A 57,671-nucleotide genomic window follows, 5' to 3' on the forward strand; every position below is an offset into this window, starting at 1 on the left:
AATCAAAAGGATAAAAACGATAACTACAAACTTAATCACAATCTTTACCTACACAAATAACATCCTATCATTGGAAATGTGCGGCTGCAAAGCATCGTGTGCGTAAGGCAGCGGCGGCAATTCGAAAGCCATGATGATTCTCCTAATCAGGTCTGTTGCGGTGAGCGCAAGGCCGATCACGGGCGGCCAGAAATGCACCGACGAGTTTTTACTCTTTGCGGCGCAGGGTTCGGATCATAGCACCGGGGTTGCGGCTTAACCACGCAACAACTGTGTGGAATAGAGGTTCCAGAGCCTTTTGGAATAATTCAGGGCGCAAGTATCAATTGCCCCGCCACCGTGAACATCATCACCGCAACCAACAGATCGAGAATCCGCCACGTGCTCGGGCGTGCCAGCCACGGCGCCAACCACGCAGCACCCAGCGCCAACGTGAAAAACCACAGCAGCGATGCACTCGCCGCGCCGACTACATAAGCGCCCGGCACCGATTGCTGTGCACCGAGCGAGCCGATCAACAACACCGTATCCAGATAAACGTGCGGGTTGAGCAACGTCACCGCCAGGGCACTGAGCATCACCGCTCGTAGCGAACGCACGGTCTGGTTCCCGCCCTGATCCAGACTCTGTTTCGAGAACGCCCGGCGCAGCGCCTGGCTGCCATACCAGATCAGAAATGTCGCGCCGCCCCAACGGGCGATCGCCAGCAGCGTTGGACTCTGCGCCAGAATCGTCGCCAGGCCGAAAACCCCGGCAGCGACCAGCAGCGCATCGCACACCACGCACAGCGCCGCCACCGGCAAGTGATGCTCGCGGCGCAGGCTTTGCGCGAGGACAAAAGCGTTTTGCGTGCCGATCGCCATGATCAGTCCCAACGCCACCAGCAAGCCGTTCACATAGCTCTGCCACATATTATTTACTCCGCATTGGCTGCGAGATCGCGCAGGGTGCAGAACACGCATTCGCCCGCATTGAGTTGGGCGCTCATGCTGCGCAGCAAGGTCGTGAGTGAAGTTATGCCAGCCATGAGTGAAGTCCTTGAGTAAGAGTGCTTGCTGGCTATTCTCGGGCCGAAAGCTGTATAAGAAAAACCAATAGTCCTGATCGCTCATTAGGAAAACTGATGTTCGACTACAAATTGCTTTCCGCTCTGGCCGCCGTGGTCGAGCAGGCCGGATTCGAACGGGCGGCCCAGGTGCTGGGCCTCTCGCAATCGGCGATTTCGCAGCGGATCAAACTGCTCGAAGCGCGGGTCGGCCAACCGGTGCTGGTGCGCGGCACACCGCCGTCCCCGACCGAGATTGGCCGCCGTCTGCTCAACCATGTGCAGCAGGTGCGTTTGCTTGAGCGCGACTTGCAAACCCTCGTGCCTGCTTTGGATGAAGAAGGGCTGCCGGAACGCCTGCGTATTGCTCTTAACGCCGATAGCCTCGCCACGTGGTGGGCGCCAGCGGTGGGGGATTTCTGCGCCGAACAACACTTGTTGCTCGATCTGATCGTCGAAGACCAGACCGTCGGCCTCAAACGCATGCGTGCCGGTGAAGTGGCCGCGTGCCTGTGCGCCAGCGAACGTCCGGTTGCGGGCGCGCGTAGCGTCTTGCTCGGCGCCATGCGTTATCGCGCAATGGCCAGCCCGGCGTTTATCGAACGGCATTTCCCAGATGGCGTGCGCGCCGAACAACTGCCGCGCACCCCGGCGCTGGTGTTTGGCCCGGACGATTTCCTCCAGCATCGCTATCTGGCATCGCTGGGCGTTGATGGCGGCTTCGAGCATCACTTGTGCCCCTCATCCGAAGGTTTTATCCGTCTGGCCGAGGCCGGTTTGGGCTGGGGCCTGGTACCGGAACTGCAAGTGCGCGAGCAATTGCAACGCGGCGTGTTGCGCGAATTGTTGCCAGATAAACCGATCGATGTGCCGCTGTACTGGCATCATTGGCGCAATGGCGGACAACTGCTGGGTTTGTTGACCGAGCAATTGGTACGTTCTTCAGCGCAATGGCTGGTGCCCTTGGACTGACGGCCAGCGTCAAGAAACACGTATCAGGTAAATGAAAGACTTCGGAGCTCTACATGAAAATTCTGGTCACCGGCGCAAGCGGCTTCATTGGCGGACGCTTTGCGCGTTTTGCCCTGGAGCAGGGCCTGGACGTGCGAGTCAACGGTCGCCGGGCCGAAAGCGTCGAGCATCTGGTGCGTCGTGGCGCCGAGTTTGTCCCCGGTGATCTGACCGATCCGCAGCTGGCGCGCGACCTCTGCGCCGACGTCGAGGCGGTGGTGCATTGCGCTGGCGCGGTCGGATTGTGGGGGCGTTATCAGGACTTCCATCAGGGCAACGTGCAGATCACCGAAAACGTCGTCGAAGCATGCTTGAAACAGCGGGTGCGCCGTCTCGTGCATTTGTCCTCGCCGTCGATTTATTTCGATGGTCGCGATCACTTGGGCCTGACTGAAGAGCAGGTGCCCAAACGCTTCAAGCATCACTATGCCGCGACTAAGTACCTGGCCGAGCAAAAGGTCTTCGGTGCGCAGGAATTCGGCCTGGAAACCATCGCCCTGCGCCCGCGCTTCGTCACCGGCGCTGGCGATATGAGCATTTTCCCGCGTCTGCTGAACATGCAGCGTAAGGGCCGTCTGGCGATTATCGGCAACGGCTTGAACAAGGTCGACTTCACCAGCGTGCACAACCTCAACGAAGCGCTGCTCAGCAGTCTGCTGGCGGCCGGCTCCGCGCTGGGCAAGGCCTACAACATCAGCAACGGCGCGCCAGTGCCGTTGTGGGATGTGGTCAATTACGTGATGCGTAAAATGGATGTCCCACAGGTCACCAAGTATCGATCCTACGGTCTGGCCTACAGTGTCGCGGCGCTGAACGAAGGTGCCTGCAAACTCTGGCCGGGGCGTCCCGAGCCGACGCTGTCGCGTTTGGGCATGCAGGTCATGCAGAAAAATTTCACCCTCGACATCAGCCGCGCACGGCATTATCTGGAATACGATCCGAAAGTCAGCCTGTGGACGGCCCTCGACGAGTTTTGCGCTTGGTGGAAAGCCCAGGACATTCGCTGAAACGCGTTGATACCCATCGGCCGGCCGGCAATGAACCGCCTCGCCGCTTGAGGGTCAATGCCTGCGGCTGCGGCGGTTATACTTCGCAGCATTTAGCCATCACCGCGATTCACAAAGGTTGCCTCAATGTCCATGCGTAATGATGCCCACGACGATTTCGATGATGTACCGAGCCTGCGTGCCGACACCTTCGACGACGATGACGTGCCGACCACCGCCCGCACCTCCGTGCACTCGCGGACCCCGCCTGTGGTCAAGGTCAGGGCGGCCAGCACCGGGCCGTTATGGGCGCTGGTTGGCGCGTTGTTTTTCGCGTTCATCGGTCTGGCATGGTGGAGTTTCCAGCAGATCTCGCTGATGGAGCAGCAACTGGTGGCGACCCAGGAAAGTTTCGCTCGAATCAGCGAGGAAGCGGCGGGGCGCTTGCAGGATATTTCCGGCAAGGTCGTCGCCAGCCAGACCAACGTCAGCACCGACAGCGAAGCCTTGAAGCTGCAGATCAAACAGCTGGAAGGCAAGTTGCTCGATCAGAGCAAACAGCAGCAGGGCGTGGCGGGGCAAGCCAGTGATCTGGACAAGCGTCTGGCGCAGATGAGTGCGCAGACCACCGAGCAGCAGGCTGCCAACACACAGCTGCAAGCGCAGGTAAAAGCCCTGAGTGCAGAGCTGGCAACCGTTAAAAGCACACCAGCCGACACCAGCAAGGTCGACGCGCAGCTCAAGGCTTTCGATGCGCAGTTCAAGAACCTTGGCGCTGATATCGCAGCACTGAAGAAACAGGGTAACCCGAGCGCGGAGATCGATCGTCTGGCGCAGGAAATCGTCATCCTCAAAAGCGTGCAGGACAACCGCCCGGCCACGCCTCAGGGCGGCGTCAATACGGCTGAGTTCGATGCGTTCCGTGGCCAGATGACCCGCAACATCAACACGCTGTCGGCGCAGATCCAGAACTTGCAGCAGCAGATCAATGCGCGGCCCTGAGATCGGATGATGTGTCGATGAACCCTGCGGTTAGGGGAATTATCTGTGGTGAAGGGGATTCATCTGTGGTTGAAGGGGATTTATCTGTGGTTGAAGGGGATTTATCTGTGGCGAGGGGATTTATCCCCGTTGGGCTGCGCAGCAGCCCCAATCCAGACAATTCATTTTTGCTGACCCTCCGCGCGAATGGCCTGGGGGCTGCTTCGCAGCCCAACGGGGATAAATCCCCTCGCCACATGTAAATCTGTGCACAGAGAAATCTCCTTCCACAAATAAATCTGTGCACAGAGAAATCTCCTTCCACAAATAAATCTGTGCACAGAGAAATCTCCTTCCACAAATAAATCTGTGCACAGAGAAATCTCTTTCCACAAATAAATCTGCACAGAGAAGTCTCTTTTCACAGAGAAATCCCTTCCCCACAAAGAAACCCACCCATCAAAGTAAGCCGCGTCATTTTCAGAAACTGTCTGAATACTCGTACATAACCCCAACCCGTCTACGCTCTTGAAACACCAACAAGAACGAGGGATGCGTCATGGGGTTTTTGCATAAAGTCGCTTGGCTCGGCGTGATGCTGTTAGTGGGGTTGGGGCAGGCCAACGCCGCGACCACGGAAAAGGATGACAGCAAGGCTGCTATCGCCCTGCTGGAGAAAGCACTGGCCTATTACCACGACAACGGTGACAAGGCGTTCGCCGCGTTCAGTCGCCAGGGCGAGTTTGTCGACAAGGATCGCTACGTGTTCGTGGTCGACACCAAAGGCGTGATGCTCGCCAGTGGCGGCCCGTCATCGGCGTTGATTGGCCGCGATGTCAGTGAGGTGCTCGGCCCTGATCTGCAAAAAGCCTTCAAGGAAGCGTTGCGGGTGCCGGAAGGCAACGGCATTCAGCAGGCCGAATACCGCTGGCAGAACTGGTCCGACGGCAAGGTTGAGCGCAAGCATGTGTTTTATCAGCGCATCGGCCAGCGCATCCTCGCGGTCGGTTACTACTTGCCCCGGGCGTCGGCGGAACAAGCCAAGGCGTTGCTCGACAAAGCCTCCACCGATCTGGGCAAGGACGAAAAAGGCGCGCTGACGGCGATCAATTCGCTCAAGGGCGGCTATTTGCAGGATGACCTGTATGTGTTCGTGGTCGACCTGAATAACCAGCGCTATGTCGCCCACGGCACCAATCTGCGCCTGATCAATACCGACTTCAGCAAGATCAAGGACCCGGAAGGCAAACCGGTGGGCGAGCCGATTCTGGCGCTGATCGGCAAACAGGATGACGGCGAATACGAATACCGCTGGAAGAACCCGGTGACCGGCAAGGTCGAAGACAAGCATGCGTACCTGAAGAAGGTCGGGCATTTTCTGGTGGCGGTCGGTTACTACAGCCCCTGATCCCACCCCGTACCCCTGTGGGAGCGAGCTTGCTCGCGAAGGCGTACTGTCAACCGACATCAATGTTGAATGACATGCCGCATTCGCGAGCAAGCTCGCTCCCACAGTTTTTTGTGGTGTGTGTTCTATCTCGCGCCGTGCTCACGCCCGCGCAGCAGGTTATTCGGCATCGCAATCGCCGCTGCCAGCCCCAGCAGCGATACCGCCGCGCTGACCCACAGCAAATGCCGGAAGGTCACCGAAAGCTCCGCGCGCAGAGCGTTCTGTGCATCCCCCGGCGCGGCGTTCAAACCGTCCAGCAGCACGTTGCCGGAATGTCCCTCGGCCATCAGCGAACTGCTCGCCAAATGGGTGAAATTCGAATCCTGCAGCAGCGCCAGCAACAGCGCCGACATCAATGCGACGCCCACCGCGCCGCCCAGCGAGCGGAACAGGTTGGTGGTGCTGGTGGCGACGCCAATGTCGCGTTGTTCCACCGAGTTCTGCGTGCCGACCAGTGAAGTCGGGAATTGCATGCCGCCAGCAATACCGCTGAGCAACATGAACAACCCGCTCATCAGCGTCGCCTCGGGCGGGCTGAATGCCATGCCGACAATCGAGATCGGCATCAGGATCGCGCCGGTCAGAATCTGCGGTTTGTAGCGCCCGGTGATGGACGTGCGACGGCCGGCAAAAAACGCCCCGATCGGCAGACCCATGGCCAGCGGCAGCAGGTGCAGCGCGGCGCTGTCGGCACCAGCACCGGTAACGGTTTGAAAGCGCAGTGGCATCAACACGATCAGCGAAATCGCCTGGAAACTGGTGAAGAAAATCGTGCACCAGCACAGCAAGGCATTACGGTTGGCGAACAGATGCATCGGCAGCAACGGCTCCCGCGCGCGACGCTCGTGCCAGACAAAAACCGCCAGCACCACAACAGCGCAAACCAACAGTCCCAGCACTTCGCTGCTGCGCCACGAATGCCCCTGACCGACCTGCGTGATGCCGAGCAACAACGCCGTCAGGCCAATGATCATCAGGAGCGTGCCGAGGTAATCGATGATCGGTTTGCGCTGCGGAATCGGCAGCCCACGCAGGTTGCGATTGGCCACCCACCAGGCGCCGAGGCCGCCCAGTGGCAGGTTGATCAGAAACACCCAGCGCCACGACAGGTACTCGGTCATGTAGCCGCCCAGCACCGGGCCGGCCACGCTCGCGACGGCGTACATGCTGCTGAAGTAACCCTGATAGCGGCCGCGTTCGCGCGGCGGCACGATGTCGCCGATGATCGCCTGGCTGACCGAGATCATCCCGCCCGCACCAATGCCCTGAAGGATCCGCGCCAGCACCAGTTGCTCCATGCTTTGCGCCATGCCGCAGAACAGCGAGGCCAACGTAAACAGGCCCATGCCGAACAACATCAGTTTGCGGCGCCCGTACAAATCGCCGAGCTTGCCGTAGATCGGCACGGCCACGGTCATTGCCACCATGTACCCGGAAATCACCCAGGCCAGCAGGCTGACGTCCTTGAACTGTGCGGAAATGGCCGGCATCGAAACGGCAACGATGGTCTGATCCAGTGCGCCGAGAAAGATCGCCATCATCAGCGCGACCAGCACGCTGCGAATGGCCGGTTTGGGCGTTTCGGGATGATTGAGGTTGGTCACGGGTGAACCTGCGGGCAGTGGAAGTCCCGCAGATCGTCAGGCGAGCGGGGATGCTCGCCAGTGTAAGTCGGTAGCAGGCTATTCGATAGCCTCGTACGGAAGCCCGACGTAATTTTCTGCAATGGTTTTTCGGCCGGCTTCTGAACTGACAAAGTAGTCCAGTTCCGAGGCGCTGATGCGTTGGCTGAAAGCATCGTGATCGTCGAAGCGATGCAGCATCGAGGTCATCCACCAGGAAAAACGCTCGGCCTTCCACACCCGGCGCAGACAAATCTCGGAATATTTCTCCAACAGCTCCGTGCGGCCGTCGCGATAGACCTTCAGCAGAATATTGAACAACGTGCTGACATCGCTGGCCGCCAGATTCAAACCCTTGGCGCCGGTGGGCGGGACGATGTGCGCTGCGTCGCCGACCAGAAACATCCGACCGTACTGCATCGGCTCGACGACAAAGCTGCGCAATGGCGCGATGCTTTTTTCAATCGACGGGCCGGCGACCAGCTTCTCTGCAAGCTCTGCGGGCAAGCGCCTTTTCAGTTCATCCCAGAAGCGCTGATCGGACCAGTCGTCGACGTTTTCGTCTGCCGGCACTTGCAGGTAATACCGGGTGCGCGTCGCCGAACGCATGCTGCACAAGGCAAAGCCTCGCTCGTGGCGGGCGTAGACCAGCTCGTCATGCACCGGCGGGGTATCGGCAAGAATCCCCAGCCAGCCGAACGGATACACCCGCTCGAACACCTTCACGCACTCAGCCGGAATCGACTGCCGGGCGACACCGTGGAAGCCGTCGCAACCGGCGATGTAATCGCAATCGACGCGCCAGGTTTCGCCGTCCTTTTCGAAGGTGACAAAAGCTTCGTCGCTTTTCATGTCGTGAGGAACGACATGGCTCGCTGCGTAAATCGTCGTCGCACCCGCCTCCCGACGAGCGGCCATCAGGTCGCGGGTGACTTCGGTCTGGCCATAGATCATCACGGTCTGGCCACCGGCCAACGCGCGCAAATCGATGTGCGTCAGACGCCCGTTCAAAGCCAGATCAAACCCGCCGTGCACCAACCCTTCGGCATCCATCCGCTGACCCACGCCAGCCTCACGCAACAGCTCTACCATGCCTTGTTCAAGCACGCCGGCGCGGATCCGGCCGAGCACATAGTCAGGTGTCTGACGTTCGACGATGAGAGTATCGATGCCGGCGTTGTGCAGCAGTTGGCCGAGGAGCAATCCGGACGGACCGGCGCCGATGATGGCGACTTGGGTTTTTAGCGTTTTCATTGTTTTTATGACTCGCAAGCTTCACGCGACAATCGCCGGTGAATGATTTTTATGGATCGAGTGCTTGCATTTTTCCCTCGCGGGTCTGTCAATTGAAGGTGAAAACTGAGCCGATACCTGTACATTCTGCCAATCGGGGCGATTATCGCCCGCAACACAAGAGGCCTGGATTGAAGTGATGAACAAGCCCGAGCTGCCTTCGATTCCTGTGTTCAAGCTCTACGGTGAAAGCCTGGACTGGCCGACCCCTGACTTGCTGCACTGTGAAACCATTTCCTCACGCAGTCGCGAACATCAATGGGAAATCAAACCCCACCGCCACGCCGATTTGTGTCAGTTGCTCTTCGTATTCAAAGGTCAGGCAGAGCTTGAAATCGAAGGCCAGCGCACCCAGCTCGAAACACCCGCGATTCAAGTCCTGCCGCCACTGTCGGTGCATGGCTTTCGCTTTTCCGAGGACGTTGAAGGGTTCATCGTTACCCTCGCAACGCCGCTGATCCATCATTTGCAGGCTCAACTGGGTGACGCGGTGCACGCGCTGGCCCAGGCGCATAGCTATTCGGCGGGCAACGACGGCGATTATCTGAACAGTCTTTTTTCGGCGTTGCAGGCCGAATACAACGGCCATCAACCGGCGCGGGAAATGCTCATGCATGCGTTGGTCAGCGTGATCATGGTCTGGGTCAGTCGTCAGGCAATCGTTCGCCATAAGGCCAGCCAGCGGCCACAGCGCCAGCGCGAATACCTCAACGGGTTTATCCAGTTGGTGGAAGAGACTTATCGCCAGCATGTGAAGGTCGAGGATCTGGCGCATCGGCTGGGTATTTCGGTGTCGCACCTCAACGGCACATGCCGTGAGCTGGCGGGGCAACCGGCGTTGCAGATCATGCACGAGCGTCAGTTACTGGAAGCCAAGCGCTTGCTGACTTACACCAGCATGACGATTTATGAGATGTCGGAATTGTTGGGGTTTTCCGATCCGACAAACTTCACGCGTTTGTTCAGGCGTCGGGTGGGGATTTCGCCAAAGGCGTTTCGCGACCGGTTGAAGGCCGAGCAGTAACGCCACAAGCGTTGCAAAAACCTGTGGGAGCTGGCACGCCAGCGATGGCGGTGGTTCAGGCGCCATCAATGCTGAATGTGAGTCCGCAATCGCTGGCAAGCCAGCTCCCACAGGGTCTCATTCCAGTCAGCTGAATCAGCGCAATGCGTTCAGCGTGCCATTGTGCGGAATGCAGCGTTCGAAGTTGCAGCTCGCGTATTCACGGGGCAGTTGTCGCTGCTGCTCGACCCGCCAGGCTGCAGTGCCATACAGCGCGAGCGTGGCGGCGCAGGTGATGAAAATCGCGCAGTACCTTCTTGTTTTGATGTTCATGGTGTTCGACCTCTGAACGAATACTCTGCGGTATTACTTTCAGCATAGGTCAGCGCCAGCGACTTGCCAGCTTGCTCGATGGCATATGTAACACGACATTCAAGACATTGATGTTCCCTGTGGGAGCAAGCTTGCTCGCGAAGACGTCGTTTCAATCGACATCAATATTGAGTGACCCGCCGCATTCGCGAGCAAGCTCGCTCCCACAGGGTAAATGGGTTTAGAGACCAAGATCCCATTCAGGATTTTCGGGAAACCTCACTACCAGAAAATCCAGCATGCTGCGCAACGCCGCCGGCATGTGCTTGCGTGAGGCATAGACCGCGTAGATGTTCATCTGTCGCGGTTCGGCATCAGGCAGCAGCCGAATCAATTCACCCGCATGAATATGCACTCCGGCCTGATAAGTCGGCAGCATCGCCACCCCCGCACCGGCCAGTGTCGCTCGCAGCAATGTGCTGGCCTCGTTGGCGCTGATGTTGCCCTGCACCGGCACGGACACCTGCTCGCCGTCCTCTTCGAAATGCCACAGGCTCTTGCCAAAGTACGAATGCGTCAGGCAGTTGTGCCGGCTCAGATCCTCTACCCGTTGCGGCAGCGGATTTTCGCGCAGATACGCCGGTGCCGCGCAGACCACCGAGCGGCACACCGTCAGTCGGCGGGCAATCAGATTGGGGTCGAGATCGTTGCTGGTGCGAATCGCTAGGTCGATCCGCTCATCCACCAGATTCACCGTGCGATCGAGCATCTGCAGGTCAATGTTCACGCCCGGATAGCGCTTGACGTAGGCCGCCATCGCATCGGCCAGTTGCGCCTGGCCGAACGAAGTGCTGACGCTGATCCGCAGCAGCCCGCGCGGCGCATCGTCGGGCTCGCTGACGGCGGCTTGCATGTCGCTCGACAGTTCGATCATCTGTCGGCAACGCGGGAGGATTTCACTGCCGGCAGCGGTCAGGCTCAATTTGCGCGTGGTGCGATGCATCAGGCGTGCACCGACCCAGTCTTCCAGCTCCGCCAGATAACGCGAGACCACCGGGCGTGACAGGTCCAGATGATCGGCGGCGGCCGACTGGCTGCCCAGATCCACCACCGTGACGAATACTCGCATTGCTTGGAGACGATCCATGATTTGCCCGCTTTCAGAAACAAACTATGTTCAAGCATCGCATTTTTTGTACTGAGTCAGGCAACTAAGCTCTGTCCTATCGCCAGACACGGCATTTCGGACACCGGAGCAACAGATGATCGGTTTCACCACAATCAAACGCGTTTTACTCGCCACGGCTTCCCTCGGTTTCGCCGCCCATGCGGCCGCTGCCAACCTGACCCTCGATGTCTACAACCCGGGCGCCCAGGCAATTTTCCCGGTGACCTCGGTGCTGGTTAGTGGCGAGAAAGACGCGATTCTGGTCGACGCGCAGTTCGGCATATCCCAGGCCGAACAAGTGGTGGAAAAGATTCGCGCCAGCGGCAAGCACCTGACCACCATTTACATCAGCCACGGTGATCCGGATTACTACTTCGGCCTCGATACCCTGACCAAAGCCTTCCCTGAGGCCAAAGTGCTGGCCTCGCAGCCGACCGTGGATCACATCAACAAAACCGTCGAAGGAAAACTCGCGTTCTGGGGCCCGAAAATGGGTGCTGATGTCCCTGCAAAAACCATCGTGCCGGGCGTCCTCAAGGGCGATAGCCTGATGCTCGAAGGGAAAAAGTTGCAGGTGATCGGCCTGGATGGCAAGCAACCGGATCGCAGCTTCGTGTGGATTCCGTCGCTCAAGGCCGTGGTCGGTGGCGTGGTTGTCGCCGAGAACATCCACGTCTGGATGGCCGACACCCAGAGCGCGCAATCCCACGCCGATTGGCTGGCGACGCTGCACTCGATCGAGACCCTGAAACCGCAAACCGTGGTGCCGGGGCATTACCTGGGTGACAGCAGCCGTTCGCTGGCCAGCGTGAAATTCACCGCCGACTACATTAAGGCGTTCGACGCAGAGACCGCCAAAGCCAAGGACTCCGCCGCACTGATCGCCGCGATGAAAAAGCGCTACCCGAAGCTGGGCGAGGAAAGCTCGCTGGAACTGAGCGCGAAAGTCGCCAAGGGTGAGATGCAGTGGTAAAGGCGCTGACACTGACTGCTCAAAAACTGAGGACTGAGGACTGAGGACTGAGAGCTGAGGGCTGAGGGCTGAGGACTGAGGACTGAGAGCTGAGGACTGAGGACTGAGGGCTGAGGACTGAGAGCTGAGAGCTGAGAGCTGAGAGCTGAGGGTTGAGGACTGAGGACTGAGGACTGAGAGCTGAGAGCTGAGAGCTGAGAGCTGAGAGCTGAGGACTGAGGACTGAGAGCTGAGGGCTGAGGACTGAGGACTGAGAGCTGAGGACTGAGAGCTGAGAGCTGAGAGCTGAAGCACTGAGGATTGCCTTTGTGGCGAGGGGATTTATCCCCGTTCGGCTGCGCAGCAGTCGTAAACCCTGAGAATGCGATGAAACTGGATAAATGCTGGGGAGCGCTTCGCACTCCAACGGGGATAAATCCCCTCGCCACAGGGGATCTCCTCACACCCATTAGATTTTTGCCGTTATTGAAATACTCAAGCCAACTGGAGAATGTCATGAGCAAAATCGCAATCATTGGTGCCACCGGTCGTGCCGGTAGCCAACTGCTGGAAGAAGCCTTGCGTCGCGGCCACAGCGTCACCGCTATTGCCCGCGATACTTCGAAGATCGGCGCGCGTGCCGGTGTGGTCAGCAAGAATGTCGATGTGCTGGATTCGGTGGCACTGCAAGACGCCGTTGCGGGGCACGATGTGGTGATCACCGCCGCGCATTTCGCCACGGTGCCGGCCAGCGCCATTGTCGGGCCGGTGCAGCAGGCAGGCGTGAAGCGTCTGTTGGTGGTCGGTGGTGCCGGCTCGTTGTTGCTGCCGGACGACTCTCGGGTGATCGACAGTGCAGGTTTTCCGGCGGAGTACAAAACTGAAGCCAGTGCCGGTGCTGCGTTTCTTGATGCCTTGCGTCAGGAGCAGGACCTGGACTGGGCCTTCCTTTCACCGTCGGCGGAGTTTGTCGAAGGTGAGCGTAGCGGCAAGTTTCGTGTCGGCCAGGAGCACTTGCTGGTGAGTGCCGAAGGGCGGAGCTGGATTACCTTTGCCGATTACGCGATTGCGCTGATCGACGAGGTGGAGACGCCGAAGCATTCGCGTCAGCGGTTTACCGTCGGGTACTGAGGTTTTTCCCCACCCCTGACTTTCTCCCCCGGGAGAGGGTCAGGGGAAAGGCCTCACCGCATATGGGCCTGCTCAACCAGCCACAGCATCAGCTCTTCAAGTGGCGGCGAGGTTTCCCCGCCCTGCGGCACCACCAGGTAATACGCCAGCCCCGTTTTCACCTTCAGCTCAAACGGCATCACCAGTCGCCCGGCGTGCAGGTCATCGCCGATCAGTGACCAATCGCCGATTGCCACACCCGTCCCGTGGGACGCCATCGACATTGCCTGATCCAGGGTTTCGAAATGCTGGCCGCTGTTGATATTGCTCAACTGCAATTTGGCTGCGTTTAGCCACACCGACCAGTCCTGCACATCGTGCGTCGGATGCAGCAGCAGATGTTGCTGCAGATCGGCCGGTGTCTTCAGCGCCGGCGAGCCTTTGAGCAGCGGCGAGCACACGGGGGTCAATTGCTCATCGAACAGATGCAACGCCCCCGGTGAGTTGTCCGGCGGCGGGCCGTAGATCACCGCGGCGTCGAACTGCTCACGCTGAAAATCGACACTGTGTTTCAACGAGGCGGTGAGCTTGACCGGTACGTCCGGGCGCTCCTTTTGCCATTGCAACAAGCGCGGCAACAGCCAGCGCATCACGCAACTCGGCGCCTTGAGCTGCAAGGTCTGGCGCCTCACGCCGATCTGCTCCACAGCATCGCCAATCATCCCGAACACGCGCTGCACCTGCGGCAGCCATTCACGTCCTTCGGCCGTCAGCTCCAGCCCTCGGGCCAGACGAATGAACAGCGGATAACCCAGATGCTCTTCCAGCCCGGCGATCTGTCGGCTCACTGCACCCTGAGTGATGTGCAATTGCTCGGCGGCCCGGGTGAAGTTGCAGCACTGGGCGGTAATCCAGAACGTGTGCAGGGCGGGCAGGGGCGGCAGTCGTTTCATTTGGATCCAAGCTATGACGTGAGGACATGGCTAGTATGACTTTTAATCGATTGTTGCCGCTACCTGCCCACCGTTCCAATGAGGTCATTCCCGGATCCCTGTGGGAGCGAGCTTGCTCGCGAATGCGTACTGACATTCAGCATGGAGGTTGACTGGTAAGACGCCTTCGCGAGCAAGCTCGCTCCCACATGGGTTCAGCGTATCGATCAAACAAGAAGGGCAATCGACATGGCGACGTGTGGCGAAGTACTGGTCAAGTTACTCGAAGGTTATGGGGTCGAGCAGGTGTTCGGCATTCCCGGGGTGCACACCGTGGAGCTGTATCGCGGGCTGGCCCGTTCGAGCATCAACCACGTCACCCCACGGCATGAGCAAGGCGCCGGTTTCATGGCTGACGGCTATGCGCGCACCAGCGGCAAACCGGGTGTGTGCTTCATCATCACCGGCCCCGGCATGACCAACATCACCACCGCCATGGGCCAGGCCTATGCCGATTCGATCCCGATGCTGGTCATCTCCAGCGTGCAATCGCGCAGTCAGTTGGGCGGCGGCCGCGGCAAGCTCCACGAATTGCCGAACCAGAGCGCACTGGTCGGCGGCGTTGCCGCGTTCTCTCACACGTTGATGTCGGCTGCAGAATTGCCGGGCGTTTTGGCCCGCGCCTTTGCGCTGTTCCAGGCCGGGCGTCCGCGTCCGGTGCACATCGAGATTCCGCTGGACGTTTTGGTGGAAGACGCCGATGACCTGCTTGCCAGCGTCCCGGTCAACATCGACCGCGCCGGTGCTGCCCCGGCTGCCGTGAGCCGCATGACCGAGCTGTTGGCCAGCGCCAAACGTCCGCTGATTCTTGCAGGTGGCGGCGCCATCGATGCCGCCGCCGAACTCACCGAGCTGGCCGAATTGCTCGACGCTCCGGTAGCGCTGACCATTAATGCCAAAGGCATGCTGCCGTCTCGTCACCCGCTGCTGATCGGCTCGACGCAAAGTCTGGTCGCCACCCGCGCATTGGTCGCTGATGCCGATGTGGTTCTGGCGATCGGTACCGAACTGGCCGAGACCGATTACGACGTCACCTTCGCCGGTGGCTTCGAGATTCCCGGCAAACTGCTGCGCATCGACATCGACGCCGATCAGACCGTGCGCAACTATCCGCCGCATGTTGCGCTGGTCGCCGACTCACGCAACGCCGCGCAAGCGTTGCTCAGTGCGTTGTCGCACAAGCCCTTGGCGGAGCGCCGCAATGATTGGGGCCAGGTGCGTGCCGCGCGTCTGCGCGATGATCTGGCCGCGACCTGGGACGCACCGACGCTGGCGCAGACGCGTTTTCTCGAAACCGTGTTGCACGAATTGCCGGACGCGGTATTTGTCGGCGACTCCACGCAACCGGTGTACACCGGCAATCTCACGTTCAACCCGGAGCGTCCGCGTCGCTGGTTCAACTCGTCGACCGGTTACGGCACCCTCGGTTACGCGCTGCCTGCGGCCATCGGTGCGTGGCTCGGCGGCAGCGTCGAAGGCGGTAATCGCCCGCCAGTGGTCTGCCTGATTGGCGACGGTGGCCTGCAATTCACTTTGCCGGAACTGGCCAGTGCTGTTGAAGCGCGCACACCAGTGATCGTGCTGTTGTGGAATAACCAGGGCTACGAAGAGATCAAGAAGTACATGGTCAATCGTGCCATCGAGCCGGTCGGCGTGGACATCTACACCCCGGACTTCATCGGTGTGGCCAAGGCTCTGGGTTGCGCGGGCGAAGCGATCAGCTCGGTTGAGCAACTGCGTAGTGCGCTGCGGGCGGCAACCGATCGCCAAGGGCCGACGCTGATTGAAATCGACCAAAGTCTGTGGATGCAGGCGGTGGCGCAATGATGAATTTCCCCACCACCCTCGACGGCCTCTACATCAACGGCCAATGGTCTGCCGGTCCTGAGCATCTGCGCGTGATCAACCCCGCCACCGAAGCGCTGCTGACCACGGTCAATGGCGGTGATGAGCGCGCAGTCGATCAAGCGGTCAGCGCGGCGACTGACGCGTTCAAAACCTGGTCGCAAACCACTGGCGTCGAACGCGCGGCGATCCTGCGCAACATCGCCAACGGCGTGCGCAATGGTCGCGATCACTTGATGAAACTGCAGTCGAGCAACAACGGCAAGCCGCTGTTCGAAGCGGCCATCGACGTCGATGACGTGATCGCCACGTTCGAGTACTACGCCGAACTCGCCGAAGGCCTTGATGCGCAGCAGGGCAGCAACGTGCCGCTGCCCAGCGATGATTTCAGCGCACGTCTGCGCCGTGAGCCTTGTGGTGTGGTTGGGCTGATCGTGCCGTGGAATTTCCCGATGGTCACCACTGCGTGGAAACTTGCGCCAGCCCTGGCCGCCGGTTGCTGTGTGGTGCTCAAACCTTCGGAAGTCACGCCGCTGCCGGAGCTGGAACTGGCCGCGATCATTGCTGAATCCGGGTTACCGAACGGCGTGTTCAATCTGGTCTGCGGCACCGGTCTGGCGGTGGGCGCGCCGTTGTCGGGCGACCCGCGTATCGCCAAAATCTCCTTCACCGGCAGCAACGCTGTTGGCGTGCAAGTGATGCAGCGTGCCGCCGAAACGGTGAAGGGCGTCAGCCTCGAACTGGGTGGCAAATCCTCGTTGCTGGTGCTGGCAGATGCCGATCTGGACTTGGCGGTGGAACTGGCCTGCGGCGGCGCATTCTTCAATGCCGGGCAAATGTGCTCGGCCACCAGCCGGGTGCTGGTCGCCGAAGAACTGGAAGAAGAATTCCTCATTCGTCTGCAAAAACGTGCGCAAGCGATTCGCGTAGCCGACCCGTTCGACCCGGAAGTAGAAATGGGCGCACTGGTCAATCAGGCGCAATACCAGCGCGTGCTCGGCCACATCGACCGAGCCCTGAGCGCCGGGGCGAAGCTTGTGTGTGGTGGTAATCGTCCGGCGGATCTGCCGCGCGGATATTTTTTGCAGCCGACCGTGTTCACCGACGTGCCCCTCGACAGTGCGCTGTGGTGCGAAGAGATTTTTGGCCCGGTGCTTTGCGTGCGCAGTTTCTGCAGCGAAGCCGAGGCGATTGCACTTGCCAATGACAGCCAGTTCGGTCTGGTCGCCAGTGTGGTGACGCGTAACGCCGAGACCGCCGATCGTGTCGCCAACGCCTTGCAGGCGGGACTTGTGTGGCTTAACGCACCGCAAGTGATCTTTCCGCAAGCAGCGTGGGGCGGTTACAAGCAAAGCAGCATTGGCCGCGAATTGGGGCCGTGGGGCTTAGCTGCGTTTCAGGAAATCAAACACGTGATTCGAGCGCTCTGAACGCCCGAAAAAGGTGAGCGCATGCCTCGCAACGAGGCATGCGTCGGCGTCATGGCTTCAATGAGTTTTTATCGATAGTCAGGTGTTTTGCACGACCTCAGGATGAACCCGTCGGCAGCGCTGAAGCCCTCGTAGTACGGGGCTTTACGCGGATCCGGCCGCGCGGATGCAACGGTTGCGACCAACCTCATACTTAAAAAAACAAAGGGAGTCCGTCATGGGCGAGCACGATCTGAACAGGCGTCAATTCATTAAAACCGTCGGCGTGGCCTCGGTGGCTGCGGCCGCCATGAGCATGCCCTTCATCCGGGCGAGCGCCAGCGACACGCGTTTTGCCGGCAAGACCCTGCGCTTGCTGACCTGGTCCGATGACACCGGTCTCGCTGCACTGCGCAATATTGCCGCGACATTCGAAGCCAAGACCGGCGCCAAGGTCATCGCCGATCGCACCGGCAGCACCTCGGAAATGGTCGCCAAACTCAAGGCCGGCGGTGACCGTCCGCAGTACGACATCATCACCCTGGCCGGTGTTGGCGCCGAGGGTCTGGCCGCTGCCGGACTGCTGGAAAAACCCGACCTCAATCGTATTCCCAACCTGGTCGACGTCCCGGAAAAGTACCGCACGGGCGCCAATGGCCACGGCATCGGTTATCTGTTGTGGTGCAACAGTCTGGTCTACAGCACCCGCACTCTGAAAGAAGCACCGGACAGTTACGCCGCGTTGTGGGACGCCGATCTGGCACCGAACATTTTCCTGCCGCCGCCGAACTGGACCGAAGCGATGGACCTGATCATCATCGCCGCGAAACTGGCCGGTGGTGACGAACACAACATCGAACCGGGCTTCAAGAAACTCGCCGAACTCAAGGATCGCGTGATCACCTTGGGCGAGAACCCGAATCAGATTGCCGAACTGTTCCGCACCGGTTCGCTGGACATGGGCGGCCTGTATGCGCCGGCATTTTTCCCGAAACAGATTCGTGATCCAAACTACGGTCTGGGCGCTACCTTCGGCATGAAAGAGGGTTTCTACACCGACTTGATGCTCTCGGTGATGCCGAAGAATCGTCCGGGCGATACCGATCTGGCCTACGCCTTTATCAACCACTCACTCGATCCGCTGGTGCAGGGCAAGATGGCCGAAGACATCTTCAACGGTCCGGTCAACTCCAAGGCGATCATCTCCGCCGAAGCGCGCAAGAGCCCGTACATCCTGACGCCCGAGCAGATTGCCGAGAAGGCGATCATGCACGACAACGCCTTCCTGGCCAGCGTGCATGACCAGTGGATTCGTCGTTACACGGAAATCTTTTCTTCCTGACGTCGCACTTCCAGGCACCACAGAACCTCTGTGGGAGCGAGCTTGCTCGCGAATGCAATCTGTCAGTCGCCACAGCGGTTGACTGACCCACCGCTTTCGCGAGCAAGCTCGCTCCCACAGGAAATGTTGCTGTCTGGGAGATTCGTTTTCCATTGACGAGATCATTGCTATGGAACCTCAATCCCTGACCCAGCCGGTCGGCGCCGGCGGCGTTCGCCCGGCGCGCGGTGTTTCACCGACAGCGCGGGCGTGGTTTTTCCTCACGCCGTCGATGCTGTTTCTCGGCGTTTTGATTGCCGCCAGCCTGTTGGTGTTGCGCATGAGCGTCGGCACCAAAGGCGCGGAGTGGACAGGTTTCAGCCTGGCCAGTTACGCACAATTGCTCGAACCCTATTACCTCAAATCGTTGTTGCTGACCCTGCGTCTGGCCTTGATCAGTGCGGTGGTCGCGGTCGTGCTGGCGATCCCGGTGGCGTACACCATGTCGCGCCTGACTTCACCGTTTTTGCGACGGATTTTCCTCGCCGCGGTGCTGTTGCCGCTGCTGGTCAACCTGCTGCTGCAAAGCTATGGCTGGCTGGTGATTCTCGGCCCGGGCGGCATGCTCAATCAGGCACTGATGGGGCTGGGCCTGATCAAGCGCCCGATCATGTTGCTGTACAACCAGAACGGCGTGTTGATGGGCCTGGTGCAGACCGCGTTTCCCCTCGCCGTGCTGCCGATTGCCAGCGCCATGCGCGGCGTTGCCCGCACGTATGAAGAGGCCGCCGCGACCCTTGGCGCCAGCCGCTTTCAAGTGTTCCGCCAAGTGGTGCTGCCGATGAGCCTGCCGGGCATCATCACCGGTGCGACGCTGGTGTTCGCCTACAACGCCAGCAGTTTTGTCGTGCCGTTGTTGCTCGGTGGCCGGCGCGTGCCGATGCTCGCGGTGATGGTGCATGACCAGATCGCACCGCTGATGAACTGGCCGGCCGCGTCCGCTGCCGGTGTGGTGCTGATCGTTACCACCCTGGCGATCATGACTTTTTCCGAATACGTCACTGGCCGTCGTCGGCGTCTGCTGGAGGCTTCGCAATGAGTGCCCTGACCAAGAAGCGCATGGCGCTGTTGCCCGGCGACACCGGCAAGTTCGCCGGCATCCTTTCCGGTTTCATTCTGCTGCTGGCGGTGTTGCCGATCCTGACCATGATCGTGATGTCGTTCAGCGGCGCGTCGAACCTCGACTTCCCGCCGAGCAGTTACAGCCTGCAATGGTACAAAGCCGCCTGGAACACCTTCGCGTCGCCGGACTCCAGTGATGTGCTGAGCCTGGGCCAGGCCATGAGCACCAGCCTGTTGGTGGCGTGCCTGACCATGGTGTTCGCCACGCTGATTGCGGTGCCGGCCGCCTACGCACTGACCCGTTGCGAGTTCCGTGGCAAAGCCGTGGCGCTGCAACTGATGTCGTTGCCACTGGTGTTTCCGATGGTGGTGTTGGGCCTGGCCTTGCTGTTGGTGTTCGACAGCCTGCCGTTCCACCTGACCACCTCTCGGCTGGTGATTGCCCATGTGATTCTGGCGTTGCCATTCGTGGTGAAGAACTGCACCGCGGCGATGCTTTCCATCGGCAGTGAAGTCGAAGAAGCGGCACGGATGCTTGGCGCTTCGCCGCTGCGGGCGATTGTCGATGTGGTGGTGCCGTTGATGAAATCGGGGATTCTGGCGGGCATGCTGCTGGCGTTCATCGTTTCGTTCAACGAATTCACTGTGACCTACTTCCTCTACACCATCGACGTCATGACCGTGCCGATCTGGATGTACAGCCGCACCGTGTCATCGCTCGACCCTACCGTTTTCTCGTTTGCCGTGCTGATCGTGCTGATCGACTTCGTCCTGATCTGGGCGTTGGAGAAGCTGGTGGGCGAGGGCGGCGTTTCCTTTTGATTTGAGGTGCAACATGACTGGTCTGATTCTGGAAAACGTCGAGAAATTCTACGGCTCTGCTTGCGCGGTCAAGGACGTCAATCTGCATTTGCCCGAGGGCAAACTGGTGTGTTTTCTCGGCCCTTCGGGCTGTGGCAAAACCACTTTGCTGCGGATGATCGCCGGGCTCGAGACCCTCAGCGGCGGCGAGATTCGCCTGGACGGCGAGGACATCGGTCACACCCCGGCGCACCTGCGCAATTTCGGCATGGTGTTCCAGTCGCTGGCGCTGTTCCCGCACATGACCGTGGGCGAAAACATTGCCTATCCGCTGAAACTGCGTGGCGTCAGCAAGGCTGATCAGCACAAGCGTGTTGTGGAGTTGCTGGAGTTGATCCAGTTGCAGGAGATGATCGATCGTCCGGTGGCCAAACTTTCCGGTGGCCAACGACAACGCGTGGCGATTGCCCGGGCGATTGCCTCGCACCCGAAAATCCTTCTGCTCGACGAACCGTTGTCGGCGCTCGACGCCAAGCTGCGTGAGTCGATGCAGGTCGAAATTCGTCAACTGCAACAACGCCTGAACATCACCACCATTATGGTTACTCACGATCAACGCGAAGCGATGACCATGGCCGACATCGTCGTGGTATTGGGCGAGCATAAAGTCCAGCAAGTGGGCACGCCGATCGAAATTTATCGGCATCCGGCCAATGAGTTCGTGGCTGACTTTATCGGCTCCGGCAATATTTTCCCGGCGACGGTGCTGGGCGACGGCAGGGTCAGCCTGCCGGGCGGCGATGCGCTGCAAGTGCCGATCTGCAGCAGCATTGTCGCCGGGCAAAAGGTGAAAATGCTGATCCGTCCGGAAGATTTGCAATTGTCTGCACCTGAGGCAACGGCGGGGAATCGGTTGCTGGGCAAGGTGACGTTCGTTCGTGATATCGGCGCGACCATCGAGACGACGGTGGAATGTTCCGGGGTGACGTTTACGGCGTTGAGTACGCCGTGTCAGGGTATTGGGCTAGGGATTGGGCATCCGGTGTCGGTGACGTTGCCGGCGCAGGCGTGTCGGGTGTTGGGGGCTTAAATCTAGGCCTGGCTCCAAATCAGCCCTCACCCCAGCCCTCTCCCGGAGGGAGAGGGAGCCGACCGTGGTGTCTGGCGTGATCCATCGACCTGAAAGACCGAGTCGATTATGGATTCGGTAAAGCACTTTCAGGTCGGTGTACTTCTGGATTTGTGGATTCAGTAAAGCAATTTCAGGTCGGCGTAGTTCCCAAATACCCCCCAATCAGTCCCCTCTCCCTCCGGGAGAGGGCTAGGGTGAGGGGCTTCTAACGGTCACACCGAAAGTCGCAACCGCGCCAGATCTCTTAACGGTGGCGCGCCAAACAATCGGCTGTACTCACGGCTGAATTGCGACGGGCTTTCATACCCCACCCGATACCCCGCTGCCGAAGCTTCCAGCCCTTCGGCCAACATCAAGCGCCGCGCCTCTTGCAACCGCAACTGCTTCTGATATTGCAGCGGACTCATCGCCGTCATCGCCTTGAAACGGTGATGCAGGGTCGAGACGCTGAGGTTCACTTCTTTGGCCAGATCATCAATGCGCAGCGGCTGCTCGAAGTTGCCGTTGAGCCATTTGATCGCCTGGCTGATGCGATGGCTCTGGCTGTTGGCAATCGCGATTTCATACAAGCGATGACCCTGCGGGCTGCGCAACAGACGATAGAGAATCTCGCGGCGAATCAACGGCGCGAGCATGGCGATGTCTTTCGGTGCATCAAGCAAACGCGCCAGACGCAGCACCGCGTCGAGCATCGCGCTGTCGATTTTTTCGACATACAAACCGCGCCCGGTCGGCCGGGTCGGCACAGCCATGGGGCCGGCGTCGGCGATCAGTGCGGTGATTTCTGCCGGGTCGATATCCAGGCGCACGGCGAGGATCGGTTCCTGCGGAGAGACGTTAACCACACGCCCACTCAATGGCATCGAAACCGAGACCACCAGGTAATTCAACGGATCGTAATTGAAGAACTCATCGGCCAGCCGCACCTCTTTACGACCTTGCGCCATGATGCACAGCGCCGGTTGCGCGAGCACCGGGGCAAAGTCGTGGGATTTGGTGTGTCGCGACATGAACAGTGAACCGACGGCGGTCTGATAGCTGCCATCGTCGGTGGTGTTGCGGCGGATGATCGCCGCCAGTTCCGCGCGCTGCTTTTCCATGTCGGCGGTGGGTTCGGCTTGAAAACGATCGAATGACGTCATGCACGGCATCCTCGGCAAGGGGAGGTGGAATGGAGCAGAGCATATGTTTGTGCAAGCGCCAGCGGTAGACACATCCTGCGCAATGCTTGCCTGATTCTGCACGGGGTTAATGGCTTGCCCCGCCATAGCAGGACGCCTACCGGTAAACTTGCTTGATACGGTTGTGACAGCCATGTGACGGCGTTTTACAGATTGTTACAGGTGCTCAATACAGTCTCGCAGGATTGTGCAACGCGACGGCAGGAATCGACTAACGGCGTCTCGCGCCCGGCGCTTAACCTTGGATCCTGTCGCAGCCTCCCCCCGGCTGCCACGCGACTCCCTGGGAGGGTTGAACATGTCTAAGCAGATTCCCGTCAGTCATATGGCCTTCGTACGAGCGCGTGCCGGGCGCTCGGCAGAACTCGGTGTACGCCTGAGTGCGTTGATCGATCCTTCTCGTGCCGCCCCCGGTTGCCTGAGCTTTGCCTTGCAGCATTCGCAGTGTGATCCCGAATTGTGGCTGGTCTGCGGTTTCTGGAGCAATCAGCAGATGATGACCGCGTACTTCAACAGCCCGGCGATGGAAATCTTCGCCGAGCTGGTGCAGGAACTGGTGGTCAACAGTCTGGATTTCCACACCTTCAAGGATGTCTCGGCGGCACAGGCGCTCGGCCAGTGTTCGGCACCGGTACACAAACTCGTCGGTTGAGGGTTTAATGTCCGGCTTAATTGACTGAGCCAGGACTTGCGACATGGCACGTAAAGAGTTCGAACACTTCGAAGCAGTATCCGCAGTCGTACCCGTCGAGCTGGGTGGCAACAAGGGCTATTACGCGGCAATCGCGGTCAAGGCCCTGGTCGATGGCGGTGCGCCACGCTTTCACAAACTGCTGGATGATCAGGTATTCCCCGGCGCCATCGCTGCCGATGAGGCCGCCATCAATGAGCTGGACCGCCTCAAGGGCGTCACTGAAGACGCCGACTTGATCTGGTGAGGAGCTACTTCGCCGCGCCCGGACGCCACATCTTGAACAGGGCTTCAGGCCCCAACTGGAAATAATCCGCCGGCCCGCCGCCGCGCAGAATCGGTTCTGCCGCGGCGGTATCGTAGATCCCGTCTTTCAACAGCCACTTGGCGATATGCACGGCGACCACTTCGCCGAGGATCAGCCAGCTCGGCACTGTCTCGCCATCAGCGCGCTGCAACTGAATGATCTGCGTGACCTTGCATTCGAAGGACACCGGGCTTTCGGCGACGCGTGGCACTGAAATCACTTTCGACGCTACTGTCGTCAGGCCTGCCAACTCAAACTCGTTGACCTGTGGCGCGACCATCGCGCAGCTCTGATTCATCTGCTCGGCCAACGGGCGAGTGGCGAGGTTCCAGACGAATTCGCCGGTCTGCTCGATGTTGTTGAGGCTGTCTTTGCGCCCGACGCTGGAAAATCCAATGATCGGCGGAATGTAGTTGAACGCGTTGAAGAAACTGTACGGCGCCAGGTTCAACTGGCCGTTGGCATCCTGCGAGGAAATCCAGCCGATAGGGCGCGGGCCGACAATGGCGTTGAAGGGATCGTGCGGCAGACCGTGGCCGTTGGCGGGTTCGTAGAAGTGGATGTCATCGGGCATGGCGTGTGTTCCTGAGGCTGCGTTTCGAATGCAGCCATAGTGCAAGGCTGCACCGCGTATTTCCAGTCAGCCACAGATATTCCATTCAATGAAAAACCTGTGGGAGCTGGCTTGCCAGCGATGGCATTTTCTCATGCGGGCGTTAATGTCGACTGACAATCCGCCATCGCTGGCAAGCCAGCTCCCACAGGTTCTCCAGTGGATTTCGGAAAATTGTCATCCCCCAGAAATGACTAAGCCCGGCCGAGGCCGGGCTGTGCGCTTTACAGCAGCGCTTAACTGATGGAAGCGGATTGAGTGCGGTCGTAACCGTCGGCAGCAACAGTGGCGGAACCGGTGCGGTCATAGCCATCAGCGGCGACGGTGGCGGAACCGGTGCGGTCGTAGCCATCAGCGGCGACGGTGGCGGAACCAGTGCGGTCATAGCCATCAGCGGCGACGGTGGCGGAACCAGTGCGGTCATAGCCATCAGCGGCGACGGTGGCGGAACCGGTGCGGTCATAGCCATCAGCGGCGACGGTGGCGGAACCGGTGCGGTCGTAGCCATCAGCGGCAACGGCTGAGCCAGTGCGATCAAAACCGTCGGCAGCAAAGGTGTTGGCGGCCAGTACAGACAGGGTCAGTGCGAGGATCAGTTTGGTTTTCATGTTCGTTACTCCAGATTCGTTGGCGGGTGTGTCTTGCATGGGTTTCATGCTACGCCAACTAAATTGATTAAAAAGCGCAAAATAATGCTAAAAACCATCGATTAACTAGATGTTAAGGGCGGCGCATTTAATGACTTCCATCATCGGGAGCGAACGTCGCGCAGGTAATCGATCAGGTGGACAGAGGATGAGAGCGCAGCATTAACCAGTGATTAATCGCTGTTTTGGCGGGGTGAGAAATTTTTCATGCAGGAGCAGCAAAATGCTGCCGAGTTGATTTGATACCGAGTCGCCCCAATCGCTGGCAAGCCAGCTCCCACAGGGTTTGCGTCGTACACAAAATTCGTGAGCGACGCTGTCATTGTGGGAGCTGGCTTGCCAGCGATGAGGCCCTCACAGCCACCGTTGCAGTGGCTGTGAATACCCGATCAGTCAGTCACGATTCGCGAATGCTTCTGGGTGTCTTTCATGGTGATGTACACCAGCAACGACACCGCGATGCACGCGGTTACGTACCAGTAGTAACCGGTTTCCATGCCGATGCTCTTGAACCACAGCGCGATGTATTCGGCGGTGCCGCCGAAGATCGACACGGTCAGTGCATACGGCAGGCCGACGCCCAGGGCGCGGATTTCAGTCGGGAACAGTTCGGCTTTTACCACCGCGTTGATCGAGGTGTAACCGCTGACGATGATCAGCGCCGCCATGATCAGGAAGAACGCACCCCACCAGCTCTGGATGGTGTGCAGGGTCATCAGGATCGGCACGGTGAAAATCGTGCCCAGTACACCGAAGGCGATCAGGATCGGACGACGACCGATTTTGTCCGACAGGCCACCGATGATCGGTTGCAGGCACATGAACAGGAACAGGGTGGCGGCAGAAATGGTGGTCGAGTCGGAGATGCTCATGCCGACGGTGTTCACCAGGTATTTCTGCATGTAGGTGGTGTAGGTGTAGAAGGCGAGCGTACCGCCCATGGTCAGGCCGACCACGGTTGCCAGTTCTTTAGGGTGACGCATCAAGGTGCGCATAGCGCTTTCCTTGGACTTCTCTTTCTTGGTGAACGACTCGGTTTCTTCCATGCCGCGACGCAGGTACAGCGCAACCACTGCGCACAGCGCGCCGATGGCGAACGGAATACGCCAGCCCCACGCGTACAACTGCTCGGTGGTGAGTGTCTGTTGCAGCACGATCAACACGCCTAGCGCGATGAGCTGGCCGGAAATCAACGTTACGTACTGGAAGCTGGAGAAGAAGCCGCGACGTTCTTTGGTCGCCATTTCCGACAGGTACGTAGCGGAGGTGCCGTACTCGCCACCGACCGACAGGCCTTGCAGCAGACGGGCGAAGATCAGCAGGATCGGTGCGCCGATGCCGATGGTTGCGTAGTTGGGGCTCAACGCGATGATCAGCGAGCCGAAGCACATCAGATACACCGAGGCCATCAACGCTTTCTTGCGTCCGACTTTGTCAGCGTACAGACCCATCAGCCAGCCACCAATCGGGCGCATCAGGAAGCCCACGGCGAAGATCGCAGCGGTGTTCATCAATTGTGCGGTGGAGGAACCAGCAGGGAAAAAGCTCTTGGCGAAGTACAGCGAGAAGGCGGCATAGACGTACCAGTCGTACCACTCGACCATGTTGCCAACGGAACCGCTGAAGATCGATTTGATCCGGCTCGCGGTGGTTCTTTCTTTGGCCGGCGCGGCAGCCGACCCAAGTGGCAGGGCGTTGGAGTTATCCATTGAAGGATCCTTCATTTAATTGTTTTTGTGGAGCGCGTTAAAACGCAGCCTGCTGGGGCTGTAGCAGGAGCTGTGCCAACGGGGAGAGGGGCGGTTTAGAGGGATTGGCGGGATTGGTTGAGCGGATTGTTGCTTATGTTGTGAAGCGCTTGAGCGGATTTCCGCTTATGGCGGTGAAGATCAGAAGCCCCTCACCCTAACCCTCTCCCGGAGGGAGAGGGGACTGATCGGGTTGAATAATCGAGGTCCGTCGACCTGAAAAATCGAAGTGAACTCAGGTTTGAAAAGCTTGAAGATTGGCTCCCTTTCCCCCTCTCCCATTGGGAGAGGGCTGGGGTGAGGGGCTGGTTTTCAGCCACACCGAAAATCCTAAGCCGCATTCACTCCAGCAAAAACATCTCCCGACTCAACCCATGCCGCTGCATTTTTTCATTGAACGTACGCCGCGGCAGTTGCAGCTCTTCAAGCACTGCTTTCACATCGCCCTTGTGCCGCGTCAGTGCCGCGCGCAAGCACTGCGCTTCGAAAGCTTCCTGTTGCGCCGCCAGCGACTGCCCCGGATCAATCCCCGGTGTCGGTTCATCCAGGCCCAGCACCTGCCGTTCGGCGACGTTGGCCAGTTCGCGCACATTGCCCGGCCAGTCATGGCACAGCAGATGACTCAACTGTGCACCCGTCAACGGTGGGAAGCTACGGCCCAATCGCTGCGCCGCACTCTGGGCGAACGATTCGAACAACAGCGGAATGTCTTCGCGGCGATCACGCAGTGGCGGTAAGCGCAGCTCGGCGACGTTCAGGCGATACGCGAGGTCTTCGCGAAAGCGCCCGGCACGCGCCTCGTCGAGCAAGTCCGGTTTGGTCGCCGCGACAATCCGCAAGTCCACCTGAATGCTCTGGTTCGACCCCAGGCGCTCAAGCTTCTGCTCTTGCAATACCCGCAGCAATTTCACTTGCTGGGCCAGCGGCATGCTTTCGATTTCATCGAGAAACAGCGTGCCGCCATCGGCGTATTCCAGCTTGCCGATACGCTTGCCGGAGGCGCCGGTAAACGCGCCGCTCTCATGGCCGAACAGTTCGGCTTCGAACAACTGTTCAGGGATCGCCGCGCAGTTGAGCGCCACGAACGGTTTGTGCGCACGGGGGCCGAAGTCATGCAGGCAACGCGCAACCAGTTCCTTGCCGCTACCGGTTTCGCCACGGATCAACACATTGACCGGCAGCGCGGCCAGATCCAGCACTTGCCGGCGCAAAGTCTGCAAACCACGGGATACGCCGAGCAGCGTCGAGTCGAGTTTGGCGCGATTGTCGGCCTGCTCGTGCAGGGCACGGTTTTCCAGGACCAGTCGGCGCTTTTCCAGGGCCCGGCGCAGGCTGCCGAGCAGGGTTTCCGGGCTGAAGGGTTTTTCCAGAAAGTCGTACGCGCCGTCGCGCATCGCTTCGACCGCCATCGGCACATCGCCGTGACCGGTGAGCAGAATCACCGGCAGATCGGCATCGCGGCGCTGCACCTCGGCCAGCAGTTCCAGGCCACTGAGACCGGGCATGCGCACGTCGCTGAGGATCACCCCGGGAAAGTGCGCGGGCAGGGCGGCAAGGCATTCTTCGGCACGGCTGAACAGCTGCACCTCGAATCCCGACAGGCTCAGCCATTGCTCGACGGCACTGCGAATGCTGCTTTCGTCATCGACGACCATCACCGAGTTGAGCATCAGATGTGTGCCTCCAGATCAATCGGCAAAGTCAGGGTGAACGCGGCACCGCTGTCGCCATTCTCGACGCTCAGACGACCGCCGGATTCATGCACGATGGCAAAGGATACTGCCAGCCCAAGGCCGAGGCCGTCACCCACCGGTTTAGTGGTGAAGAACGGGTCGAACACCTGGCCCAGATGTTCTTCGGCAATGCCGCCGCCATTATCGATGACGCTCAGGCACCACAATTGCTCGTCAGTTTGCAGACGGATTTCCAGGCGCTTGCACGGTTTGCCCTGCATTGCATCAAGGGCGTTGCGCAGCAGGTTGATCAGCACTTGTTCCAGCCGAATGGCGTCACCGCGCACCCATGCCGGGCGGGTCAGGTGCAGCACCAGGCTGACCTGTTCGTCACGCAGTCGCGCGTCGAGCAATTGCAGGGACTGATCAACCACCGTCGCCAGATCCAGACGCTCACGCAAACCGCCAGGGCTCTTGCGCGCGAAGGTTTTCAGGTGGCCGGTGAGGGCCGCCATGCGTGTGAGCATGTCGTCCACCGGTTTCAGTGCCTTGTAGGCGTCATCGACGCGGCCATGGTCGAGCAGCAGGCGCAAAGTCGCCAGTTGCATGCGCTGAGCGGTCAGCGGTTGGTTGATTTCATGGGCCAGGGCGGCGGACATCTGACCGAGGGCGGCGAGTTTTGCTGACTGCACCAAGCCTTCTTGCGCGGTGCGCAGTTCGCGGGTGCGTTCTTCGACCAGTTGCTCGAGTTCTTCGCGATTGCGTTGACGGACCTTCGACAGACGCCAGCGCTGATTGAGGAACAACAACAGGAACACTAGCGCCAGCCATACGCCCGCGGCAGCGAGGCCGGCGTTGCGCAAGTCTTCGAAGGCCACTCGCGGGGTTCGCAACAGGTGCAGAGTCCAGCCTTCGGTGGTCAGTGGCAGCGACTCCCACAGATAATCCGCCGTACCTTGCGGGCCTTCGACGCGGCGCAGATCGCTGTTGTCATCGAAGCGGCGCAGCGACAGATGAGTCAGTGGTGTCAGCGACTGTTTGTCGTACTGACGCGTCGTTTTGATTTCGGCCAGATCGCCGGCATTCAACGGGCGCAACGAGCGATATCGCCAGCCGGGCTGGTTGGCGATAAAGATGATTCCGCGTGCATCGCTGACCAGCAAGGTGTCGCTGCCCTGGCTCCACTCGCGTTCCAGTTCGGGGAATTCCAGTTTGACCACCATCGCCCCAAGAAACTGATCGTCGTCGCCCAACACCGCACTGGAGAGGAAATAACCGGGAATCCCGCTGGTCACGCCCACCGCATAAAAACGCCCGGTGCCTTGGGTGCGGGTCTGGCTGAAGTACGGCCTGAAGCCGTAGTTGTGGCCGACGTAGCTGCTTGCCAGGCGCCAGTTGCTCGCGGCTACGGCGAGGCCGGTGTGATCGAGCAGTTCAAGGGTCGAGGACTGCGCTGCGCCGTTGATCTTTTCCAGTTTCAGATTCAGCGCCGCTTGCTCTTCGGCATCGACGGAACCTGCCAGTGCCGAACGCAATTGCGGGTCCAGCGCCAGCACGGCCGGGAGGGCGCGGTAGCGGTCGATCAGGGTGTGCAGCGAATTGGCATAGAGCGCCAATTGCTGGTTGGCGCGGGCCGCGTCTTCTTCCAGCGCCTGACGTTCGGCGTGGCGGATGGCAAGCGTTGCGGCAACCGCCGCACCGGCGATGATCAGCAGGGTATACAACGACAGACGCAGGGTACGGGAAGTCGGCAGCATGCGGGGGCGAGCAAGGTAGGAAGTGGGGCGGGCACCATAGCATGGTGCCCGCCGCAAGAAACAAGAACGCTGAAACTTCCGGGGCCCTCAGTCTTGAACTGGCGTGCGCCAATGCACACTGGCGCTCATCAGCGTAAAGGCCGTTTAGCTGGTGCGGATTCAGCGGTGTCATTGAAGTCTAGGCTGATGTGGTGCCAGGGATAGTAAGCCTCGCACGAGAAGTCGCCTTTGGCATTGACCAGTTTGATCGGACGTCCCCGCGCGTCGTAGCTCAACTCTTCGCGATAGCCAAGTTCTCGCACCGATTGATCGTTGACGTAAACGTGGGTATCGGCAAAGAACGGTCGGTACTGGCGAACCGGTAGTCCTTTGTTGTTGTATTCGACCCGCTCGCTGATGCGCCAGCGCGGGTTGGCGTAAACCTCGACATACTTGCCATCCTCAACGACGAGCTCGCCATTCACCACCTTGTACGCCATCCCCGGGTCAACCAGTTGCTGAGTTTGCAGCGCCCGGCCGAAACCGTCGACGCAGGCCTTGGTGATCTGGATCTGCGCTTTTAACTCGTCGTCGGGGTAGCGGTCGGCGCTGAACACGACACTGTGCACGGGCTCGCGGTGAACGTTGGCGACGGCTGCGCGCAACGCCTGTTCTGCAAGGGTCAGAGTGGTGAGCCGTGCCAGTCGGCGACGGACGCTGGCACGAATGTGGCCGCTGGGCAGCAGATAACCGTTGGCGATCCATTCAGAGCGGGAGCGGTTGCCCGGCGCAATCAGCCCCATCCAACTGAACAAGTCTTTGCGCAGAGTGCTGGCGGCTTCTTGTATCGCCGCTTCAGGATCTTCGATGGCCGGACCCGGGCGATGATCTTCGGGGCGCCGGTATTCGCTCAATGGCGAAAAACCCACCGCCAAGCCGTTTTCAGTGCCGTGGAAACTGGTCGCCAGCGGTTGGCCGGATGGCTCGTAAATCGCTTCTTGGATATTGTCGTTGGCATCGATGATGCTCAGTGGTTGCAGGGCGTGATAGTCGTAGACGACCTGAGTGGTGCAGCCATCCGGCAGCTCGACGCGGGTGACTGCCAGTCGATAATCATCATATAAAGCGTGGGTCACGCCATGGCTGGGCGTTTCGTTGTATTCGCGGACTTGGTAAAAATCGTTGAGGTCGGCGTAACCGGCGTAGCCGAACGACGACGACCACAGGTTCTCTTCTGCATCGACCGGCGGTGTTGGCTCAAACAGCAGCGGCATAGCTGTGTAACCGATCTTTCTCAACTCGTCACGGATGTTGAAGGGCGGCGGCAGCACGTCGTAAGCGTCCAGCGCGGTCTTGTCCAGTTGCGCGAGTTCATGCGGCCCCGCCAGAGCTTCGAAACTGGCTTCACCGTCCGCCAGCGGCGTTCCGTCGGCCGTCACGTAGCGTTGCACTGATTGCGTCGCCAGTACGCGTTGAGCCAGCCAGTGCGCGGAATCCTGATGCGTTGTCAGCGCGTCGAATGACACCTGACCTGGATCAAGGCCGCTCGGCAGCGTGCCTTTGGGCAATACCAGCGCGTTGCCGCGTTGCTGATACGCCAAGCCCAGACGCCAGCGCTGCGGATCGTCATCCAGATTGATGAAAGCGGCGCGGCTTTCGCTGATGTAAAAAGACTGCTGCGCCTCGTCGTGAGCGTCGCGCCACCACTGCTGCTCATCAGGATCGGTAAACGGCGGCGTGTCCTTGTCGGTACGCCTGCGTGCGTAGCTCACCGTCAGCGCGTGGGTTGGCAGACCGTAGGCGTTCCAGCGCAGACCGAGTTCGTGACGGATCAAGGGGTCGTCGATGATACGGTCGTATTGGTAGCTGATGGTTTCCAGAGCGAGCGGTAGCAGCACAGCTGCCGCGTATTGTCCTTGGGGCCGAACTTCACGCACCAGATACCGCCGCTCTTCGACCGCGTAGGGCAGGGCGTCGACGTCCGCAACGGCGTAGGTTTCGATGCGGGTGACTGAACCGACCAGTGCGCGGGCAATTTGGTACTCGCTTTCACTGTCATGCGGGCTGATCGGCTCATCCCATTCGTCGGCGGTGTGATAGCGGCTGAACAGCGTGTTGCCCAGCGCTACCGCTTCGCCATCCTGACTGAAATAATCGTCGCGCGAGCGATTCATCTGCCTAGTGAGAAAATAGCTGAGCGTGCACACCGGTTCGCTGAACCCGACGTCGTCGTCACCGCTTGCGCTTTCGCTGTCGGTTTGCCGCAACTGGCCGTAGCCGCAGAACTCACGCGCCTTGCCGTCGTAAACGCCCTCGCGCCAGAAAAACTCCTGCGTCAGGCAATTGCTGGTGATCTCATCCAGTTGCTGCTGCTTTTTGACCACGGTAACCGGGAACGGCAAGTGCGAAACCGGTTGGCGTTCAAGAGCAATCAATCGCTGCTTCTCGTCCAGCCACTCCTGCGCCGAACTGCGATAAACCACGCTGGCACTGCACCCCATATTGTTGTTGCTGGCCGTCAGAAGATAAGGCTTGGCCGTAACGAAATCGTAGCGCCAGTGCTGCGGTTTGATATGCGTTACGGTAAGGATGAGGCTGGCGCAACCCAGGCCTTGCAGGTCGGCGAAGCTCACTTGGCTTAAACGGTCGTAACGTACGCCTTCGGGCCACGGGACGCTGATGGGTGTTTGTTCCAGGCCGTTGCCGCCACGGTTCAGATAGATCTCGAATCTATCGGACTTCAGATAGATCAGCGCCAGTGCGCCGGAGCCGTCGAGGTCGGCGAGACGCACCTGCGACGAATCGAATTGCTCGTAGGTGAAGGGCAGGTCGCTGATTTTTTGGCCTTTGCCAAAACGGCCGTGACCGAGGTTGGGCCAGCAGCGGATTTCGTCGTGTCGAATGCGGCACAGTTCGGGCATGTCGCTGCCCAACAGATTGCCCAGCAGCACCAGTTCAGTAGGGGTGTTGCTGAATAAGGGCAAGCGATCATTGGCCGGCCCGTGCAGCACCTCTTCGGCCGGGGCGAAACCCTGTTCGCGGCGATTGGCGTACAACCGAACCGAGTTCGGGCCGATCATGGCAATCGAACTCAGACCATCACCGCTGAGGTCGCCCAACGTGGACAGCGTGTGGAAGAACTCCAGCGGGAAGGCATTGAAGGGGATAAAGTCGGCGAACTCACGTGCGGCATTCAACGTGCGGAAACCAATGTTGCCGGGCTGGGCAGTGATCCAGTCGAGGCGTCCATCACCGGTCAGGTCAGTGAGCAGTTGCTCCACCGCGCGGTTGCGATTGGCGACTGGAATCTTGTCCAGCGCTGTCCACGGGGCATAGCCGATTTCGTCGCCTCCCGCCTCTGCGCGCAGCGGTTCGCGGTAGTACCAGCTCTGATCATAGCGGCAGAGAAAACCTGGCACGCCTTCCCCGTAAAGGTCGACGCACTGGTAGAAACCGCCGTCGTCAATCCCCGGCAGGTGGTCCGCCTCAAGCAGGCGCGTGGGGATTTTATTGATCTCGAATGATGAATAGTCGAACTCCACCGGCGGGGAGTTTTCCACCATGCCACTGGCATCGAAGCCTTGATAGTGCGCGGCGCTGATCTGGCTGAAGGACCAACCCGGCGTGGCATCGCTGTGTTCCAGCAACAGGCGTCGCGTCAGCACCGGTTTATCCACCAGGCTGGACGGGAAGTGATGAAACATCAACATTTGCCGACAGAGCCGGCGAGTACCGACTTCAAAACCCTGGCCGTAGGTCGAGAAGGGGTCGACACGCACGGGCCAGGGCTGCAGCGTTTTACCGTCATACGCCGGGACCTGGGTCAGCGAGGTGGTGCGTTCGCCGTAGTCGAACAGCACCTGGAAATGCCAATCCAGTTCCGCCAGGTTTTCCACCGTCCAGGCGTACAGGTCTTTGCTCGCCATGAAATTGCCATAGCACACCCGCTCCAGATAGCGCTGGGCGCGGTAGTCGTTGATCGGATCGGGATGCTGATCATCGGCTTTGTAAATGAAACCGATGTGTTCGCCGTGCGTGTTCATGCTTTCGCAGAGCAGCCAGGCGCTAACGCGTAGCGGGTCATCCGGATCGGCTCGGCGAGATGCCGCCGTTTTGCCGTAGACGTGCAGCGAGCCGTCGGCGCCATGCACCAGCCAGAAGGGTGGTTGGTTGCTCGTTGGCTGCCAGAGCTCTCGCAGAGCAAAGTCGCTTTCAACCCTTGGCCAGAAACGCACCACGTTGTGTAGACCGATGGTGACGCCGTCATAAGTGGACTCAGGGCGCGACTTGATGCGGCCGTCCGCCTCAAGCTCGGGCATCCACTCCTCGCCGTCGGTCCCGACGATTTCGTCATGATCGGTGTAACGCGGCACACCTTGGTTAGTGCGCCGGCTAATCTGACTCAGGCCCAGGCTCCAGCCCAACCCGAACGGCCCGTTACCGGCCTGGCTGCTGTAAGTGAGAGACAGTTGAGGGTCCCAGCCACGCCCGGCTGAAAGCGGGATAGGCAGCACGAACGATGCGGCGCCGGTCGGGCCGACGCTGCCCCAACTCTTGCCGATGGTGGCGATGGTCGAGCTTTTGGCGATGGACGGAGTAACGATGCTCAGTTCTTGGTCGGCCATGATTGCGTCCGGTGCAGTTGTGGGGGCGTAGGTGACTCGACGCTACCAACAATTGCATGGGGCGTAACCTGTCAGATCTGACAGGTGCACAAGAACGATTTGTATGTATTGCGGCGTTTTTTATCACCAAATAAAACGACGGATACAAAAAAGGCTGGCACGTCGTATGACGGGCCAGCCTTTATTCATAGCGGCGAAGTGCTTACTGCACTTCTACTGCCAGGCTCTCGCTGATCTTCTTTTGCCAGATCGCAGGACCGGTGATGTGTACCGACTCACCTTTGCTGTCCACCGCAACGGTGACCGGCATGTCCTTGACCTCGAACTCGTAGATCGCTTCCATGCCCAGCTCGGCGAAGGCCAGCACTTTGGACTTCTTGATCGCCTGGGCGACCAGGTAAGCGGCGCCGCCGACAGCCATCAGGTACACGGCTTTGTTGTCCTTGATCGCTTCGATCGCGGTCGGGCCGCGCTCGGACTTGCCGATCATGCCCAACAGGCCGGTCTGCTCAAGGATCTGCCGGGTGAACTTGTCCATCCGCGTTGCGGTGGTCGGGCCCGCCGGGCCAACCACTTCGTCACCGACCGGATCAACCGGGCCGACGTAGTAGATGAAACGACCTTTCAGGTCTACCGGCAGGGTTTCACCCTTGTTGAGCATCTCGACCATGCGCTTGTGCGCAGCATCGCGACCGGTGAGCATCTTGCCGTTGAGCAGGACGGTTTCGCCCGGCTTCCAGCTCTGCACGTCTTCCGGGGTCAGGGTGTCGAGGTTGACGCGGCGAGCCGACGGGCCGGCTTCCCAGACGATTTGCGGGTAGGCGTCCAACGGTGGCGCTTCCAGCGAGGCCGGGCCGGAACCGTCGAGCACGAAGTGTGCGTGACGGGTGGCGGCGCAGTTCGGGATCATGCACACCGGCAGCGAGGCGGCGTGAGTCGGGTAATCCATGATCTTCACGTCGAGCACGGTGGTCAGACCACCGAGACCCTGTGCGCCGATGCCCAACTGGTTGACCTTCTCGAACAGCTCCAGACGCATTTCTTCGATGCGGCTGGACGGGCCACGCTTGATCAGCTCGTGAATGTCGATGGACTCCATCAACACTTCCTTGGCCATTACAGCGGCTTTCTCGGCGGTGCCGCCGATGCCGATGCCGAGCATGCCCGGTGGGCACCAACCGGCGCCCATGGTCGGAACGGTCTTCAGTACCCAGTCAACGATCGAGTCGGACGGGTTGAGCATGGCCATTTTCGACTTGTTCTCGGAACCGCCGCCCTTGGCCGCCACGTCCACTTCCACGGTGTTGCCCGGGACGATGGAGTAGTGAATAACGGCAGGGGTGTTGTCCTTGGTGTTTCTACGAGCGCCCGCCGGGTCGGCGAGGATCGAGGCACGCAGGACGTTTTCCGGCAGGTTGTATGCCTGGCGCACGCCTTGGTTGATCATGTCGTCCAGGCTCATGGTGGCGCCATCCCAGCGCACGTCCATGCCCACGCGCACAAACACGGTGACGATGCCGGTGTCCTGGCAGATCGGGCGATGGCCGGTGGCGCACATGCGCGAGTTGATCAGGATTTGTGCCATCGAGTCACGGGCCGCTGGCGATTCTTCGCGCAGGTAGGCTTCGTGCATCGCCTGGATGAAATCCACCGGGTGGTAATAGGAAATGAACTGCAGGGCGTCGGCAACGCTCTGAATCAGGTCGTCTTGCTTGATCACGGTCATGAGTCGCGCTCCTCTATAAGACGGGAACATTCAATAAGGTGCCTGCGGCTTGGGTGCTTCGGTCGCTCGCAGACACCTTTCAAGGCACGCCGGGGTAGCTGGCGCGACGCTAAAAAGGCGCGGCAGTATACCGCGCCTCGGTGGGGCATACACGCGCCGGTAGTCATTCCTTGGTCGCATGGGTGGGTTGATCGCGATTGTATTGGCAGCTTGAAATCCTTTCCCCCTCACCCCAACCTTCTCACCCAAGGGGGCGAGGGTGAGGGGCTTTTCAGGCCACACTTTTGACGTCAAATTTCGAGCCCCAAAATCGGTGGTCATTTATCGACTACGCCACTAAAGTGGCAGCCGGTCTGTAGAGTAGGACACTCGGTCAGCCTCCTATCGCACGGTGAGTCAACGATTGACCCATAACGCCATTCAACGTCTTTTGCTTAAACGCTTTGCCCTCGCTGCAGCCACCTATGGATTGGCTTTGCTGCTGCTGTGGCTGGCGTTTTTTACCGGGCATTACGACGAATCCTTGAGCACAGTAACCATCGGCAGCGGGCTGGTGGTGATCAGTCAGGCCATTCTGTTCGGTCTGTTCTGGTCGGGCCGCAACCAGCGTTTTGACGATCCAAGCCTGACAGAAACGCAAGTGTTACTCGGGCTTGGCTGGCAAACCTGGCTGATCGCTCATCTGGACGAAGCGCGCGGCGCCTTTCTGGTGTTCTACGTGCTGATCCTGCTGTTTGGCCTGTTTCATCTGAGCCGGCGAGCGTTCATCCGCTGTGCGTTGTTGGTGTTCTTCAGCTTCTGCGCAATCACCCTGTGGGACGCATACCACTTCCGCTTGCCGGAGCCGGCGCTCGCGGCGTTGCAGGTGTGCGTTCTGGCGATGGTGCTGGCGTGGCTGGTGCTTTACGCGCGCTTTGTTCAGGTGTCGCGCCAACGCATGCGCCAGCGCCGGTTTGCCTTGCAGGCGCATCAGGACACCCTGCGCGGGATGATGCGTCAGCTTGAAGACCTCGTTGCCACCGACGAACTGACCGGCCTGTTCAACCGTCGGCACTTCCTGCGCCTGGCCACGCGTGAGCTGAACGCGATGGACAGTGACGCAGTGCACGGTCTGGCGCTGATCGACCTCGACCATTTCAAACGCATCAATGACCTCTATGGCCACGCCGCTGGCGATCAGGTATTGCAAGCGTTCGCCGGTGTCGCCCAGGCGTGTCTGCGCGACGGCGATGTACTGGCGCGCTATGGTGGCGAGGAATTTGTCGTGCTGCTGCCCGACTGCGATGCCGAGCGCCTGACCGCCTGCTGCGAACGTCTGCGCATTGCCTTCACCGATGTCGAACTGGTCGGCCTGAACGTGCGTAATCTCAGTCTGTCGGCCGGCATGACGCTGCTGGCCTTGGGCGATGACCTCGATGACGCCCTGCAACGTGCCGATCAGGCGCTTTATCGGGCCAAGCGTGACGGGCGCAATCGTTGTGCGGCCGCGTGGGAGAACGTCGATGCCTGAGCTTCGTGTCGGTGAACGGCAGTGGTCGGTAGCGGCGGGCAGCAACCTGCTCGATGCCCTCAACCAGAACGGTGTGGCCGTGCCCTACAGTTGTCGCGCCGGCAGTTGCCATGCGTGCCTGGTGCAGTGCGTGCAAGGCTTGCCCGCCGACAATCGCCCGGATGCCCTGAGCGCCGAGCAGCGTCAGCAGGGTTGGCGTCTGGCGTGCCAGTGTCAGGTGATCGAAGATTTACAGGTGCACACCTTCGACCCGCTCGAGGACGGTCGCCCGGCCATTGTCGAGGCACTGGACTGGCTCAGCGACAGCGTCATGCGTTTGCGCCTGAGCGTGCAACGGCCGCTGCGTTACAGCGCCGGGCAGCATCTGGTGCTGTGGATCAATCACATCGCGCGGCCTTATTCGCTGGCCAGCCTGCCGGAGGAAGACCGTTTTCTGGAGTTTCACCTCGATTGTCGTCAGCCCGGCGAATTCTGCGACGCGGCGCGACGTCTGCAAATCGGCGACCCGATCCGCCTCGGCGAATTGCGCGGCGGTGCGTTGCACTACGACCCCGACTGGCACACCCGGCCGTTGTGGCTGTTAGCGGCGGGCACGGGGCTCGGCCCGTTGTTTGGTGTGTTGCGCGAAGCCTTGCGCCAGGATCACCAGGGCGCCATCCGCGTCATTCACCTGGCCCATGACGCGAGCGAGCACTATCTGGCCAAACCCCTTGTCGCACTGGCTGCACAGCGTGAAAACCTCACGGTCGACCTGTGGACAGCGGCCGAGTCAGCCGCCGCTTTGGCGCAACTGCGCCTTGTTTCCCGGCAAACCCTGGCCTTAGTCTGCGGCTCAGCGACCAGCGTCGACGCCTTTGCCCGGCGCCTGTACCTGGCCGGACTGCCGCGCAATCAACTGCTGGCTGATGTGTTTCTCAGCCGCGGTTGAGCGCTGAATTTTCATCAGGGCGAGGCGTTTTTTGTGGCGAGGGGATTTATCCCCGTTTGAGTACGCAGCGCTCACCGCTTTTTGGGGCCGCTGCGCAGCCCAACGGGGCGGTGCGACGTTTCGCTAAATCCCCTCGCCACAGTTAACTTCCTCAACCCAGCCAAGTTGAGACCCACCATGACCGACGCCATCCTGCTGGAACGTGAACGCGGTCTACTGACCCTGCGCCTGAACCGCCCCGACAAGAAAAACGCCCTGACTCGAGCGATGTACAGCCGGCTCGCCGACGCATTGAAGCAAGCCGACAGCGACCCCGAAATCAACGCTGTGCTGATCACCGGCAGCGCCGAGTGCTTCACGGCCGGCAACGACATCGCCGACTTCATCCAACAGCCGCCCAGCGATCTGGACAGCCCTGTATTTCACTTTATGCTCAACCTGCTCGAATGCCGCAAACCGGTGATCGCTGCCGTGGCGGGGGCTGCGGTGGGGATTGGCACGACGCTGTTGCTGCATTGCGATCTGGTTTACGTCAGCCGCGATGCGCGACTGCGCATGCCGTTCGTGAATCTGGGGTTGTGCCCAGAGTTCGGCTCCAGCCTGATTCTGCCGCGTATGCTGGGGCACGCCAAAGCGTCTGAACTGCTGTTGCTCGGCGAAGGTTTCAGTGGTGAACAAGCGGCGCAGTGGGGCATTGCCACAGAGGCACTGGGCAGCGGCGAGGCAGCACTGGCCAGGGCGCGGGAGATGGCTTTGCGTTTCGATGAACTCCCGTCGCAAGCCGTGCGCATCAGCAAGCAATTGATGAAAGCGCCGGACCGCGAGTTGATCCGCAAAGTGATCAAGGAAGAGGGCGCCTTGTTCACCCAACGCCTGCGTTCGCCGGAAGCCTTGGCGGCATTGACCGGGTTTATCAAACGACATTAAAAAATCGCATTCCCAATGTAGGAGCTGCCGCAGGCTGCGATCTTTTGATCTTCAAAATGCAAAAAGCCCCGCCATTCACATGGCAGGGCTTTTGTTGTTCAGCAGCCGAGCACTCAGACCTGCGGGTCGCCCACGTGCAGGATCTTCATGCCGTTGGTGCCGCCGGTGGTGTGGTAGCTGTCGCCCTTGGTCAGAATGACCCAGTCGCCTTTCTCCACAACGCCGCGCTTGACCAACTCGTCGATCGCCTTCTGGCTCACTTCGTGCGGCGGCAGCGATGCCGGGTCGAACGGCACGGTGTACACGCCACGGAACATGGCCGCGCGGGCCTGAGTTTCGCGGTGCGGGGAGAACGCGTAGATCGGCACCGAAGAACGGATGCGCGACATGATCAACGGCGTGTAGCCACTTTCGGTCAGCGCGATGATCGCTTTGACGCCCGGGAAGTGGTTGGCGGTGTACATGGCCGCCAGCGCGATGCTCTGGTCGCAGCTTTCGAACACTTTGCCGATGCGGTGGCTGGAGGTCTTGCCGGTCGGGTGCTTTTCAGCGCCGACGCAGATGCGCGCCATCGCTTGCACAGCTTCCAGCGGATACAGACCGGCAGCGGATTCGGCGGAGAGCATCACGGCGTCGGTGTAGTCGAGCACGGCGTTGGCCACGTCGGACACTTCGGCACGAGTCGGCATCGGGTTCTGGATCATCGACTCCATCATCTGGGTCGCAACGATCACAGCCTTGTTGTGGCGGCGTGCGTGCAGAATGATTTTCTTCTGAATGCCCACCAGTTCGGCGTCGCCGATTTCCACACCCAGGTCACCACGGGCAACCATTACCGCGTCGGACGCCTGGATCAGACCGTCGAGGGTTTCGTCGTCGGCCACGGCTTCGGCGCGCTCGATCTTCGCCACCAGCCAGGCAGTGCCGCCGGCCTCGTCGCGCAGTTGACGGGCGTAGTTCATGTCGGCAGCGTCACGCGGGAAGGACACCGCAAGGTAGTCGACTTCCATTTCAGCGGCGAGCTTGATGTCGGCCTTGTCTTTTTCAGTCAGGGCCGGTGCGGTCAGGCCGCCACCGCGACGGTTGATGCCTTTGTGATCGGACAGCGGACCGCCGATGGTCACGGTGCAATGCAGCTCGGTGGCGGTGGCGGTATCAACGCGCATTACCACACGGCCGTCGTCGAGCAGCAGCTCGTCGCCCACGCCGCAGTCCTTGACCAGATCCGGGTAGTCGATGCCGACCACTTGCTGGTTGCCTTCGGTCAACGGATGGCTGGTGGAGAAGGTGAACTGATCACCAATCTTCAGCTCGATCTTCTTGTTGGCGAATTTGGCGATACGGATTTTCGGGCCTTGCAGGTCACCTAGCAGGGCGACGAAGCGGCCATGCTTGGCAGCAATTTCACGCACCAGCTTCGCGCGAGCCTTGTGCTCGTCAGGGGTGCCGTGGGAGAAGTTCAGACGGGCAACGTCCAGGCCAGCCAGGATCAGCTGTTCGAGAACTTCCGGCGAGTTACTGGCCGGGCCAAGGGTAGCGACGATTTTGGTACGACGGACGGACATGCAAAGACTCCTGAGTTCAAGCGCAGGCAGAGGCTACTATGCTCTTGGGGTGTAGTCATTGTTCGTTTGCACTACTTATCGTTTTCTTTATTGAACCCGGTAACTTTGGGACAAACGCACCTGAAGATTTCCGACGATGGGTCGATACAGAGCTCAAGACAGGAGAACCCCCATGCGATTGTTGCCCATTGCCGCCCTTGCCCTCAGCGTCCTCGCCGTGACGGGCTGCACCCGTTGGTCGATGAACCATCATTTGAACAACGCCTACAGCGCCTATGATCGTGGCAATTGCGAGCAGGTGATGCTTGAGCTGTCCAAGGTCGAACGCGCCAGCCGCGCCCGCCCGTACGTGTGGCCGGAAGTGTCGATGATGCGCGGCCAGTGCCTGGAACGACAAAAGATGTTTGTCGACGCCGCGCAGACCTATCAGTTCATCATCGCCTCGTACCCCAACAGCGAATATGCCTATCGCGCCCGCGCGCGTCTGGAAACCCTGCAGAGTCTGGGCCATTACCCGACGCGTAGTGCGGCGGCCGTGGTGCGTCCAACCCGTTTCTGATGGCAGTTGTCATACAAAATCTGGCCGGTTGTACAGCCTGAGCTATAGTCGAATGATCCGGGTTTAGAGGCGAGTCTCTAATCCGGGGCAACACCTGCGACTGGTCAGTTGTAAGGTGGCGGCGATGTAGCGACCGTTACACCGGAAGCGGGGAGAGCGTGCCTGTGTCGTATCTGTCGTACAGCGCGTTCCGAAGCACAAGTGCGGCTCTGTGATGGAGCCTTGCATGGCGTACTGCGCATGTTTACCGACCGCCGGATCGAACGGCATCAGCTGCCGTATTTCCTCAGAGTGTTCAACAGCATCACCGATAAGCCCCTCGGCTTTCTCGGCAATGTGTCCGCAGACGGGCTGATGTTGATCAGCCAATTGCCGATGATGATCGGCGCGGATTTCAATCTGCGCCTGAAAATCCCCGGCGACGATGGTTGCCATCAGGTGATCGACCTCACCGCCTGTTGCTTGTGGTGCCACGAAGACGCGACGCCGCTGCACTACGACGCCGGCTTCAGCCTGCAACGACCGCCGCCGGAATACGGGCAATTGGTCGAGGCGCTGCGCCAGTACTTCAGCTTTCAGCCGTTGCCGGCATCTGCCTGATTTCAGCGGCGCCTTCATTATTGCTATCGCTGGCAAGCCAGCTCCCACAGGTTTTGTAGCGCTCACGAAAGCCGCATACGCCGCACAACCATGTGGGAGCGGGCTTGCCCGCGATAGCGCCGGGACAGACAACCGGGTTCTAAATGTCAGGAAACGGATATCGCCCGCTCGTTAACCAGCGCCTTCTCCGCCAGCAACAAACCCATCTCGCTCAACTGATAAATCGCCATCGCCAGATGCCGCGGTTTGTCTTCGAGGCTGTCTGCCAGATCCAGCAACAGAATGTTCACCGACGAAAACGTTTCGTACGTCTGAATGGCCACGGCTTCGGGATTGAGGTCGGGGGCGATCATGAACATCTGCATGCCGCGATCCACGGAATTGCGCGAGGGCGGCGCTGCGGGTTTGAGGTAATGGTCGAGGGCTTTTTCGGCGGCTTCGTGGAGTTTTTTTGAATCGGCTGATTCGTAGGGGGAAACCGAGTCGCCGGTTTCGGGGGGATTTGGGGTGTCTTTGATCATGATCATTTCTCCAAGGTAGGCCGCCACCATTTCGCGACTAAACGAATGGGGTGGCGGCTGAACGCAGGTTAGTCGACCGGTGGAGAAATGAATCCCGGCGCGCCCGGAGGCGCCCTGCGAACAGCCACCATCGAGTGCGGGGATAGGGAGTACCCGACTTGATGACGCTTCTACGCATCATTTCAACCACCGGGCGACTAAACCCGACCACTGATTGGCAGCGGCACGGATCAAGTTACGGGGCATCAGCAAAGCGCACAAGCCGGCGGATTCTGAAGGATGTGTAGGCAAAGGCGCAAGGCAGCGTAGCCGCGTATTGGTAGCTGAAGGACGCTGCCGGGTTGTGTTGTGGGAATAGTTACCGTTGGTCGGGACTGTCAGAACTGTCAGGTGTGGTTGCGCTTGCTGTCGGCATTTAATGGCGTTTCTAGCTATTGCACTTGTTGCTTTGGCTTATGCGCTGGATTGACGGAGACAATCATGGATACCAATGATCATTCGGGAAAAAACCCACTCAACGCATCCAGCGATGAAACGAACTCCCCCGAATCATTTAAACAGGCTGCTGAAGAAATCAGTCGCAAATCCCAACCTCGATTATTGTTGGATGAGCATCCTTGGGTAGTTCCGGCGAAAGGCAGCACCATTCCACGGACAAGAGGCATCCAACTCAATAGTGGATTTATATTTGCACCCCATCAAGCCGCTGAGTTGCATTTCTATAATAAGGATGGAGTGGTTTATCAAGTAAAGAAATTTCCAACCAGCGGCGATGGGATCGTCTGGAATACTGATTTCGAATTGGCGAAAGGGCTTGGGTATATTCACTTCAGAACAGTATTTGCAAACTATTGGTCGGGCTGGAAAAGCTCGGGAGAATTTTATGCCGAAAATCCCATACCGGCGCCATTCGTCCGCTTTAGCCCCAACTTTCTCGATTCACCGATTGTTATATCAGGCACGGGTATTGCCGGAGCTCATGTGGTTGTGTTGAACGACAGGGGGGAGAGGATAGCGGACGGATATGTGCAATCTAATAGAACTTGGACAGTCGAGAGTCTCGTTCCATCTACATTGAACGCCTTGACCTTTCAAGCGTATCAAATATCGGAAGGTGTAATGTCGGGACTAACCGAATTTGTAACCACCTATCGTGCCAAAATCACGTCACCTGTGAACAGCCTGCTGCTGCTGGTCAAAGACATTAGCTTCATCGGAACTGCCGCCCCCGATACACAAATAAAAGTAGTCAGTGATAATAACCATTATGACGTTTGGAGCAGTCTGGTTACCGTTCCCCTGACAGAAGTCTGGCAAATGCCGATGACCAAAGTTCCTCCCAGTGGGCCTGCGGCGGTCAAGGCGCAAATCAAATATGGGACGTTGCCTCATTTTTACTCATCTGTCGTCAACTTCAATATCTTGGGAGCCCCTCGCATCACGGCGCCCGCTCAGTCTTCAATTCAGGACCGAACCTTTACCCTCACAGGTGAAAACGGGCTCAGCGGTTTTAACAGTATGGTCAAGGTATTTCTTGACTCGGAAAGGGTCGGAAGTGGAACAGTGGGAGAGGCAGGCATTTGGGACGCGGTGGTCACACTCAAGCCAGGCAATCATTCATTAGCGGTTGAGCAAATTGCCTCGGGCAAGCAAACCGAACGCGGTGCGCCGCGCGCCTTCAGAATCCGCCCAGCCAAAATTGGCGATGTCAAAGTCGACATAATCGACAAATCGATAACCTTCTCTGGCATCGGCTACCCCGGTGCAACGGTCGTTATCACCGTCCCCGGTTGGTCGGTCACACTGCCACAGCCGGTTGTTGCAGAGGGGGGCGAATGGGAGATCAAGGCGATAGGCGCGCCCCTCGGCAGGCCACTAGCAAGCATCGTGCTAAAGGTTCCCGACAATGCCAACGGCTGGATCGAGTCGTTGCCATACACCTTCGAAATCAACAATTCACTGCCTGACGTGTATGCCGTGAGTTCCACCGATGATTATCAGCCCACCTTCAGCGGTAAGGGTTTCAGCGGTGCCACGGTGAGGCTTTACAACCCTGACGGCAGCAGTCAGGTAGCCCCCGAGGTGGTGGTGCGAGGTGGGGAATGGCTGAGCAAAGCGAGTCAACAATGGGGGCCGACGATCAATCGGGAGGTTCATGTAAAGCAGTTTCTGGATGAGCATCAGTCGCCCAACTGGGTTCAGCACCCCGTCATCATCCCACCACTGGCCCCTACTATCGACGAGCCGGTCGATGAAGGCCTGTCACCGACCTTTCGCGGCACCTGCTGGTCGGGTGCCGTCGTGGAAGTCAGCTTCAGCGACGACTCCACTACCTACCAGGCGATCGTGATCGCAGACACCTGGAGCTACCGCCGTCCCACCGATTTTGTGCCCGATACTCCCCACGCGATCACCGTCACGCAAACCGTGGCCACCCTGACTTCGCCATCCGAGACGAAGTCCTTTACGGTTTTGAGACCGATGATCAAACCGGTCATCACCCTCCCGAGCAATGGCAGTAACGTGGGCCATGAAGTTACGGTCGAGGGCACAGGCGGTATGAAAGGGGCCAGGATGCAGGTGCGTGATGTGGTGTACGACAAGGATTTGTCCGAACCCCAATTGCTGAATACGGATGGGGATTGGGAGATACCCCTCAAAGGCCTGAACATCAGAACCTACGGCATCATTGCTCGCCAGACTGATAAAAACCGCGTCTCCAGCAGCGACCGTCACAACTTCAACGTGGTGGTCTTGCCACCGCAAATCACTCAGCCGACAGCGGGCGGAAAACTGCCCCGAACCGGGACGCTTAAAGGGCTTGGCAGGCCCGGAGGGCGGGTCGAGGTCTGGATGGTGGGCGCCGCCGAGCCTTGGCTCAAGGACATTGTCGTGAGAGCGGATGGCGAGTGGGAGCGCGAGGTGCCGTTGCCGGTGGGAGCCTTAAACATTAAGGCTCGGCAGATTTTTGAAGAGAACGGCAAACCGCACCAGTCCGAATTCACGGACGCTGTGCAATACAGCGTTGTCCCGGCGGCGCCTTTTGTCGAGACGCCGGTTGAAAACCAACTTATCGGACAGCGGGTGGTGGTGTCCGGATTCGGCGTGCCGGGCGACACCGTTACGGTGAAACTCGGCGCCTTACACGCCAGCGCTGCAGTCATGGCGGACCGCACCTGGTCGGTCAAGCTTGTGCTCGCTGAAACCGGCGCAATGCACTGCCTGGAAGTGACGGCGGCGCTGGATGAATTCGAATCTGAGGCCGCACAGCGTGCAGTGGTGTTGGGCACGTATCTTCCCTCCATCGATATCCCGGCGGCAGGGCGCAGCGTCAAAAATCCGGTGCTGTTCGCAGGGCAGGGGCGTGCGGGTGTCGGGCAGGTGGTGAGCTGGTATGACCCGGATAAGAAGTGGCTGGTGAATGTTCCTGTCACTGCCGATGGGTGGCAGGGCCCGGCCGCGCAGTTGTTACGCCAGGGTGGTCAATGGGCCAGGTTCGGCCAGACGCTGACTGGAGGCAGTGAGGGGACACATTCGGCTTGGATCGCCAGCGCGCGTTTTGAAGTGGAACCTGATACGCCACAAAAAACTGATCTTTAAATCCGACGAGCGGTAACAAAACCTGTCAGATCTGACAGTAGATCTCTTCCTTCAAACAGCGCCAAATCTCAACCAAGACATTGCAGCCTGACATCATCGTCAGGTTGCTGCGGCCGGTTATCGACTCAAGGAACTGATCATGGCTCAAGCCCCTCGCCCCACGGTGCTACTGTACGAACAGTTGTTCAGTGAAGAACAACATGCACAGGACGCAGGTCTGCTGAGTCTCAAGACCTACCTTGCAGAGGGCGGTTCGATTTTCCCATTGGTGCAGAAGGGCGCGCCTGGTCTGGTCAGGGAATACGGCTTGAGCGTCGAAGATGCGCAGCGTTTTTTGCGTCGGGCCAACAGCATGGCCACCTATGTACGCCGCCAGTTTATCGAGCACACCCTTGTCTCTGATCAGAGCGCGCAGGACGATCCTTCTTCAGGGCTGTTGTCGATGGTCGAGGGCCCGAAATACGAAGACATTTTCAGAACCGCATTTGAAAACATGAGCCCCCCGGACGCGCTGGAGTCGTGCATTTCACCGGTGGCGTATCTGATCGATTTGCTGGTCTGGATTCGCGACCGTATCGAGCCTGAAGGCAACAAGGATCAAATCCCGCTGCGTCAGCGCCGTACCGACTTGATGGAGTTGTCGGTCGACTTCAATGCGGTTTACCAATCGGTGTCTTCGGTCGACATCATCACCGCCGTGCTGGAAGACTTTATAGTCGCGAACGATGCGCAAATCGACATCGAAAAAGCACTGATGACGTCGCGGTATCCCAATGGCCTGCCTTATTACCAGCACTGGGTCACGATTGATGGCATCGCCCAGCTCAAAGGACTGTCGGTGGGCGACTTTAACGACACCGTGGATTTGTCCTACCCCTACTTTTTAAACGGAGCCAGCGCTGTCCGTCCCGTGCAGGCCCTGGCACATGCTTCGCGTCTGGGTCCCTATCAGCGAGCATTGCTGACGGAAGATATGCTTGGCGATGATGAGGATTGGAAACAGTTTTATCTCGTTAATTTCGGTGTAACGGGAGTGGGAAGCAAGACTCTGCACCATGTTCCATACTTCGCCACGCAAACAAAACTCGATACTTTGACGCTCGAAAGTTTGTTATCGGTCAAGGCATTTGCTCCGGTACGTTCGGCCAACGTGACCTATGGCTCACCGGAGACAACGCAGGGACCCGAAAGCGGTCGTTCCGGCTCGGTTTACATCAATGCCAATAGTCACCCAGGTGTATCTATCACCACCGATATAACTTCAACTTTGAACATATTGTCCGTGGACCCCGAAAACGTCAAAGAGCGGGGAGCCTTCGACCGGATGAACCGCAAGATACGTCTGGACAACTGGCTGCAGCTGCCCAGCGATCAAGTGGACGCTTTACTGGCTGCCGCGATGCGGGCCGAGGAGCGTGGCAATCCGGGCGTTGCTGGCAAATGGCTGATTTCGGACAACGTTGTGCACGCCCTCGGGTTGTTCCAGATTCTGCGCCAACACTACAAATGCACGGCGACAGACTTTGCTGTGTTCCTCGATTGCATGTCGATTTACGGTCGTGGCGAAGCGGTTTCGCAGTTTGATCAGGTGTTCAACGCTCAAGCGAACTATCGCCAGCCGATGAAACTTGATAAGGGGAACTTCCCGGTGGTTCCGCAACCGGGGCCGGACGATATGACGATCAGCCAACTGTGCGCCGGCTTGCGGATTGACTTGCAGACTTATCAATATCTGGCAGTGGCCGTTGCCCGCGCGCACAACATCACCAACAACACATTGCAACGCAGTCTGCCAATCATCTCGAGCTTTTACCGGTTGGTGTGGTTGCCCCGGTGGTTGCGCATGACACCGCTTGAAGGCCTGCTGATGTTGCAGTCGCTGGGCGGCGATGACTGGGTCAATGGGCTTGCGGGCGAGCCTTCGATCAAATCTGCAGCCGGCGCCACCGCGGATGTATTGACGCTCATGAGTGCGATGGACGCCTGCGTGCTGTGGTGCAAGCGAAGTGACCTGTCAGTGATGTGGGTGATGCAGCACGCGGTTGAACTGTCGCCAGGGCGAGAGGCGTCGGAGCGCGATCTGGCGCTCTTTGAGCAACTGCGCAGTCTGCTGCCGAACGCGCTGTTCTCCAATGCCGGTTTGTTGATGGCCGGCCTGCCTCCTGCGGGAGCAGCAGACTGGCTGGACTTTCTGACGCAGAGCGTCGTGCCGCGTCCCGATGGTATTGGCGAGACGCTGGGACCGATTGTCGATGCCAGCGGCTTGGTGCTGGCACCCGCCGGAACGCCGGACGAATACCTGATCTTCGCCCGTAAACGGCTAGGCTGGGCTGTCGACAATGCGCTGGGCGCCACTTGGGCGTCTCAACGTGACGCCATGGTTGGCATCATGCTCAATGTGGTTCTGGAAGCCCGTGACGCGCAGGTGTCGGTGGTGAAAGAAACGTTGGCGGTCTATGCCGGCGTTGCGGTGGAACTTGCGATTCCAATCATCAATTGGGCCGGCACCACGGTTTTCCGTTTGCTGGAGCAATTGACCCAGCGGATCGGTTTGGCCGCTGACACCCGGGAGCAGAGGCGCACGCCCGAAACTGATCCGGTGATCGATCTGTTAGCCGATGTGCGACGGCGCAGTGAGGTGGTTTCAACACTGGAACTCAGTGCTGCGTTGTTGCAGGACTATCTCGATTACGGTCATCTGGCCTGGCTCGGTCAGACCGATAAATACGCGATATCGGTGAACACGCTTTATTACCTGTCAGTGTTCAAACGGGCATTTGCGCTCAGCGAACAACCGCAGCACAAACTGCTCGACTACCTACGCCAGGTCAATGCACTGCCAACCCTGTCGGTTGATGCCAGAACCCTGGCTTACCAGGCGTCGACCATCAAGCTGGCCGAGTATTTCGGCTGGAGCGTGCAGGAGGTGCGCGACTGTGTCAGTCGCATCGATCCCGTTCTGCCGATACTCAAGAGCTTGAAACAACTGGATTTGTTGATGCGGGTTCGGGTGATGTCCACAGCGACCGACATGGACGCCCTGACGCTTTTCCTGCTCGGCACGTTGCCGGCGACAGTTGACGACGGCGAATCCCAAAAAGCTTATGCCGACGCGGCCGAGCGCGCCTTGTTGAGCGAAACCGGTGAACAAGTGCCGCGTGTCGAGATGGCGGAGGATCTGCAACAGCTGGTTACTACGACTTGCATCGTCACGCCCACAGAGCTGATTGCCGGGAAACCCGGCGAAAAAGCCATCTTCACGGTGACGGTAAAGAACCCCGCAGGGCTGCCACTTGAGGGCGTCCCTGTTTACTGGAAGGTCGCGCTGGGCACTCTCCAGAAGAGCATTACCGACAAGGACGGTACGCTGAAGGCCGAGTACTTTCCCGGCACGACGATGGGGGCCGAAACGCCGATGTACTGGCTCGATCTGCTCGATCCCGAATACGCCCCGACCATCAACATTGTTGCTGAAGCCAAATCCATGGAGTTCCCGCTCTTCTACAGATCCACCGTGCCATCGACGGTGGTGCCCAGAGGGCAAGAGGTCGAGCTGTACGTCACAATGATGGACAGATACGGAAACCTCGGCCAGGACATGCTCGTGGAATGGTTCGCAACCCCCGTCAATTCCTCGACACTACCTCTTGCAATTGTCCGGCCCTCGCAAGCGTTCACCAATCAGGAAGGGTTCACGCGGGTTTTCGTCTCCAGTGCAACCGGCGGAACCTTTGTCTGCAGTGTGCTCAGCCACGGCAGTGAAGAACGGGCCAATTTTGATCTCATCACTTTCGAGGGCGATCAGGTCACGGAGTAAGCGCTCGCCTCACCAAGGGTTTGTCTCGGGTTTCCCCAAGGAGCAAGGATCATGGCACTGAGTGACATTGGCGTTCTGCTGGAAAAACGCCGTTCTGCACTGCTCGAATACAGCATTGGCCAAGTCAACAAAACGAAATATGAGTTTGTGAAAACACCGGCCGATGTGTTCGAACTCTTGCGGATGGACCCGTTGGACACGTTTGCGGTGCAGAGCTCCTGGCTGGCCGAGGCGACCAGTTGTGTGCAGCAATACATGCATGCGGTGTATCGCAAGCTGGAACCTGGCTTCACCACACATCAGTTCCCGCCGCATGACCTGGCCCAATGGCAGCTATACAACAACTATCCGGACTGGGCGGCGGTGCAGTTGATTACGATCTACCCGGAAAACTACATCAACCCCTTTGTTCGTCAACGCAAGTCCAGCCTGTTCAAGAACCTTGAAAACGACCTCAACCAGAGCCGCTTGACTACCGATTCTGTGCAGGCCGCGTTGCAAGGGTATCTGCATACATTCGAGCAGACCTGTGACCTGGATGTCATCAGTTGCTACATGGACGGCGCCACGCCTGACCTGGCCGATTACTATTTTATCGGGCGCCAGCGAGCGCAGCCGTTTCAGTACTACTGGCGCAAGGCCGAGATCGAACTTACGCCCACCTGCGTTGGCGTCAATCCGGCAGCCTGGAGTGAATGGCAAGCGATAGGCATTCAGCCGGGCAACCGGGTTCTGGAAACGCGCCCGGTGTTCTGGAACGGTCGCTTGTGGGTGATCTCGGCGGAATGGCGCGACAAAGTGGCCGGCCGAAAGACTGATGAGTTCCTGCCGGCCAATCTGAGTGTCAACCTCGCGTTCATGACGCAGAGTGGGCAGTGGTCGGCGCCGCTGAATGTGTTCAGTATCGATTTCGATGCCGCTGATGCACTGGTGAACTTTCGCTTGGTTGCTACGGTGTTGAAGGAGAGTCCCTCGTCGAAAGGCAAACTGGGGATTTTGATCACTGCGGGTCAAAATCCATATGTGCTGAAGAAGCACAAGATTTTCGATGTGCTGATGCGCCAGGACACAATTGACCTCGGCACTTGGCTGGATGCAGCAAGGGATCGATTTGCCACGCCGGAAACTGTTCAGCACTCAGTGGGCCATCAGGTAACGATGAATAGCTCGGGCAAACCCGAGGGGTCCATGTCACCTTTTCTGAGTCTGCAAGCCACCGCCGTGCGTGAAAAAAACGAGGACGTCGTTACAGTGATCGGCGCGTGCGAGCCAACAGGGTTGGCCAACGCCCCACAAACGCTTCCCTTTGTACTGGGGTTGGTGAACAGAGCGGGGGGCGATGATGAACTGAAAGTCGAACGTTCCCCCGCCGGTGGCTGGACCATCGGACCGCTGACGGTCAGGCGTGACGAAGGCTCATGGCCGCAACCCACCGCGTTCAAACTAGTCACGGAAGCTGGCGACTTTGGCGGTAGAGAGTTCGAGCTGACGATTGTCAATCTATCGGACTTCCCTGCGCCGACCCTGCTGAAAAACAGCGCTGACGCGGCGCAGTTTCTCTCCTTTAACCTGCCGACGGGGTATCTGAAGTACACCCGTCTGAATTCACTGTTCGGCCCTGAACTGGTCCAGCGCTCCAATATTTCCGTGGATGCAGTAATGGATTGGAGCACTCAGTTCATCGCCGAACCGACGCCGGCGGCTGATCCGACGTTCAAGGAACCCAACGGGGCGTATGACGGGGCCAACGGGCTGTTTTTCTGGGAGATGTTTTTCCATCTTGTGCATTTGGTGGCCAAAATCTTGCACAACGAAGGGCGCTTTCCCGAATCACAGAGCTGGCTGCATTACGTGTTCGACCCACAGGCGACGGAGGATAAGTCTGACGTTAATGGCAAACCACTCTACTGGCGCTGCCGGCCGCTGGCTAAAAACCAGGGTAACCCGGGCTGTGAAGCCCTGGCCCCCATCGACCCGGACGCCATCGGCTATGCGAAACCTGGACACTTCAAGCTTCTGATATTCAGCGAATACGTGAAAAATCTGATGGAGTGGGGGGACTGGTATTACCGGCAGTTGACCCGCGATAGCCTTGTGGCAGCCAAGCTGTGCTACGTACAGGCGGGGTTCCTGATGGGCAAGGCACCCACTGCGCGCACCGTGTCGCGTTGGCAGACCCAGACGATTGCCGACCTGTTGAAGCAGTGCGAAACCCGCCCAGAGCTTGAAGCCTTTGAACAGACATTGAGCTTCAGTCTGGCGGACGTACCGTCTGGCTCCGACGTGGCGCCCATGCTGGGGATGCTGGCCAGCGGGCCGTTCAAGGCGCCGATCAATCAGCCGCTGCTGGATCTGTTTGCGGCGCCAGAACAACGTCTGCACAACCTGCGCAACAACCTCACCATAGACGGCAAACCGCTGTTGATTCCGCTGTTCAGCCCGCCAACCGATCCGAACCAGTTGCTGCGGGATCTGGCAGCCGGCGGTGGCGCTGGCCCTCGGCCGATGGGCGGAAGGCTGGTGGTCAATGCGTTCCGCTGGCGCGTGAGCTTCGAAGTGGCAGTGCGTGCCGTGCAGGCGCTGCAGGACCTCGGTAGCCAGGTACTCGGCATGCTCGAACGGCGTGATCGCGCCGAGCAGGAGGAGTTGCAGCAAACCCATATGGTGGAATTGGGCGCGTACGCCACAACCGTGCAGGAACAGTCCATTGCGCAATTGCAGGCCAGCGTGACGGCACTCGAGCAAAGTCGTGCTGTGGCGCAGCACCGCGCTGAGGTGTACGCACGGCATTATGACGAAAACGTGTCGGCAGTCGAATACAAAGTCATGAGTAGCCTGTACTTGTCCAAACAGCTGGCGCTGGCGTCCTCCTTCATCAAGCCTGCGGCGGTGGTGGCGTCGCTGCCCAATATCATCGGGCTTTCCAATGGCGGGCATCGCTTGGACCAGACGATTGAGGCCGTGAGTATCAGGTTAGGCATTGCATCGTCAGTGGCGCAAATGGACGCCGACAAGCAGGCAACCACCGAAGCTTATCGTCGACGCCGTGATGATTGGCAACTGCAACGCGATCAGGCGCTGTTGGAATTAGAGGCCATCGATGCGCAAATCGAGGCGCAGCGCCATTCGGTCACCGCTGCTCAAACCAACTTGGCGCAAACCCTTCGCGCCAACAGCCAGGCGTTGACGGTCTACAACTACCTGAAAAAACGCGCGACCAATGCCGAGCTGTTCGGCTGGCTGCTCGGCCAGCTCAAGGCCCTGCATTATCAGGCCTACGATGCGGTCGTGAGTTTGTGCCTGACGGCGCAAAACTCAATGAACGCCGAAACCGGTGATTACGATAACCCAATCCCTTTGCCTCAGGTATGGCTCGACCAGCGCCATGGTTTCACGGCAGGCGAGCATTTGCGTGGGCACTTGCTGCGCATGGAGCGCGAATACCTGCAACGCTATGAGCGGTGGCTGGAACTGACAAAAACAGTGTCTCTGCGCAAGCTTTTTGACGACCTGATCGATCCGCAAAAAAGTGCAGGCAGCTGGGCTGAAGCGCTCGTGCAGTTGCAGGTCACAGGCTCACTGAAGTTCTGCCTTTCGCAGTTGCTATTCGATCGAGATCATCCGGGGCATTACTGCCGCCAGATCAGTTCGGTTGCAGTCTATCTGCCCGTTCTGCAAGGCCCCTACGAGGATGTGCGAGCCACACTGCTACAGATCAGCAGCAAAACAGCAACTCGGGCCACCACACAATCGGTGCAGTATTTGCACAATCCGCATGGCGTTGCGCCTTCCGATGTGCTGTTCAATTTGCGCGCTGGCCAGCAGATTGCCTTGTCGTCTGGAATTGCCGACCGAGGCATGACGGCGATGAAACCCGAAGAGGGCTTGCTTGACCCGTTCCAGTACACCGGAGCCGTGTCGTGCTGGGAACTGAACTTTCCGTGGCCGACAAAAGCTGCGCAATCGCAGGTGCTGGAGAGGATGACCGACATCATCGTGGTCATCAGCTACACGTCAAAATTCAGCGATACGACCTTTGTCAGTAAGGTGATGGATCTGGTCACATCGATCGAAAACCCCGAACAAGTCACGCCAGTCAAAGGAGCGCGCAATCATGGATGAACCCGTTATTCAAGCGAACGAAAGCCTGGTGCTCAATGGGGACTTTACCCATCTGACGGGGTGGAAGAGGGGGGGGCTAATCGGCACTGCAACGGTCAATTATGAAGGGAACTGGGTCAATCTTCTGGAGGCCTCAGACGAGGGGTGGGTTCGGCAGGTCTTCAAAATTCCAGTGGAACCAGGCATCAATGCACGATATACGCTGAGCTTTCTTTGTGAAGTGCGACACATCAAGTCAGGCTGGCTGCGCATCCTCAAAGGGCAGGATGTATTGCTCGCTATCGAGCTCAAACCCGCTGGCTCGAACCACCTGAAACACGTTGAGTCATCTGTGACGAGCGGGGAGACACTGGCTTTCATACCGTTTGAATATGATCAGGAGCTGCTGTCGGTGGCACGGGGTGATGAGCTGACCCTCGAAATCATCAGCCCGCAGAATGCCCCTACAGACAAGCAGTCGAAAATCCGTGTAACGCGCGTAAAAGTGCTGCTGCACCTGACGCAATTGAAACTAAAAGAAATCAAACTCGATGAGCAGACGCTGCTGCCGAACGCCCGGTTGTACCTCTGTCTGGGAACGAAAGAGGCCGAGTGCCCTCATGTGCTTAATTTCGTGACCGAATCTGATGTCTGGCTGGATACCGCAGTGTCGCTGAAAGCTCATGCCAATCCGAATGGAGCTGTGACCGCCGTACCCGACTGGGGAGTGAATCAGTCAATTGACTCGCATTGGTTGCTCGATATCCCCAGGATAGACGATCTGCCCTCTGAATTCAGTATTGCCCTGAGCAACCGCTATAGCGCCTTTCCCTATGTCATCGGCGTGTCGCTTGGGCACCACCGATTGGCTTTCACGGATGAGCGAGAGGCCGCCATTTACCCTGTGCTTGAGCAGGAACAGAGTGTGAAGCTGGGTTTGCGAGTGGTGTCGTATTACACCCACCAGCCATTAGCGGGCCAGACAATTACCTGGTCAGTTGAAGGGCTGGGCAGCACACACATGGCGATCACTGACGAAAATGGCTGGTGTGACTACGTTTATCAACCGACGACCGCCGGTGATTTTATTGTCATCGCTTCGGTTGTCAGCCCCTATTACGCCATTGGAGTCGTTACCCGGGAGTTTCAGGTCAAGGTGCTGGAGAAGGATCCGTGGCCAGATTTAAGGGCCGTTGTGGATGGCGAGTTGACGGCCTGGGAGGCGCAAGGTTATCCGAACCGGGGGAGTGCTTATCCGGTTCAGTTGCGATTTGCTGAGAACAATCCGTTGGTGAACACCGAACTTTCGTTGCACTTGAGCGGTGATCTTGCAGATCAACTCGGCGTTGACGTCAGCCCGGCGCTGGAGAGTCCGGTGCCGGTGACAACGGACGATCTGGTATGGACGCTGACCAGTAAAGATCAACTCGACGGTCGGTTCCAGCTGACACTGCGCTGTTCGAAACTGTTGGAACCCTCGCCGGCCAAACCGATGTCACTGGCGCGCAACCGGGTCAAAATCGGCGAGGTGCGCGAGGCTAACAAGTCGCCGATAGTGGACGAAGACGAAAGTGTGCTGCTGCGGTTGCAGGTGTTGTATGACACCTCTCTGGGCGATGGCGCCCCGGTCATTAATGCGCTGGTGGACTGGCGAACACCTGAAGGTAAGGTCATTAAGGGCGTGACCGGCGCCGATGGCTGGGCGAGCGTATCCTACCCGCCGGAAACAGCAGGCGAGTTGGTCGTCACGGCCAGCATCAAGGCACATCCAGATGCGGTCTCGATCAACCGAGACTTCACCGTCCACGCTATTGAGAGCAGCCCCTGGAAAAAACATGTGCAGATCCTGCTCGACGGCGAGACAGTCGATCTGAAAACGGTCGGTTTGCTCTGCCGACATGGGCAGACACATACCCTGAAGGTCGTGCCATATCCCGGCAGCCCTTGGACCAACACATATATCAGCCTGCGTTGGCGTGGCAGTGACCCGCATATCGGATTGAGTCCCTCTGACCTTGGACAATGGAAGCCTTTGTTGGAAACCGGCGCGGAGTGGACTCTGGATTCTGCGGCAGATGACAGCATCAGCAGTTTGTTCGATCTGGAATTGCGCCTTAATAACGAGGGGGTCGTTCGAGCTTTGCCCGGCAGGTTGCTATCGGCGGATCTGAATAAAGAAGTGCAACTGATGCTCGATCAGGTTCGGGCGCAGTTAAACGAACAATCCCTACATCCGTGTCTGGGGGCGATACACCGATTCAAAATCTTGCCAAACGCGCTGAGTCCTTTGGTGGGGCTGAAGACTGAAGTGAAATGGACGGGAGATTCCGCCGAGAAGCTGGGTGCAACGATTGAGCCGGCGTTAGATGTTTCTCAAACGCTGGACGATGGAGGCGTGGTCTGGACGCTGGACTTTTCCGCCAGCGAGCAACGGGGGCAATTCGAACTGACCCTTGCCTTGCCTGATCTGGATTTTGTTTCGGTCGCGAAAACGATGGATCTGCATCACAACAAAGTCAGGATTAAAACGTTGCATGAAGCAGCGGTGTATCCGGTCGTTGGTCAGACTCCGGTGTGGTTGTCGGCAAAGCTCGAATCGCACTTTACAGGCCAGCCGGTAGGGCAAGTTACCGTGAAATGGTGGAACGGCGCCGATATCGTCAACGTACAGACCGATGATGACGGCTTGAGCCGATTCCCCTTTGCGCCGAAAACGGCCGGCGAGCATTCGGTGGTCGCATTGGTATTCAGCGACTTTGATAACTACGAAGACTCCGGCGAGATACTGGTCAAAGCGTTGGCGAGCGATCCGTGGGACGATCTGATGGTGTGTTTTGAAGATCAGCCGGAACAACCGTGGGGTGAGAAAACCTACTTCCCGCGGAACAAAGGGTCTTACGCGTTCAGGGTATCAGCGAAGACAGACAGCGAGCTGTGCAATCACCAGATTGCGCTGGGCATGACGGGCACAGGGCCTGCGCAACTAGGCATACGCTTTCTTGAACCGGCGCTCGGGAAGCCGGCCTCCTTAAGCAGCGCGG

40 protein-coding genes and 2 pseudogenes (1 of these 42 running past the window's edge) are annotated in these 57,671 nt (G+C 59.0%); 24 read left to right on the forward strand and 18 right to left on the reverse strand.

Going from position 1 to position 57,671, the window contains the following annotated elements:
• Positions 1-60: 60 nt before the first annotated feature.
• The 3 genes and pseudogenes from ACIQVE_RS14870 to ACIQVE_RS14880 form a co-directional block, all read right to left on the reverse strand.
• Positions 61-132 (reverse strand): annotated as a pseudogene (locus ACIQVE_RS14870) (superoxide dismutase [Fe]); the annotation flags it as partial.
• A 176-nt stretch (positions 133-308) separates the two neighbouring features.
• Positions 309-911: a LysE/ArgO family amino acid transporter gene (locus ACIQVE_RS14875; RefSeq protein ID WP_402809504.1), complete on the reverse strand. Its 603-nt coding sequence runs from the start codon at positions 909-911 to the stop codon at positions 309-311.
• 26 nt (positions 912-937) lie between these two features.
• Positions 938-1,027: pseudogene (locus ACIQVE_RS14880) on the reverse strand (ACT domain-containing protein); the annotation flags it as partial.
• 96 nt (positions 1,028-1,123) lie between these two features.
• Here ACIQVE_RS14880 and ACIQVE_RS14885 point away from each other — a divergent pair.
• From ACIQVE_RS14885 to ACIQVE_RS14900, 4 genes are all read left to right on the forward strand, one after another.
• Entirely contained in the window at positions 1,124-2,017 is an 894-nt protein-coding gene (locus tag ACIQVE_RS14885) for a LysR family transcriptional regulator ArgP (protein ID WP_402809507.1), read from the forward strand.
• A 53-nt stretch (positions 2,018-2,070) separates the two neighbouring features.
• Positions 2,071-3,063: an NAD-dependent epimerase/dehydratase family protein gene (locus tag ACIQVE_RS14890; RefSeq protein WP_402809510.1), complete on the forward strand. Its 993-nt coding sequence runs from the start codon at positions 2,071-2,073 to the stop codon at positions 3,061-3,063.
• A gap of 126 nt (positions 3,064-3,189) precedes the next feature.
• A complete protein-coding gene (locus ACIQVE_RS14895) occupies positions 3,190-4,044 on the forward strand; it encodes an ATPase (RefSeq protein WP_402809513.1) in 855 nt (284 codons plus the stop codon).
• Between the two features lie 538 nt (positions 4,045-4,582).
• Entirely contained in the window at positions 4,583-5,431 is an 849-nt protein-coding gene (locus tag ACIQVE_RS14900; RefSeq protein WP_402809516.1) for a cache domain-containing protein, read from the forward strand.
• Between the two features lie 125 nt (positions 5,432-5,556).
• Here the strand turns inward: ACIQVE_RS14900 and ACIQVE_RS14905 are convergent, their stop codons facing one another.
• Together ACIQVE_RS14905 and pobA are read right to left on the reverse strand one after the other, a co-directional pair.
• Positions 5,557-7,077, reverse strand: a complete 1,521-nt coding sequence (locus tag ACIQVE_RS14905) for an MDR family MFS transporter (protein WP_402809518.1) — start codon at positions 7,075-7,077, stop codon at positions 5,557-5,559.
• A 78-nt stretch (positions 7,078-7,155) separates the two neighbouring features.
• Complete coding sequence (gene pobA, locus ACIQVE_RS14910; RefSeq protein WP_402809519.1) at positions 7,156-8,349, reverse strand: 4-hydroxybenzoate 3-monooxygenase; 1,194 nt, start codon at positions 8,347-8,349, stop codon at positions 7,156-7,158.
• Between the two features lie 178 nt (positions 8,350-8,527).
• Between pobA and ACIQVE_RS14915 the strand changes: the two genes are divergently transcribed.
• Positions 8,528-9,412, forward strand: coding sequence for a helix-turn-helix domain-containing protein (locus ACIQVE_RS14915; RefSeq protein WP_402809521.1), 885 nt, complete (start codon positions 8,528-8,530; stop codon positions 9,410-9,412).
• 135 nt (positions 9,413-9,547) lie between these two features.
• Here ACIQVE_RS14915 and ACIQVE_RS14920 read toward each other — a convergent pair whose 3' ends face one another.
• Positions 9,548-9,724: a hypothetical protein gene (locus ACIQVE_RS14920; RefSeq protein WP_402809524.1), complete on the reverse strand. Its 177-nt coding sequence runs from the start codon at positions 9,722-9,724 to the stop codon at positions 9,548-9,550.
• 220 nt (positions 9,725-9,944) lie between these two features.
• Positions 9,945-10,850, reverse strand: coding sequence for a LysR family transcriptional regulator (locus tag ACIQVE_RS14925; protein ID WP_402809527.1), 906 nt, complete (start codon positions 10,848-10,850; stop codon positions 9,945-9,947).
• 115 nt (positions 10,851-10,965) lie between these two features.
• On the opposite strand from ACIQVE_RS14925, the gene ACIQVE_RS14930 reads away from it, so the two are divergent.
• Positions 10,966-11,844 (forward strand): MBL fold metallo-hydrolase, encoded by an 879-nt coding sequence (locus tag ACIQVE_RS14930; protein ID WP_402809529.1) that lies wholly within the window; start codon positions 10,966-10,968, stop codon positions 11,842-11,844.
• 495 nt (positions 11,845-12,339) lie between these two features.
• A complete protein-coding gene (locus ACIQVE_RS14935; RefSeq protein ID WP_402809531.1) occupies positions 12,340-12,954 on the forward strand; it encodes an NAD(P)-dependent oxidoreductase in 615 nt (204 codons plus the stop codon).
• A gap of 53 nt (positions 12,955-13,007) precedes the next feature.
• On the opposite strand, the gene ACIQVE_RS14940 is transcribed toward ACIQVE_RS14935, so the two are convergent.
• Entirely contained in the window at positions 13,008-13,886 is an 879-nt protein-coding gene (locus tag ACIQVE_RS14940; protein WP_402809534.1) for a LysR substrate-binding domain-containing protein, read from the reverse strand.
• A gap of 228 nt (positions 13,887-14,114) precedes the next feature.
• On the opposite strand from ACIQVE_RS14940, the gene ACIQVE_RS14945 reads away from it, so the two are divergent.
• The 6 genes from ACIQVE_RS14945 to ACIQVE_RS14970 all read left to right on the forward strand — a co-directional run bounded on the left by ACIQVE_RS14945 (position 14,115) and on the right by ACIQVE_RS14970 (position 21,513).
• The gene (locus ACIQVE_RS14945) at positions 14,115-15,752 is read left to right on the forward strand and encodes a 5-guanidino-2-oxopentanoate decarboxylase (protein ID WP_402809535.1); all 1,638 of its coding nucleotides are present in this window, start codon (positions 14,115-14,117) and stop codon (positions 15,750-15,752) included.
• Complete coding sequence (locus tag ACIQVE_RS14950) at positions 15,752-17,200, forward strand: aldehyde dehydrogenase family protein (RefSeq protein ID WP_402809538.1); 1,449 nt, start codon at positions 15,752-15,754, stop codon at positions 17,198-17,200. The genes ACIQVE_RS14945 and ACIQVE_RS14950 overlap by 1 nt, the downstream gene beginning before the upstream one ends.
• Before the next feature lie 217 nt (positions 17,201-17,417).
• Entirely contained in the window at positions 17,418-18,521 is a 1,104-nt protein-coding gene (locus tag ACIQVE_RS14955) for an ABC transporter substrate-binding protein (RefSeq protein WP_402809541.1), read from the forward strand.
• A 169-nt stretch (positions 18,522-18,690) separates the two neighbouring features.
• Complete coding sequence (locus ACIQVE_RS14960) at positions 18,691-19,599, forward strand: ABC transporter permease (protein WP_402809544.1); 909 nt, start codon at positions 18,691-18,693, stop codon at positions 19,597-19,599.
• Entirely contained in the window at positions 19,596-20,444 is an 849-nt protein-coding gene (locus tag ACIQVE_RS14965) for an ABC transporter permease (RefSeq protein ID WP_402809547.1), read from the forward strand. The genes ACIQVE_RS14960 and ACIQVE_RS14965 overlap by 4 nt, the downstream gene beginning before the upstream one ends.
• 13 nt (positions 20,445-20,457) lie before the next feature.
• Complete coding sequence (locus ACIQVE_RS14970; RefSeq protein ID WP_402809551.1) at positions 20,458-21,513, forward strand: ABC transporter ATP-binding protein; 1,056 nt, start codon at positions 20,458-20,460, stop codon at positions 21,511-21,513.
• Between the two features lie 254 nt (positions 21,514-21,767).
• Here the strand turns inward: ACIQVE_RS14970 and ACIQVE_RS14975 are convergent, their stop codons facing one another.
• Positions 21,768-22,697, reverse strand: a complete 930-nt coding sequence (locus tag ACIQVE_RS14975; protein ID WP_402809554.1) for an AraC family transcriptional regulator N-terminal domain-containing protein — start codon at positions 22,695-22,697, stop codon at positions 21,768-21,770.
• Positions 22,698-23,034: 337 nt separating this feature from the next.
• On the opposite strand from ACIQVE_RS14975, the gene ACIQVE_RS14980 reads away from it, so the two are divergent.
• On the forward strand, positions 23,035-23,388 hold the full coding sequence (locus ACIQVE_RS14980) for a putative quinol monooxygenase (protein ID WP_402809557.1): 354 nt from the start codon (positions 23,035-23,037) through the stop codon (positions 23,386-23,388).
• A gap of 43 nt (positions 23,389-23,431) precedes the next feature.
• Positions 23,432-23,674 carry a hypothetical protein gene (locus ACIQVE_RS14985; RefSeq protein WP_402809558.1) on the forward strand — a complete coding sequence of 81 codons (243 nt, stop codon included), beginning with the start codon at positions 23,432-23,434 and terminating at the stop codon, positions 23,672-23,674.
• A gap of 4 nt (positions 23,675-23,678) precedes the next feature.
• On the opposite strand, the gene ACIQVE_RS14990 is transcribed toward ACIQVE_RS14985, so the two are convergent.
• From ACIQVE_RS14990 to ACIQVE_RS15020, 7 genes are all read right to left on the reverse strand, one after another.
• The gene (locus ACIQVE_RS14990) at positions 23,679-24,308 is read right to left on the reverse strand and encodes a flavin reductase family protein (protein WP_402809559.1); all 630 of its coding nucleotides are present in this window, start codon (positions 24,306-24,308) and stop codon (positions 23,679-23,681) included.
• 275 nt (positions 24,309-24,583) lie between these two features.
• Positions 24,584-24,955: a heme utilization protein gene (locus tag ACIQVE_RS14995; protein WP_402809562.1), complete on the reverse strand. Its 372-nt coding sequence runs from the start codon at positions 24,953-24,955 to the stop codon at positions 24,584-24,586.
• 428 nt (positions 24,956-25,383) lie between these two features.
• Positions 25,384-26,703 (reverse strand): MFS transporter, encoded by a 1,320-nt coding sequence (locus tag ACIQVE_RS15000; protein WP_150601687.1) that lies wholly within the window; start codon positions 26,701-26,703, stop codon positions 25,384-25,386.
• Between the two features lie 380 nt (positions 26,704-27,083).
• Positions 27,084-28,412, reverse strand: a complete 1,329-nt coding sequence (locus ACIQVE_RS15005) for a sigma-54-dependent transcriptional regulator (RefSeq protein ID WP_402809564.1) — start codon at positions 28,410-28,412, stop codon at positions 27,084-27,086.
• Complete coding sequence (locus tag ACIQVE_RS15010) at positions 28,412-30,172, reverse strand: ATP-binding protein (protein ID WP_402809565.1); 1,761 nt, start codon at positions 30,170-30,172, stop codon at positions 28,412-28,414. Before ACIQVE_RS15010 ends, ACIQVE_RS15005 begins: the two co-directional genes overlap by 1 nt.
• Before the next feature lie 128 nt (positions 30,173-30,300).
• Positions 30,301-34,776, reverse strand: a complete 4,476-nt coding sequence (locus tag ACIQVE_RS15015) for a SpvB/TcaC N-terminal domain-containing protein (protein WP_402809567.1) — start codon at positions 34,774-34,776, stop codon at positions 30,301-30,303.
• A 202-nt stretch (positions 34,777-34,978) separates the two neighbouring features.
• Entirely contained in the window at positions 34,979-36,502 is a 1,524-nt protein-coding gene (locus ACIQVE_RS15020; protein WP_402809571.1) for a fumarate hydratase, read from the reverse strand.
• A gap of 403 nt (positions 36,503-36,905) precedes the next feature.
• Here ACIQVE_RS15020 and ACIQVE_RS15025 point away from each other — a divergent pair, with 403 nt between their 5' ends.
• The 3 genes from ACIQVE_RS15025 (at position 36,906) to ACIQVE_RS15035 (ending at position 39,867) form a co-directional block, all read left to right on the forward strand.
• Positions 36,906-38,012 (forward strand): diguanylate cyclase domain-containing protein, encoded by a 1,107-nt coding sequence (locus ACIQVE_RS15025; protein ID WP_402809573.1) that lies wholly within the window; start codon positions 36,906-36,908, stop codon positions 38,010-38,012.
• Positions 38,005-38,940, forward strand: a complete 936-nt coding sequence (locus ACIQVE_RS15030) for an iron-sulfur-binding ferredoxin reductase (protein ID WP_402809576.1) — start codon at positions 38,005-38,007, stop codon at positions 38,938-38,940. Before ACIQVE_RS15025 ends, ACIQVE_RS15030 begins: the two co-directional genes overlap by 8 nt.
• A gap of 177 nt (positions 38,941-39,117) precedes the next feature.
• Positions 39,118-39,867, forward strand: coding sequence for an enoyl-CoA hydratase-related protein (locus ACIQVE_RS15035; protein ID WP_402809579.1), 750 nt, complete (start codon positions 39,118-39,120; stop codon positions 39,865-39,867).
• Positions 39,868-39,980: 113 nt separating this feature from the next.
• Here the strand turns inward: ACIQVE_RS15035 and pyk are convergent, their stop codons facing one another.
• On the reverse strand, positions 39,981-41,432 hold the full coding sequence (pyk, locus tag ACIQVE_RS15040) for a pyruvate kinase (protein WP_402809581.1): 1,452 nt from the start codon (positions 41,430-41,432) through the stop codon (positions 39,981-39,983).
• Positions 41,433-41,604: 172 nt separating this feature from the next.
• Here pyk and ACIQVE_RS15045 point away from each other — a divergent pair, with 172 nt between their 5' ends.
• Both ACIQVE_RS15045 and ACIQVE_RS15050 read left to right on the forward strand, forming a co-directional pair.
• Complete coding sequence (locus ACIQVE_RS15045) at positions 41,605-41,991, forward strand: tol-pal system YbgF family protein (protein ID WP_042560673.1); 387 nt, start codon at positions 41,605-41,607, stop codon at positions 41,989-41,991.
• Between the two features lie 240 nt (positions 41,992-42,231).
• A complete protein-coding gene (locus ACIQVE_RS15050; RefSeq protein WP_402809584.1) occupies positions 42,232-42,591 on the forward strand; it encodes a PilZ domain-containing protein in 360 nt (119 codons plus the stop codon).
• 146 nt (positions 42,592-42,737) lie between these two features.
• On the opposite strand, the gene ACIQVE_RS15055 is transcribed toward ACIQVE_RS15050, so the two are convergent.
• Positions 42,738-43,112, reverse strand: a complete 375-nt coding sequence (locus ACIQVE_RS15055) for a DUF6124 family protein (RefSeq protein ID WP_402809587.1) — start codon at positions 43,110-43,112, stop codon at positions 42,738-42,740.
• Positions 43,113-43,592: 480 nt separating this feature from the next.
• On the opposite strand from ACIQVE_RS15055, the gene ACIQVE_RS15060 reads away from it, so the two are divergent.
• The 4 genes from ACIQVE_RS15060 to ACIQVE_RS15075 all read left to right on the forward strand — a co-directional run.
• Positions 43,593-46,712, forward strand: coding sequence for a hypothetical protein (locus tag ACIQVE_RS15060; protein WP_402809590.1), 3,120 nt, complete (start codon positions 43,593-43,595; stop codon positions 46,710-46,712).
• 139 nt (positions 46,713-46,851) lie between these two features.
• Positions 46,852-50,529, forward strand: coding sequence for a Tc toxin subunit A (locus ACIQVE_RS15065; RefSeq protein ID WP_402809592.1), 3,678 nt, complete (start codon positions 46,852-46,854; stop codon positions 50,527-50,529).
• A gap of 51 nt (positions 50,530-50,580) precedes the next feature.
• Positions 50,581-54,651, forward strand: coding sequence for a neuraminidase-like domain-containing protein (locus ACIQVE_RS15070; RefSeq protein WP_402809594.1), 4,071 nt, complete (start codon positions 50,581-50,583; stop codon positions 54,649-54,651).
• Positions 54,644-57,671, forward strand: the 5' portion of a protein-coding gene (locus ACIQVE_RS15075; protein WP_402809597.1) for an Ig-like domain-containing protein. 707 nt of this gene lie beyond the right edge of the window; the window shows 3,028 of its 3,735 coding nt (coding positions 1-3,028); the start codon lies at positions 54,644-54,646; its stop codon lies off the right edge, out of view. The genes ACIQVE_RS15070 and ACIQVE_RS15075 overlap by 8 nt, the downstream gene beginning before the upstream one ends.

It is taken from the genome of Pseudomonas sp. NPDC098747 (assembly GCF_044760045.1).
Classification (GTDB): Bacteria; Pseudomonadota; Gammaproteobacteria; order Pseudomonadales; family Pseudomonadaceae; genus Aquipseudomonas.

Coding starts and splice junctions, on each gene's coding strand:
- ACIQVE_RS14925 (WP_402809527.1), bottom strand. CDS start 10,850: ATGGATCGTCTCCAAGCAATGCGAGTATTCGTCACGGTGGTGGATCTG.
- ACIQVE_RS14895 (WP_402809513.1), top strand. CDS start 3,190: ATGTCCATGCGTAATGATGCCCACGACGATTTCGATGATGTACCGAGC.
- ACIQVE_RS14990 (WP_402809559.1), bottom strand. CDS start 24,308: ATGCCCGATGACATCCACTTCTACGAACCCGCCAACGGCCACGGTCTG.
- ACIQVE_RS14970 (WP_402809551.1), top strand. CDS start 20,458: ATGACTGGTCTGATTCTGGAAAACGTCGAGAAATTCTACGGCTCTGCT.
- ACIQVE_RS14935 (WP_402809531.1), top strand. CDS start 12,340: ATGAGCAAAATCGCAATCATTGGTGCCACCGGTCGTGCCGGTAGCCAA.
- ACIQVE_RS14945 (WP_402809535.1), top strand. CDS start 14,115: ATGGCGACGTGTGGCGAAGTACTGGTCAAGTTACTCGAAGGTTATGGG.
- ACIQVE_RS14955 (WP_402809541.1), top strand. CDS start 17,418: ATGGGCGAGCACGATCTGAACAGGCGTCAATTCATTAAAACCGTCGGC.
- ACIQVE_RS14995 (WP_402809562.1), bottom strand. CDS start 24,955: ATGAAAACCAAACTGATCCTCGCACTGACCCTGTCTGTACTGGCCGCC.
- ACIQVE_RS15045 (WP_042560673.1), top strand. CDS start 41,605: ATGCGATTGTTGCCCATTGCCGCCCTTGCCCTCAGCGTCCTCGCCGTG.
- ACIQVE_RS14940 (WP_402809534.1), bottom strand. CDS start 13,886: ATGAAACGACTGCCGCCCCTGCCCGCCCTGCACACGTTCTGGATTACC.
- ACIQVE_RS14950 (WP_402809538.1), top strand. CDS start 15,752: ATGAATTTCCCCACCACCCTCGACGGCCTCTACATCAACGGCCAATGG.
- ACIQVE_RS15000 (WP_150601687.1), bottom strand. CDS start 26,703: ATGGATAACTCCAACGCCCTGCCACTTGGGTCGGCTGCCGCGCCGGCC.
- ACIQVE_RS15010 (WP_402809565.1), bottom strand. CDS start 30,172: ATGCTGCCGACTTCCCGTACCCTGCGTCTGTCGTTGTATACCCTGCTG.
- ACIQVE_RS14975 (WP_402809554.1), bottom strand. CDS start 22,697: ATGACGTCATTCGATCGTTTTCAAGCCGAACCCACCGCCGACATGGAA.
- ACIQVE_RS15065 (WP_402809592.1), top strand. CDS start 46,852: ATGGCTCAAGCCCCTCGCCCCACGGTGCTACTGTACGAACAGTTGTTC.
- ACIQVE_RS14960 (WP_402809544.1), top strand. CDS start 18,691: ATGGAACCTCAATCCCTGACCCAGCCGGTCGGCGCCGGCGGCGTTCGC.
- ACIQVE_RS14875 (WP_402809504.1), bottom strand. CDS start 911: ATGTGGCAGAGCTATGTGAACGGCTTGCTGGTGGCGTTGGGACTGATC.
- ACIQVE_RS14885 (WP_402809507.1), top strand. CDS start 1,124: ATGTTCGACTACAAATTGCTTTCCGCTCTGGCCGCCGTGGTCGAGCAG.
- ACIQVE_RS15030 (WP_402809576.1), top strand. CDS start 38,005: ATGCCTGAGCTTCGTGTCGGTGAACGGCAGTGGTCGGTAGCGGCGGGC.
- ACIQVE_RS14890 (WP_402809510.1), top strand. CDS start 2,071: ATGAAAATTCTGGTCACCGGCGCAAGCGGCTTCATTGGCGGACGCTTT.
- pyk (WP_402809581.1), bottom strand. CDS start 41,432: ATGTCCGTCCGTCGTACCAAAATCGTCGCTACCCTTGGCCCGGCCAGT.
- ACIQVE_RS15060 (WP_402809590.1), top strand. CDS start 43,593: ATGGATACCAATGATCATTCGGGAAAAAACCCACTCAACGCATCCAGC.
- ACIQVE_RS14930 (WP_402809529.1), top strand. CDS start 10,966: ATGATCGGTTTCACCACAATCAAACGCGTTTTACTCGCCACGGCTTCC.
- ACIQVE_RS15020 (WP_402809571.1), bottom strand. CDS start 36,502: ATGACCGTGATCAAGCAAGACGACCTGATTCAGAGCGTTGCCGACGCC.
- ACIQVE_RS15055 (WP_402809587.1), bottom strand. CDS start 43,112: ATGATCAAAGACACCCCAAATCCCCCCGAAACCGGCGACTCGGTTTCC.
- ACIQVE_RS14965 (WP_402809547.1), top strand. CDS start 19,596: ATGAGTGCCCTGACCAAGAAGCGCATGGCGCTGTTGCCCGGCGACACC.
- ACIQVE_RS15015 (WP_402809567.1), bottom strand. CDS start 34,776: ATGGCCGACCAAGAACTGAGCATCGTTACTCCGTCCATCGCCAAAAGC.
- ACIQVE_RS15005 (WP_402809564.1), bottom strand. CDS start 28,412: ATGCTCAACTCGGTGATGGTCGTCGATGACGAAAGCAGCATTCGCAGT.
- ACIQVE_RS15050 (WP_402809584.1), top strand. CDS start 42,232: ATGTTTACCGACCGCCGGATCGAACGGCATCAGCTGCCGTATTTCCTC.
- pobA (WP_402809519.1), bottom strand. CDS start 8,349: ATGAAAACGCTAAAAACCCAAGTCGCCATCATCGGCGCCGGTCCGTCC.
- ACIQVE_RS14920 (WP_402809524.1), bottom strand. CDS start 9,724: ATGAACATCAAAACAAGAAGGTACTGCGCGATTTTCATCACCTGCGCC.
- ACIQVE_RS14985 (WP_402809558.1), top strand. CDS start 23,432: ATGGCACGTAAAGAGTTCGAACACTTCGAAGCAGTATCCGCAGTCGTA.
- ACIQVE_RS14980 (WP_402809557.1), top strand. CDS start 23,035: ATGTCTAAGCAGATTCCCGTCAGTCATATGGCCTTCGTACGAGCGCGT.
- ACIQVE_RS15070 (WP_402809594.1), top strand. CDS start 50,581: ATGGCACTGAGTGACATTGGCGTTCTGCTGGAAAAACGCCGTTCTGCA.
- ACIQVE_RS14915 (WP_402809521.1), top strand. CDS start 8,528: ATGAACAAGCCCGAGCTGCCTTCGATTCCTGTGTTCAAGCTCTACGGT.
- ACIQVE_RS15035 (WP_402809579.1), top strand. CDS start 39,118: ATGACCGACGCCATCCTGCTGGAACGTGAACGCGGTCTACTGACCCTG.
- ACIQVE_RS14900 (WP_402809516.1), top strand. CDS start 4,583: ATGGGGTTTTTGCATAAAGTCGCTTGGCTCGGCGTGATGCTGTTAGTG.